Here is a 57671-nt window from a genome sequence, read left to right on the forward strand (position 1 = left end):
ACCTGCACCTCATCGGCCGTCGCCTGGACTTCGATCACGTTGGTGGCCGCGGGTATGCTCAGGTTCGCGGCCAAGCGAAAGTGGGTCTGCATGCCTTCACTGTCGATGGATTCCTTGCCGGTAAAAACGATCCAGGGCCGGCCGTCCTGACGGATGGCGGCGGCCAGGGCGCGGGCGGTGAATATACTGTCATGGTTCTGGTCGGTCTCGATCAGGATGCTGCGGTCGGCCCCCATGGCCATGGCCGAGCGCAGGGTGGCTTCGGCGGCCGGTTTGCCCAGGCACACGGCAACGACCTCGGTGTCGGAAGCGTTCTCCCTGATGCGGGCGGCTTCGGTCAGGGCGTGTTCGTCGTACGGATTGATGAGAAAAGTGATCTTCTCGTCGATCCGGTTTTTCTCCGTGACGGTGATGGTGGCCGCGGAGTCGGGGACGTGCTTTATACAGACGTAGATGGTCATGTTTTTTTGTTGGGCGCTGAAGGGCATCTTGCGGTCCATATCGGCGTTCTCAGGTGATCGTAATCCTCAACGTAGCGCTGCTACGCCTGCGGTTCCGATAACCCTGCGGCCTTGATCTGAACCGCAACCTGCCCCCCAGCCCCCAACATCTCCCTACCTTTATTTGAAAGTGTAAATTGTCAATACATCATTCCAATCAAAAACGGGTCTGAACGTGCAGACCCGTGATTGATTAGCAACAAACCAGCTGTCTTTCAATTTAAATTCTTTCGGGGCTTATGCAGCAGGCCGCGAAAGAATTTACCCGTTCACCGAGAAGCTCGAATCCTGGTTGATTTCGCGTTTGCGGGAGAAGAAGCCCACATTCAACATGCGGCCCAGGTATTTCATCTTGTACTGGAACGGCTGGTTGTCGTGGTCCAGGCCTTTCTCACAGGCGTCGATCAGTTCGGCCATCATGGCACCGACCACCGGCGCGTTTTTGTACTGGTTGCCGCTGGTGCCTACCGCCATGTAGAAGCCGCCCAGGTCGGATTTGTCATAAACCGGGATCCAGTCGTCGGAGATGTCGTACAGGTCGCAGACGCCCTTGGGCTGGTTGGGCACCTTGAGGGTGGGGATGCGGCGCGCCAGGCGATAGCACTGGGCCTTCCACTGTTCTTCGGTAAGCTGATTGTCGCGGCCGTGGCCGCCCCGGCCGGCATAAAATTCATCCGGGTCGGGGTTTTCCTTGGGGTCGCACTCCGGATCCTCGGAACCGATGAGAATCAGATTGCCGGTTTCCGGGCGGATATAACAGCCCACGTCGCCATCGCTCTGATGGTAGCCGTCATTGAGATAGTCGTAGCCCTCGGGAGAGGGGCAGTACATCACCTCATGGCGCAGGGCCTTGGTCTTGATGTTGCAACCCTCCCACACGCCTGGAGCCATCTGGTTGACTTTATACGAATGGGGACCGGCGGCGTTGACCACTACGGGAGCATCGATTTCGGTGCCGTCGGCCAGGGTGATGCCCAGAACCTTGCCCTCGGCAGCGCGGATTTTGACCACTTCGGCGTTGAACCGGAAGGTGGCGCCCTTGGTTTCGGCAGCGCGCATGATGTTGTGGACCGAGAGGGCTGGATCGTTGACGTATCCGCCTTCGGGGCAGTACAAGGCCCCTTCCAGCATTTGGGTCGGCTCTTCCCAGAAAGCCGGATCCTCGGGGCGGCGCACCGGCCAGAATTCATGCAGATCCACCACGGGGACATGCTTCAAAATGGTTTCGTTGTCCCACTCTTCGTATTCTACGCCGACGCTATCGTAGTGCTTCTTGACCTTGCGCCAGTCGTGGCCCTGGGATTTGATCAGGATCGAGCCGGTGTTCATGAACTTGGCCAGGCCCTTCTCGTCTTTAACATTGCCAAGATAGTTTTCCCAGTCCAGCCAATATTTGAAGCCTTCATAGGCAAAGGCCACGCCGTCTTCGGTGGAGTAGTGGGCCCGAACGATGGCGCAGGAGCCGGCGGTGGATCCTTCCCCGGCGTCGGGCAGCTTGTCCACGTTCAGGGTTTTGTAGCCCATTTTGGAAAGTTCATAGGCGATGGGCGCGCCGATCACGCCGGCCCCGATGATGATGGCGTCGTACTTTTGGGTCATAGTATTTTCCTCCATATTGGTTTTCGAGGCAATTTCAAAACGCCCCATTTCGGCCAATATCTTCGTTGGGCTCCCATTTTAATCCTCGGAATACTATCGTGTATGCACCCCAAGGGCACTTCCTTCGGGGCGCCTCCGGTTAAAATGATCGCTCCGCCTTGATCTTGGCCGAACTTCAGCATTTTGAAATCGCCTCTTTCTATTAAAACTATTCTTAAAGCCCTTGTATCCAGTTATTGAAGCGGTTCTCGCCGGCCGGCCGCAAACCGAATTCGGCGCCGGCTTCCAAAATGGCGTGCACCATGCTGTCGCCGTACCCACGGCTGCAGGTCAGCAGGAAGCCGCCGTTGCCGTCGGCCGTTTTTTCCAGGATGACGACCTGGCAAGGCACATGGCAAACAGGGCCCTGCAACAGGAAGGGCGCCGCTTTCCCCGGATCCATAAAATCCAGGTTGGTCAACTTCTCGGCCACCCGGAAAGACCCGGGGCCGAACAGTGCCACGAAAACCGTGGTCTCGGAAACGTCCGTGTAACCGGTAGCATCCGGCAGGGCAAAAGTTGCCTCGCCCAGGTGGTAGATCGACGCCTGGGTGCGGTTCATACGGTTGACCAGGGTGTTGTCGGCGAAGGTGCAGGCACCCGGATCGGAAGGCACGGCCAGTTCGCCTACGGTCAGGTCCCCGATGCCGCTGTCCTGAAGGTCCCAGCGGATCTTGTGGGCCAGGTCCACCAGCCAGGGACCCGGGCCTTCGTCATCGTACTCCAGGGCTACCGTCCAGTTGTCGCGCACCTCATTTTGCTTGGGGCTGACCGGAAAGCGCACTGGGGATTCTCGTTTTATCTCAGCCATTTTTAAATTCCCTCTTTATCTTTTTAGGATTTTCACAGGCCTTTCTGGGTGAACAGACTAACTTTTCATCCGTTCGCCGCTGGGATCATAAAATGGCGTGTCCACCACCCGCGCATACAGCCGCACGCCGTTGCACTCGTCCTCGAAAATCTCCAGGCGGGTGCCTTTGTCGGCAAGTTGGGATTCCACCAGGGCCATGCCCACGGCCTGGCCGGTAGTAAAGCTTTTACGCATGGTGGCCACGTAACCGCGCACCTTGCTGTCCACGATCAGGGCACCGTCGCGGGCCGGACGGTCGTCGTCCTCCATGCGGATGCCCACCAGTTTGAGACGTCCGGCCTTATTCTCGGCCTGGCGCAGGGCCACGGCGCCGACGGTTTTGGCATCGGTTTTCCTGCGGTCCCATAGAAAGCCAAGCCCCACGTCCAGCAGGTTGGTGCGCTGTTCGGACTCCTGGCCCAGGATGATATGGCATTTTTCCATGCGCAGCACGTTCTGGGCCTCCACACCGAAGTTGCGGATGCCGAATTCGGCGCCGGCATCTTTCAGCATGTCCCACACGGCCTTCATGTAGGAAGAAGGAACGTGCAGCTCGTAGGAAAGCTCGCCCACGAAACCCAGGCGCATGGCGCGCACAAAGATGGTGTCCTGAATGAAGAACTCTTTGTATTCGGAAAAAGCGAAAGCCTCGTTGGACACATCGATGTCAACCACTTTTGCCAGCACTTTGCGGGCGTTGGGACCCGAGAGGTTGATCACGCCCATGGCGTCGGTCAGGTTGACCATGTTGAAGTTCCATCCGTCGAAGCGGGTGTGGTAGCGGATCCACTCCACGGTCTGGCCGGCCCGGCCGGTGGATGTGGTGAAGTAGTAGTCGTTCTCGCCCAGCTTGACCACCACGCCGTCGTCGATGACGCAGCCGTCGTCGTTGCACATGGCCGAGTACTTGATGCGGCCTTCCTTCACCTTGCTCATGTCCGACACGTAGACCCGCTGCAGGGCCTTTAAGGCATCGGGACCGTGGATGCGGAACTTGCCCAGGGTGGAGCCGTCCAGCATGCCCACGTTGTTGCGCACGTTGAGAATTTCTTCCTTGCAGCTATAATCCTCGGAGAAGTAGCGCGCCCGCTGCCAGACGCCGATATTGCGGAAGACACCGCCGTCGGCGATCTGGTCGTAATGCATGGGGGTGCGTTTGAACATGTGATGGTTGTATCCCGCGTAGGTGGCCAGGAAGGTGGGCACCAGCGGCGGGCGCACCGTCGTGGGTTTGGGCGTGGCGATGGAAGCCGTGTACTTGGCCACGAACAGAGGCAGGTTGTGGCCCGGGATGCCGCTTTGGCCCGGCCCCAGTCCCACACCGGCGAAACGTTTGACCAGTTCGGGGACGTCGAAGCCCTTGTCGATGGCCTGTTTGACCGATTTGACGGTGGCGTCCTCGTCGAAACAGATAAAGCTTTTGCGTCCCTTGACCGGGGCGGTGACCAGCTTGCAGCCGCGCTCCGGGCCGGGAAGCGCCGCGGCGGCGTTTTCCGCCTCGGCCACGGCCGCGGCCATGTCAGCGCCGGCGGCGGCCGCCGCCTTGAGGCCGGCCAGCCGGCCGGAGGCCTCGATGGCAGCCGGATCGTTGATGCCGGTCAGTCGGCCGGCCGAGAACATTCGTTCAGGCAATTCGGTGGGCAGGAAATAGCCGGTAAGGTTGTCGTAGCCCATCTTGGCCTGGGCCAGGATAAAGGGGCCGGTCACCGGGGTGAGGCCGGCGGAGGCCACCAGCAGGTCGCAGTCGAAATCGCGTTTGACGGTGCCTTCCACGGTGGAAAGGGTGACCTTTTTTATCTGCTTGCCGCCGTGGGCTTTGGCGGCCACCCACCCCTTGAGTACCGGAATGTTGCGTTCGGCCAGGGCTACCAGCAGTTCAGGGTTCTGGCCGTCTTCGCGGATATCGGCCACGCAGGCGATCTTGAGTCCCAGATCGAATAGATCGACGGCCGCCTCCAGACCCAGGTCATGTCCGATGGAAAAGACCGCCTGCTTGCCGGGCAAAAGGCCGTACGTGCGGGCCATGCGATGGGCGCACCCGACCTGCATGACGCCGGGACGTTCGTTGTTGTCGAAGAGCAGGGGGCGCTCGATGCAGCCGGTGGCCACGACCACGCTGTCCGAGCGGATCTCGATGTAGCGCTCGGTGAAGGCGTCGCCTTTTTTGCCAACCTGGAAAGCGGTGATCAGGTTGTTGGTGTAGGCGCCCACCATGGGGGTGTGGGTGAACACCCTGATGTTGGGCGTCTTTTCGACCTTTTCCGCCATTTCCCGGGCTTTTCGATACAAGGGGGTGCCGTCGCCATCGGTGCTGACCCGGTAGTCGAAGCAGCCGCCCAGATGGGGCCGGGCCTCCAGGAGGACTACGCGCCGGCCGGACTCGGCGGCGGCCAGGGCTGCGGCCATACCGGCGGCTCCGCCGCCGATTACGGTGACCTCCGCTTTCATGAACAGCTCGTCGTACTGGCCTTTCATTTCGTAGTCGGAAGAGATGACGCCCAGACCCGCGGCCTTGCGGATCTGCTTCATGGCCAGGGGCCAAATGGCGGCGGGCTTGTGCATGGTCTTGTAGTAGAATCCCGCCGGCATCATCCAGTCGAACTTGTCGATGAAGGCCATCCAGTCGAAATTGGCCGAGCCGACCACGTTCTGGGCTTTTACGGCCATGCCGCTTTCCAGAGGGGTGTTCTCGGTGCGCACATTGGGGATGCCGTCGACATCCATCATGGTGTTGCTGCACTCGCCGTCCAGGCTGTAAAGCCCGCGCGGGCGGTGGTATTTCAAGCTGCGGGCAAAGACCCGGACGCCGCCTGCATACAGGGCCGAGGCCACCGTGTCGCCGGCGACACCCTGATAGGTTTTTCCCCGGTAAGTCAACGTGCGCTTCTCGGAAGGGTCGATGCGGAGCGTGGGCAGTTGGTTAAGCCGGTTCATTTGCTCGCCTCCGGTTGTTTCACTTCGATGTTTTTGGTTGTGTCGCGCCAGGTGGTAAACCATGATCCGCAACCGTCGCGGTGAAACCACCACTCCTTCTGGACGCCGGCCGTGCACTTGTTCATATGGACATATTCGCACCAGGCCGCCGGTGTCAGGCCTTCCTCGGCCGGGCGCGGCCCCTTGTCTTCTCCTCCGTAACGGAATTCGTAACCGTTGCGTTTGCCGCAGATGGGGCAGGTGAGTGTTAAGGCCATTATCTTCTCCTTTTCTATGGCGGTTCCGTAAGACGTCCGATATCGGCGTTACGCTTCATCCCTCGTCATTGCGGAGTATCGCCTATACGCCTCATTCCTCGGGACTCGCAAGCCTTGATCTCGAACGTCTTACGAAACCTTGGAACCGAGTGTTGTTGGAGTAATTAATACTCATTATCAGTTGTCTGGCGTGTAGCTGACCAACGCCGCCGTCTCGCCCATCAGTTCATGGTTCTCGTAGCGGCGCAGGTTGAACGGTTTGAGCATGTCCGGACAATTGCCGGTAGCCATGTACTCGGCCATATATTTGCCCGCGGCGCTGCAGGATTTGAATCCGAAATAGCCCCAGCCGCAGTCCATGTAAAATCCGTCGATGGGGTCGTTGCCGTCCATGATGGGGGCCATGTCCGGGGTCATATCGGCCAGGCCGCCCCAGATGCGCATGAACTTGACGCCGCGCAGGCAGGGCAGCCAGTCGGAAAGGGACTCGGCCTGGTGTTTGATATAGTGGGCCGTGTTATGGGTCGTGTAGTTGGGCCACTGGTCCATGTGGGCGCCGGTGGCGATTTCTCCCTTGAGGGTCTGGTTGGCGTAGCAGTGATAGGCACCGGAGGAGACCACGTGGTTGAGAATCGGTTTCAGCGGCTGGGTGACCATGGCCTGAATGGTAAGCACGCTGATGGGCAGTTTGATGCCCAGCATCCGGTTGATGATGCCGGCGCTGTATCCGCCGGCGGACACCAGCACCTGTTTGGTGGCGATCCGGCCGCGGGAGGTATCCACGCCGGTGATTTTGCCGCCTTCGGTGTGAATGGCCGTGGCCTCGGTCTGCTGGTGGATTTGAACCCCGTGCCTGGCGCATCCCTTGGCCAGCCCCCAGACCACGGCGTCGTGGCGCACGATGCCGCCGGGGGGATGAAACATGGCGCCATGGATGGGGAAGGTGATGTCCTCGGAGATGTTCAGGGCCGGCACCAGCTCCTTGGCCTCTTTGGCGTCGATGAGGTGGCTCTCCACGCCGTGGAACTGGGCCGTGGCGATGGTCATGCGGGCCGCCTTCATGGCCGCCTCGCTGTGCATCAGGTTGAGGTTGCCGCAGTTGTTGAACATCAGGTTGAAGTCCAACTCCTTGGTGAGCACCGGCCACAGGTCCAGGGCGACCTTATACAGAGGGACATTGTACTGGGTGCGCTGATTGGCCCGTACGATGGCCGTGTTGCGCCCGGCCCCGCCGAATCCGATGTAGCGCTTTTCGATGATGGCCACATCCTTGATGCCATGCTCTTTGGCCAGGTAATAGGCCGTGGCCAGACCATGAAGGCCGCCGCCGATGATCACGGCGTCGTAGCTGGACTTCAGTCTGGGTTTTTTGCCCCACAGGGGCTTGGATTTCCAGAACATACGCTCTCCCAAGGTGATTGGTTGATTAAGGCAAGTTGAAAATGACGTTGCATTCGAGCCGCAAAACGGTCGCAAAACGCGGGTCGTATCCCACACCTCGCAAATGAAATAAAATATGTCAATAATAAAATACAACAATGAAACAAAAACTTCAAAATTTCGATTCAAAAATTGGTAATATGTTGTAAATTAAGATAAAAAATATCTTGAAAAGTTATGAAACATATACTATCTCTTTATGGCATCAATGAAAGAGGAGCAGTAAATATGGCAGGCATGGTCGAAGACCCAACCCAATCCGTCATCGATACCATCATGGCCCACATGGACGCCCTGACGCCCAAAGGCCGCATCCTGGGCAATTATATCCTCCAGTATCCCCGCAAGGCTGTTTTCATGACCACCAAGGAGTTGGCCGAGACCACCCGGGTGAGCGAGGCCACCGTGGTGCGCTTTGTCGGCCAGCTTGGCTACGAGGGGTACGGAGATTTTCTCCAGGCCCTCCGCGATCATGTAGACACGGGCCTGTCTCTGCCGGAACGGGTCGAGCTGGACGGCATGACAGGCCCGGCCGGAGACCGTTTCCACCGCATCGTGCTGGAGGAGATGAACAATCTTCGACAGCTATACGAGCATATTGATTCCGAAGCGCTGAGCGCTTTCGCCGATCAAATTCAAAAGGCCCCCAGCGTCTGCGTGGTCGGCTCGCGCATTTCCTACACCTTTGCCTACTACCTGGGCTGGTCCCTCACAAAAGTGCGCAAAGGCGTCACTCTCATTAAAGGCAGCGACTCCGCAGCCATCGACTGGCTCAACAACGCCCCCGCCGAGAGCCTGGTGATCCTCTTCGCCATCTCGCGCTACCCCACCGAGCTGATCCGCCTGGGAAAGGTGGCCCGGCGGCTGGGACACACCCTTTTCGTGGTTACCGACAGCGCCCTTTGTCCCCTGATCCCCTTTGCCCATCGTCATCTGGTCGCTCCCACCAAATCGTTTCCCCTGGTGGGATACGCCACGGCAATTTCCTGCGTGGTCGACTACCTGATCCAGGAACTGGCCGGCCGCGACGGCGATGAACTGAAAAAGCACCAGGATCGGCTCGAGCAGATCTACCGCGAAAACGACATTCTGTTTGATATGCACACGGAGCGTATGGACTGACTGCATTAAATTAAACCTCGGGCTATGCCCGAGCGACCCGAAGCGGTTCGGACCGGTCCGGCGAGGCATTTGATAGGCAACTGTTTTTTAGAACGTTTAACATTGAACATCGAACGTCCAACGTCGAATGCTGAGATCGCTTCGCTCCGTCCTTCACTCAAAGGAAATCCGAATCAGTTGCTGACGACTATGAAGCAGGAATTCAAAATATTAAAAATGACAGTATGCCTTGTTCGATGTTCGATGTTCGACGTTCGATGTTTGACGTTCATGGATCTGGATTTTACCCCCTTTGGAGGGGGCTTCACCAAACCACCCGCTAAGCTATTGTCCCATGATTTTTACAAGCCCGCCAGGAATGCGATCCTTGTCGATATTCCGTAAATATGGCATGCTTAGTAAATCGTCGGCGTCTTTCATAAACGTCTAATCTTGATGGTCTCGTAAAAAGTCGCAGAAGCGTCATGCCGGACTTGATCCGGCATCCAGAACATATTGAAAAGACTGGATAGCGCTAAAGTTTCACTACGTACGCCGGCTTTCGCCGGAATGATGAAAAAATAGAATTGGTTACTTTTTACGAACCTGTCAATCTTACCCCCAGGCGGAGACGAAGCCCATGAACACCCATTTATCCGAATCCTTCGTCCACGCACTCGATATCGGCTACGAGGATTTCCTGCCGGTCTTCGACGGTTTTAGCGAAGGTCTGCTGATTACCGACCGCGATGCCACCATCGTCTATTATAATCCGGCCATGACCGTTATCGACGAACTGCAGCCGTCGGATGTGCTGGGGAAAAAAGTGACGGATGTTTATGCGTTGACCGAAGCGGAAAGCTGCATCATGCAGTGTCTGCAGACCCGGCAGCCGATCGTCGACCGGCCGCTGCTCTACAGGACCCGCTGGGGAAAGATCGCCAACACCATGCACACGGTGTTCCCGCTTTTCAAGGGCACGCGGCTCGAAGGGGCCATCTGTCTGGTGCGGGAATACGGCATGCTCGCCAAGACCATCTCCTCGGCACCGCTGTCGCGTCACCATTCGACCGTCCCTGCCGAGGCGCGATTCGATTTCGACGCCATTGTGGGCTGCAATGTTGAATTCCTGCGGGTCGTCAATACGGCCAAGATGGCGGCCGGCACCCCTTCTCCCGTGATGCTGTACGGGGAGACCGGCACCGGCAAGGAGCTGTTTGCCCAGGCGATTCACAACCGCAGCGAAAACCGCAAGGGTCGCTACACGGCAGTCAATTGCGCCGCCATCCCGGAAAATCTGCTCGAGGGCATTCTTTTCGGAACTACGCGGGGTGCCTTTACCGGGGCACGCGACAAAATCGGGCTTTTCGAGCAGGCCAATGGCGGCACGCTTTTTCTGGACGAGCTGAACGCCATGGCCAACCGGCTCCAGGCCAAAATCCTGCGGGTCGTCCAGGAGCGCAAGGTGCGGCGCCTGGGGTCTTTGCAGGAAAGGCCGGTCGACCTGAAAATCGTCAGCAGCGTAAATCAGGAGCCCCATGTGGCCATCGCTGAAAACGCCTTGCGGCCGGACCTCTTTTACCGACTGGGGGTGGTCTTCATTCCGATTCCGCCCTTGCGGGAACGAAAAGAAGATATCGTTCTGCTGGCCCGTCACTTTCTATCCAAGCACAATCGGGCGCTGAACCGCAACGTTACCGACATTTCGGATGACGTGCTGGCCCTTTTCAATCGCTATGACTGGCCCGGCAATGTGCGGGAACTGGAGCACGTCATCGAGGGGGCCATCAACCTGGTGGTGTCCAGCCGCACCATCGAGCGCCGGCATCTGCAATCCCATCATACCGTCTGGCAGCGGTTCAGCGGGCAGCCCGACGGTAGAACCGCCGACAAACGGCTTCCGGTCAGCCGGATTCTGGCGCCCTCATTGGCGGCGAGGTCGACCGCAGGTCTGGTTCAGCGCAAAGCGGACCTGGAGAGAGAGACGATTGCCGAGGCCCTGGCGTCCAGCCGGGGCAATGTTACCCGGGCGGCCAGAGAGATCGGCATTTCGCGCCAGTTGCTGACCTACAAGATGAAAAAGTATCGAATCGAGCGCCGCCACTATTACGCTTGACACCGGCATCCGGGAAACCCGCCGCCATCCACTTTCTCCGACCGCAAATATTTTTGCATTTCACAGACGAAAAATATTTTTCTATCTGTAAAAATATTTTTCTTTTTTTTTCTGCCGTCAGCATTCTTTTCTCGTTATCCATCCGCAGTTTCAATATAACTAGTTTATTTAACTTGTTTTCCATGATTTCAACGCTTGTTTGTCGATGGTGAATGGTCGTCAGACATTACGGAACGTTTATTGCTTGGTGTGTGTTTCATCAAAGGCGGTCCAGAAACCGCGAGGTTGCGGCCATGTTTAAAAAAGCCTTGAAACTATAATCATGCGACGATCCACGGGAGCCTGGCCGGCCTGCTGCCGGCCGTGCTTCCAGTATCCAAAAGGAGGCCCGGGCAATGAAAACACAGTCAAGAGTCGTGGTTATCGGCGGGGGAGTGATCGGTGTAAGCGTGGCGTATCATCTGGCAAAATACGGTTGGAGCGATGTCGTTCTGATCGAAAAGCACGAACTGACCTCCGGGTCCACGTGGATGGCCGCCGGCAACTGCTCCTTTTTTCATGGCAACTACTACTGCACCCAGGTCAACATGAAAAGCGTCGAACTCTACCAGCGCCTGGAGGCCGAAACCGGACAGGGAACGGGTTGGCACACGACCGGTTCCATCCGCACGGCCGACAATCCGGGACGCATGGAAGAACTGGGATACGTATACAGCATGAACCGCTGCCTGGGACTGGATGTAAGTTGGGTCACGCCGGAAGAAATCAAGGCCATGCATCCGTTAATTAACGTCGACGGCCTCATTGCCGGCCTTTACTGGCCGGATGACGGTGACGTGGATCCCAACGGCGTCACAATGGCAATGAGCATCGGGGCCAAGAAATACGGGGCCGAGATCAACACCCATACCCGGGTGACAGGCATCGAAAGCACACCGTCTGGAGAGTGGCGGGTTAGCACCGACAAGGGTGACATTACCTGCGAGGTCGTGGTTAACGCCGCCGGCCTGTGGGCTCCCCAGGTGGCCCGGATGGTGGGGCTGGATATCCCCTCCATTCCCGGCGAGCACACCCATATCCTTTTCGAGGCCATCGACGTGGTCAAGGACCGCGATGCCTACCTGCCCCTGGTGCGCGACCCGGACCGTTCCATTTACATCCGCCAGGAAATGGATAGCCTGATCCTGGGATTGTATGAAAGCAAGGTCAAGCAATGGTACCCGCAAGGGGTGCCCTGGGACTACGCCCAGACTGAGCTGCAGCCGGACATCGACCACGTCGCCGATTTCATCGAGAACGGCATTTACCGCTTCCCCATCATGGGCGAAACCGGCTTCAAGCACGTTACCGACGGCCCTATCACCTACACGCCCAACGGAGACCCGCTGGTGGGGCCGGCCTATCCTTTGAAAAATTTCTACCACGCCTGCGGCTACAGTTTCGGCGTCACCCAGGCCGGGGGCATCGGCCACCATCTGGCCGGCTGGATCATGAACGGCGAGCCCGAGATCGACCTGTGGTCGGTGGACAGCCGCCGCTACGGCAGTTATGCCAACTGGGCATACAACCATGAGAAGATCGAGGACACCTATCCGCGCCTGTACGCCATCATCTGTCCCAACGACTGGCGCGATGCCGCCCGCCCCAACCGCACTGCCCCGATCTACGAATACCAGAAGCAGGCCGGCGCCGTCTTCGGCGATTACTTTGGCTGGGAATGCCCCAACTATTTCACCGATGATCCGGTAAAAAACCGTGAGAATCCGGGCTGGAAGCGCAACAACACCTTCGATTTCGTCGGCGCCGAGTGCCGGCATGTCATGGAAAAGGTCGGTCTGATCGACCTGACCCGTTTCGCCAAAACCCGCATCACGGGAACCGGCGCCGAGACCTGGCTCAATACCATGACCTGCCAGAAGGTGCCGACCAAAGATGGCCGCATCGCCCTTTCGCCCATGCTGGACCATAACGGCAATTTCAAATCCGATATGACCATTACCAGGGTGAAAGACAACGAGTACTTCTGCGTGACTGCCTCGGTGGGCAAATGCCACGACCAGCACTGGTTGATGCATAATCTGCCTGCCGACGGCAGCGTCTGCATGGAAGATCTGACCTACCAGCAGGGTTGTCTGGTGCTGGCCGGGCCCAAGAGCCGTGATGTATTGGCCAGTGCCAGTTATAATGATGTCTCCAACGAAGCCTTCCCCTTCGGCACCAGCCGCGAGATTTATGTGGGTCGGGTCAAGTGCCGGGTCAACCGCATGAACTATGTGGGTGAGCTGGGCTACGAAATTTTCCACCCCATCGAATCCCAGGTTGCGGTTTACCAGACCCTTATGGCTGCCGGCGAGAAATTCGACCTCAAGATGGTCGGCATGTACGCCATGGATTCCATGCGTCTGGAAAAGGGCTATCTGGCCTGGAAGAGCGAAATGAACGTCCATCACACGCCGCTGGAGACCAACGTGGCCTGGACGGTGAAACTGGACAAGGACTTTATCGGCAAGACCGGAATCGAAAAGCAGAAGGCCGAAGGCGTGCCCCGGCAGCTGGTCTGCCTGGTGTGCGAAGCCGAGGACGCCGACCCGTGGGGGTACAACCCCATCTTCGACGGTGATGCGATAGTGGGAATGACCTCGTCGGGCGGCTACGGCCATCGAACCGGCAAGAGCATCGCCCTGGGTTATGTACCACCTGACCTGGCTGCACCCGGCACCCGGCTGGAAGTGGAGGTACTGGGCAAAAAGCTGGCCGCCGAGGTTATGGCCATGCCGTTGTATGATCCGAAGAATGAGCGGATGAAAATCTAATGCCCGTCCGGAAACGGTCTTTTTGCCCGATATCGGCGTTGCGCTCAAAAGTTTATCCTCGGAATATCAACCATATGCCTGTGGTAAAATTTTTCGCGCGCCTTGATCTCGAACAAAAATCCTCGATTCCGAACAGGCATTAAGAGGTCGCTTGTAACAATGGCGAATGATTGCAGCTTTTAAAACGCCAGAATGCTTATTCGAAATAGGAAAACACTATGCAGATTTACGTATGCGTCAAACATGTGCCCGACACGGCGGCCAACATCAAGATTGTCGGAGAAAACGGCTTCGATGACGGCGGCTGTAAGTTTATCGTCAACCCTTACGACGAGTACGCCCTTGAGCAGGCCGTACAACTGGTGGAGAAGAACGGCGGCGAGGTGATCGTCGTGGCCGTGGGCAAAGCGGCCGCTGCCGGCACCCTCCGCGCGGCCATGGCTATGGGGGCCCACCGGGGGATCCTGGTCACGGTGGACAGCCAGTTTCTGGACAGCCGCACGACGGCCCTGGCGTTGAAAGCGGCCATCGAGCAGGACGGCCCGGCCGATCTCGTTTTTACCGGCAAGGGCGCCGTAGACACCGAGGGGTTTCAGACCCCCTACCGCCTGGCGGCTGCCATGAACCTTCCGGTGGTCAACGAAGTCAACCGGATGGAATTGGGGGAGGGCACGGTTACGGTCGGCCGCGAGATCGGCGGCGGTGCCCGCGAAGTGGTTGAAGTCGGTCTTCCTTGTGTGCTGGGGGCCACCAAAGGGCTCAACGAGCCGCGCTACCCGAAATTTCCCGACATCATGAAAGCCAAGAAAAAACCGATCCAGGAAGTCTCCCTCTCCGATTTGGGGCTGAGTGCCGACGGTGCCATGATTGAACTGGTGAAACTGGAGAAGGTTCCCGAGCGCTCCGGGGCCAGAATGATGGAAGGGGATGTGCGCCAGGCGGTGGAGGCGCTGGTGCGGACATTAAAAGAAGAAGAAAAAGTCATTTAGAAAAATGCATCTCGCATTCCAGGCCGGCGTTCTCGTCATCTTCAGATCCTCGACGTAGCGCTGCTACGCCTCCGGTCTGAAGATTCCTGCGGCCTTGGCCTGAAAAGCGACCTGCATTTTCCGATCGTTAAAGGAGAAAATTTATGGCTACAGTCGGTATATTAATCGAAACCGAAGACGGCGTTGTCAAGGATGCCAATTTCGGCGTTCTCACCGCCGCCCGCGGCGCGGGAGATAATACACTCGTCGCCCTGATGCTGGACGGGTCAGCGGAGAGCGCCGCGGAGGCGCTGAGAAAATACGGCGCCAATAAGGTGGTCCAGGTGTCCGCCGCCGGCGGCGATCTATCCGCCAGCCCCGACCTCAAGGCGCGGGTACTGGCGGCAGCCATCGAGAAGTACGGCCTGGACGCCCTTTTGGGATTGGCCAGCGCACGAGGGCGCGATATTTTTGCCCGCCTGGCGGCATTTATGGATCTGCCGTTGGCATCGGACTGCATTTCTGTTGACCTTGCCGGCAAAACGGCCATAAAGTCTCATTTTTCCGGCAAGACGTTCGCAACGATTCGGATGTCCGCCGCGGTGATGCTGTGCACCATCCGCCCCAACGCCATCGAGGCGCAGGAAGCACCGGTCGATGCGGCCGTGGAAAACGACTCCGCCGCCGTCGATGATCCGGGACTGGTCAAGGTGGTCGAGGTGAAAAAAGAGGACGCCGGCAATGTGGATCTGACCGAAGCGGCCGTTATCGTCACCGGCGGCCGGCCGATTGCTTCGGCGGACAACTATAAAATCCTGGAAGAATGCGCTCGGCTGCTGGGCGGCACCATCGGGGCCTCCCGTGCCGCCGTGGATGCGGGTTTCGCCCCCCACAGCCTGCAGGTGGGGCAGACCGGCAAAACCGTCAGCCCGCGCCTGTATATCGGTTGCGGCCTTTCCGGTTCGGTGCAGCATTTCGCCGGCATGAAAACGTCAAAGGTGATCGTGGCCATCAACACGGACAAGGATGCACCCATTTTCGAAAAATGCGATTATGGCATCGTCGGGGATTTGTTCGAGGTGGTGCCGGTGTTGACGGAGGTGTTGAAAGAAAAACGCTAACGGCTGTTCTGAAGCCGCATCCTGGGGCGCTTGTCTGCGTCCTCGGGGTGTTGGCGTGATCAACGCAGCGGTACTACGCCGGCAGCGAATCCGACCGTCTGGATGAAGCAGCGCCCGGCGGCCATCGCCATGGTTGGCGCCCGCATGGGCTCAGCTGCAGAACGCCTGGCGATGTTATCTGATCAATAAATTCGAGATGCCAATGGAATTGACCCGAGAAATTTACTGGAATGTGGGCCATGGTGCGGCAACGCTGATCCCGATGTACGTGCTGGTGATCATCGCCCTTGGGGTAATGGTCAAAAGGTTTTTGGGGAGAATTCAGATCTATAAGCAGGGACTCCCGCTGGAGAGAACCGATCGTCTATATGAACGCGTTTCCCGTGCGCTGAAAATTCTCCTCTCGCAAAAACGTGTCATCCAGCAGCGATGGCCCGGGTTGGTGCACGGGTTGTTTTTCTGGGGGGGTGCCGTTCTAACTGTTGGTACTATCCTGGTCTTTGTTCAGGTTGATTTCACCGATCCCTGGTTTAACGAGAAATTCCTTACCGGAACCGTCTACCTGGTATTTTCGCTTTCCCTTGATATTGCCGGGTTCCTGTGCCTGGTCATGCTGGCGGGATTGCTGGTCCGCCGTTATACCGCCGCCCCGGACGGTTTGGCCATCACCCGACTCGATACGGCCGCGCACGGCATCCTGCTGGCCATTCTGGTAACCGGCTTTGGGGTCGAGGGGGCCCGGATGGCCGTTACCGAGCTCGGAACGCCGCTGGCTTACTGGTCTCCCGTAGGGCTGTTGGTGGCCATGGCACTGTCGCGCATCGATGAAACCGGGCTGCGCGGACTCCATCTGGCCATGTGGTGGCTTCATATGGTGTTGGTTGCCGGCTTTATCGTGCTGATACCGTTTACCAGGCTAAAGCATATCGTGACAACCGGCCTGAATCATGTCTTCGAATCCCTTGAACCAAAGGCGATGCTCGACAAACTCGATCTTGAGGACGAGAATGCCGAGACCTTTGGCGCGACCCATCTGAATGAGCTGACCTGGAAAGATATTTTCGATACCGATGCCTGTACTGCGTGCATGCGCTGCCAGGAGCGATGTCCGGCTTATAGCACGAACAAACCGCTTTCGCCCATGCGGGTAATCGATGTGCTTGGCGACATCGCCGAACAGCATCCGGAAGCAAACCTGTTTAAAACCATTGGTGAAGACGCAATCTGGTCCTGCACCACATGCGGCGCCTGTCAGGACGGTTGTCCTGCCGCCATCGAGCATGTCCGGAAAATCGTGGAGATTCGGCGGGCCATGGTGCTGACCCACGCCACCTTTCCCCAGGAATTGATAGAGACCTTCAACAACCTCGAAAACCAGGCCAACCCCTGGGGATTCGGCGCTGATGGGCGGGCCGACTGGGCCAAGGGCATGGACGTGCCCCTGATGAGCGACCATCCCGACGCCGATCTGCTCTGGTTCGTGGGCTGCGCCGGCTCCTTCGACGATCGGGGCAGGAAGATCTCCCGGGCCATGGCGCGGGTGCTGCTTCGGGCCGGCGTCGATTTTGCGATTCTGGGGCCGGAAGAGGCCTGCAACGGGGACATGGCCCGCCGGGCCGGCAACGAGTACCTGGCCCAGATGCTGATGCAGCAGAACGCCGAAGTGTTCAACCAGTACAAGCCCAAGAGAATTCTCACCGGCTGCCCCCACTGCTTCAACATCATTAAAAACGAGTATTTTCAGTTCGACGCCCGCTATCCGGTGGTCAGCAATGCCGAACTGCTTTTCGAGCTGCATCAGCAGGGGCGGTTGAAGCCCAATGGCAAGGACTTGGGTTCGCTGACTTTTCACGACTCCTGCTACCTGGGCCGCTGGAACGGCATCGTCCAGATGCCCCGCGATTTGCTGCGCTCCATGAACGCCGGTCAACTGATTGAGATGCGGCGCACCGGCGAAGAGGGGTTTTGCTGCGGTGCCGGCGGCGGTCGCATGTTCATGGAGGAGACTTTGGGCAAGCGGATCAACGTGGAGCGGGCCGAAGAGATCATCCAGACCCGCGCAGCCACGGTGGCCGCGGCCTGTCCCTTTTGCGCCACCATGCTCTCCGACGGCCTGATGGACAAGGAGGCGGAGGTGGTGGTCAAGGATATTGCGGAGCTGGTGGATGAGGCCACGGCTTGATGATGGTGATCGGTGAACTGTGATCGGTGAACTGTGAACGGAAAACCCCGAACCCCAAACGCGAAACTCAAAACCTCACCGGAGGAGTTCATGCCCGTAGAAGCCAATATCGTCGAGATCCTCAAGAAAAAGAAAATTGCCTACGAAGTGAAGGAGTTCGTCTACTTCAATCCGGGCAAGCACGATAAATCGTTTAAGATCAAGGCCTGGGACCTCAAAAAAGCATGCCAGCCGAAAATGTTGTGACACGGCATTTTTCAGGCGAGAAGGGCCATGGTCCCCGAGCACAGCCGTTTTTTTGCTGGATGTGTCCGCCGATAGCGGGTAACGTCAGGATGGAAAGGAACCAGCGATGCGCAAGCGTGCCAAAAAGATCATCAGAATGTTTGATGACGCGGTTGCTGCAGAACAGCGCTACCAGTTTCAGAACGCTAAAAAAGTCTACAAAAAAATTGCTTGTCATTACCCCGGAAGTCCGGAGGCGGACATCGCCGCCGGGCGGATTGTCGAGATGGACGCCCTTTCCAATGAGCTGCGGATTTACAAGCGCATCGACCGCAACGCCCGCAAAATCCTGACCGAAATCGGCATGGATGTCGCCAATAGCCCGGCCATCATGGAACTGCTCATGGAAGCGGATGCCATCGATACGGACTGCGAAAAGGCCCTTTTCGTGCCGATTCGGGAAGACTACCTGGAGGAGTGCATCGAACGGGTTTCCACCGATATGCCGGAAGATCCGGGAGAAAACGCCTTCGGCACCGGTGCCACCCCGCCCTTTTTGCTGCGCCCGGAAAGGGATGACCTGAGTCCCGCCACCCGCGAGGAATTTACCGAAATCGTGGAGACTGCGGCCCAATTTACCGACAGCCTGGGCATTTTGAGTGTTCCCGTGGCCACCGATAGGACGATGTCCGATTATGAAGCCGCAATACTCATGGAACGCTATTTCAGCGATCTGAAAATGACCTGCACCCGCCGCATGAGCGATGAGGAATGCAACTTTTTCTCCGATCGCGACGACTGGCTGGACGGTACCAGCCTGATTGCCGGAATGACCTTCATGCCCAACATGGTCGAACCGTTCATCCGCAGCGCCAAAGCTGGCAACAACCTGCTGCTGCTGGACCTAACCATCGCCGGTTCCACGGGGCCGGCGAGCCCGGAAGCCCTGCTGACCCAGATTCATGCCCAGGTGCTGTTCATGATGGCGCTGGCCCAGACGATCAATCCGGGGATCGGCTGCGTTCACGGCGGGATCCCCGATGTGTTGGGCCTCGAGGGCGATCTGGACTACAGCGACCCCGGACAGCCCCTGATCAATTCGGCCATGGCCCGTCTGAACCTTTGGGTGACGGGGATGCCATCGGCCCAGTCAGGGGGCAGCACCAGTATTATCAACGATATCCCGGCAGCGGTCACAGAGTCGGAACTCTCCCGCAATAAGTTGCGCACCTACGGCGTCCACATCCTTCGCCATGCCATGGGCGCACTGGGCAATCTCAATTATTTCAGCCTGGAGAAATTTGTTCTGGACTGCCAGCGTGAAAGGGATGCCCGCCGGAATTGGCTCACGACGCGGCACGATTTTCTGATCCCGCTCTATTTTCCGGAAGACAGGAACGTCGTCAACGGAATCCGGGAGATCGCCGAAAAGGGCGGGCCTAAAAACGCCGACCACACCCTCAACAACGTAGGCGCCTTTTATCGCTGGCACGAAAGGCTGGCCAAAGCCGCCCGCGAAAAGGAATACTTCCCGGATCCGGATGAAGCCGTCGAAGCAAATAACGGCGAGCTTGAGCGCGGGTCGGAGGAAGAGAGCTACACACAGCTCCAGGACACCTTCCTGAAAACGTAATCGCTTTGCTTTATGCGACGAGTTTCTTGACCAGCTTGACCGCGCCGGGCGCGTCGGCGCCGTAACCGTCAGCCCCGATCTGGTCTGCAAAGGCCTGGCTGACCGGCGCTCCCCCGATGATGGTCTTGACTGCCAAACCAGCTTCCTTCACTGCCGTTACCGTGGTTTGCATGGCCGGCATGGTGGTGGTCAGCAGCGCCGACAGAGCGATGACGTCAGCCTTGTTCTCCGACGCCGCCTTGACGAAGGCCTCGCTGTCCACGTCCACTCCCAGATCCACCACGTCGAATCCGGCCCCTTCGATCATCATGGAGACCAGATTCTTGCCGATGTCGTGCAGATCACCCTTGACTGTGCCGATTACCACCGTGCCCCTGCCTTGTCTCGAGCCTTCGGCCAACAGGGGTTTGAGGATGGCCAGCCCCGCCTTCATGGCCTGGGCCGCCATGAGCATTTCCGGTACGAACAGCTCGCCCGAACTGAACTTCTCGCCCACCTCGTCCATGGCACTGATCAAACCGTCGTTGAGAATCGCTTGGATGTCGTTGCCGGCGTCCAACTCGGCCTGGGTTTTGGTTTTGACCGTGGCATCGTCGAAGGCCAGCACTGCGTTGAAAATTTCTTGAATTGACATTGCAAGTCCTCTTTCTGGTAAGATGATCAAGATTCAAAGCAGCAAAAGACGTCAGGTGCAGGTCCATTGTCTTTTACTTATCCTCAAGCAGGGTTTCCACATCCTTCATCCGGGTGTTCACCAGTTCCTCCGGGATATAGACCTGGCCGCAGTCCGGACACCGGAGGAGATCGGTGAAAAAGCGGTGCCCGAGATATTCGAAATCGGTTTTTTTCTTCTCCAGTTTTTTTTTGCACAACTGGCAGATTTTATCCGTTTGGTCTCTTTCCATGCATCACTCCTCGACAATTTCCATGCGGTGCCCGTACCCGTTTATCAGTTCAAAGGCCAATGCCTCGGCTGCACCAACCTTGGGACGGTATTGGGCCCAGAACGTCATGTAGCCAATCTTGAGATGGCCGCTGAAAATGCCGGTCTCCGGGTCAAGAATTTTTTTGCCCGTGGTTTCGCAGTGATCCACCAGCGCTTGCATGTCCGATTCCAGAATCCGTTTACGGTTCAGATCGGCCTGGACGGCTTCGGGAACATGAAGCGTCACACCGGTTTTCCTGTTTTTTGTCTCCATTTCGGGTTCTTCGTCCCAGAATTGTTTCAAAGCCTGCCTTTTAAGAAGTACTCGGTTGTTCTGCTGTTCAGTCCAAGTTGGCGGTTGCCGGTCCGGCCCGTTGATATCCAAGAGAATGTCCAGGATATGGTAAACAGTTTTGTTGGCCGACGCAAAGATGTCGCGGCAGTTGATACAGTAGGTGACATAGGGATGGGGACGCTGGCTGACCCTGGACCTGGCAATCTTTCCGGCGTATCCGGGACTGGCGATGGCGATCTGTCCACCCCAACTGCAGCACTGGGCCAGGGCCTTTTCCAGGGGAAGCGGTTCCAGTTTGAATCCCGCTGCCTGCACCTGTTTTCGGATGGCCTGCTGAAGCTCCGGTTCGTTGCGGCTGGAACAGGGATCGAAGACGCAGACGGTGTTTTCATCAGTACCGCCAGCCGTCTCCCGCGGCGGCTTTTCCTTCGGCTGCGGGAACCGGGAATAGAGAAATTCTCCCGGAATATCCGGCAGGTATCGCTGAAACAGCTGCCTGCATGTCGGGCAGGCAAAGATCACATCCGGTTTGCCCAAAGCCGTCCAATGGTTTTGAATCTCTGCCAGGTTTTCTCCATGCTGTTTCTCCTCTCCGGCCCAATGGGCCGGGGCACCGCAGCATCCGGTCATCAGGCCGGTGTCCGGTTCGAGGGTTAGCAGCTTCTCGTAGGCGTCGATGACATAACGGGGATCCGATGCGCCCAGGCGGCAGCCCGGAAAAAACAGATAGCGGCAGGTCTCATCTTTCCGACCGGCCCGTTTGGGCGGCGGTTTGACGAACCGGGCCCGATCCGAGTTGCTGAAGGCCATGTCCCTGAGCCAGAACTCATGAAAAGCCCAGGGCATGGCCCCTTTCCGGGACATGGTGCGGTGGCTTGTCAGGAGAAATTCTCCCATGTCGATGCCCAAGGGGCAGACAGTCCTGCACAGCCCGCAGTGGTTGCAGGAAGCCATGAACCGTTTGGCAATGGTGCCGTCGCCCGCCAGAGTGCCCGGATGGATGGTCGCTTGTACGTCGTCGGCCACCTTTTTGGGGGTTTTCCCGGCGTGCCCCATGAGGTCGCAGAAGCGGATACACGCGTCACAAGCACATTTCAGGCAGCGCCGGGCCTCTTTTACGGCTTCGTCCATGGTATAGGCAATTCCGTCTGCCGGTGGAACGGATGGCAGCGGTTCGATTCCCTCCGGGTCCATCCGAAGGCGGGTCCCGGACTGCCGGACGGGGGCGTTCTTGCAGCCTACCTTGATATACCCTTCGATGGCGTGGGCAGCCGCAAGTCCGTCGGCAATGGCCTCACAGCTATTTCTGCCCGCCAGGCGGCCGCCCATGAACACCCCGGGCTGGCCTGTCGCAAAAGCCCCGCCCCGGTCCGGCTTCAGCCCGAAATCCCGTCCATTGGCGCCGGTCGCTACATAGACGGCGTCAAATCCGGATACGATTTCATCAAGCTGGATTATTTCGCGGTGGACCCGATCGTAGGTTTCATGCGTGAACTGCCGGTCGATGTCCGCCAAATAAACCTCTTCCGGCAGCAGATCGTTTAAATGGCCGCCCACCTGATCCTGCCTGTCAAACAGGGTCACCGCATATTTTTTCTGGCACAGCCGAAGGGCGCAGGCCAGTCCGCTGGGACCGGCCCCGACAATGGCAACGGTTTTGTTTTTTTCCGGCAGGTTGAAATCATAGGGCACTTGCCGGGTGGCATGGCCCAATACCGCCCGCTCCAGAAGCCGCATGGACACGGCATCGTCAACTCGCGCCCGGATGCAGACGGTTGTGCAGGGCTGCTCGCACAACCGCGACACAATGGCCGGAAACCCGACGGCATTGTGATAGATCCGAAAGGCCCTGTTCAATGCCCCCCGCTGCATGTTGTCCACAAACGCGGGGACATTCAGGTGAAAGGGGCAGGCCGCCGTGCAGAAAGCGGGTTCGTTTTCAAGGCATTTGCCGATGATGTCTTTTCTGAGCGTCAAAAGAAGTCTGCCCCGTCGTCATCTCCACGTCAAAAAAAGCGTGCCCCGTCCTCATCGCCCAGGGAGTTGAACATGTCGTGGCCCCGGAACTTCACCGGATTGGCCTTGATGGTTTCCAGCTCTTCGTAGAGATCGGAACCCAGAAAATATTTTCTCGGAGGCGCAATCGTGTTGCCTGCGGCCAGGGAATCCAGGCCGGCTTTGACTTTTTCGTGCCGGGCCGGCAGATCGAAGATTCGCACCCCGCAGGCATTGTAGATCGCATTAATCACGGCCACATGGCCGGAGGACTGGAAGGCCTCCGAGGCGCCGGAAGAGCCGAACGGACCGCTTTTTCTCGGGGTTTCACAGGGAATCAGGAGGATGTCGTCGGGGATGTCCTTGATATAAGGGACACCGCTGCTGGCGATGTTGGTGTGTTTTTTTACATCGCTGTAGTCCTCGCTCAGGGCAAATCCGATGGAGTGGGATATGCCGCCATAGGCCTGGCCGCTCACCGCGGCGATGTTGCCGATCTTCCCGACGTCATAAACACAGACAAACCGCAGCACCGTTGTCTTGCCCGTGGCCGCGTCCACTTCCACCTCGGCCATGTTCAGCACATAGGTAAAGGCAGGGGTGGGATCGCCGATGCCGGTGTTGGGGTCAAGACGGGTAATGGTGGGATCCGCCATACAGGTATAGGTGGCCTCAAAGCGGGTTTCGATGTTTTCGGCCTTCATTTCCATATAGGTCCGGTAGGTGCCATCAGGCTTTTGCATGGCTTCCATGAGCTTTTCCGCGGCCATTCGGGTCGCCAGGCCGTTCATGTAATGGGATCGGCTGGCCGCGGACATCCCGGAATCCGGGCAGATTTTGGTGTCGTTCTGGCAAAGCCGGATTCGATCCGGAGTGACGCCCATGGGTTTCAAGGCCTCCAGGGTGACCATGAGGGAACCGACATCGCCGCCCTGGCCCAGGTCCTGCCAGGTGTCATACTTGACGATCCGGTCTTTGTCGTCCAGTTCCAGGGTCACGGTGCACTGGTCGGTGCCGCCTTCGGTAACGTTGAATCCCCCCCAGGCAAGGCCGACCCCCCTCCTTTTTTCCGGGGTGTCAGCCGCTTTTGCGTCGGTCACGGCCCGGTCGTAATGGGGCCGCATTTTTTCCATCATCGCTTCCATGGGATATTCCTTGAACCCATGGCTGTTGATGTTGGTGTCCCCGGGCCGAGCGATGTTGATCCAGCGAAACTCGAAGGGGTCGATGCCCATTTTCTCGGCCAGCATGTCCATGAGGGCTTCGGACAGGGTATAGGCCTGGGGAGACCCGTAGCTTCGATAGGCGGTGCCGAAGGTATGGTTGGTGTTGGCTACCCGGCACAGACCGGCCACGTGGGGAACGTTGTAAGGAAAGAAGGCGAACCGGACCGGCTTTTCCATGACATGGTCCCCGCCCCAGGAATAGGCGCCATGGTCCAGACCGAAATCGAACTCCGCCGCCGTGATCTTTCCCTTCTCATCGCAGGCCACCCGGCCGTTGGAATACGACGGACAGCGTTTGCCGCTGAAATGCTGGTGCTCCTCGTAGCTTAAGGAGAGCGCCACAGGGCTTTTCACAGCAACGGCGGCGGCCCCGGCCAGGCATAGATCGCCGGCGTTGGTGGACCAGCCGAAACTGGCGCCGTTGAAATTATCGACGATGCGCAACTTGTCCCGTGCAACCCCCAGAGAAGAGCCGATGCGGCTGATGGACGTATACAGCCCCTGGGACTTGCACTGGAAGGTCAGGTAATCGTCTTCATCGAAATAGGCCTGGACCGTACACCCTTCGATGGACAGATGGGGCTCGCGGGAGGAATGAAAGCTGCCTTCCACGCTGCAGGCCGAGTTATCCAGGATTTCCGGTATTTTTTCTGCATCTTCCAGGGCAGCGCCTTTCAGGACGGGCTGGCAGCAATACAGGTTGGGGGTGTCGTCATGCACCCGGATCGCATCGGGCATGACCGCGTCGAGAAAATTCAGGTATTCCGGCAACGGCTCGATGTCCACGGTGACCTTGGCGGCCGCGGCCCGGGCCTGGGCCGGGGTATGGGCGATGGCCAGGGCCACCACATCCCCATAGCGAAATATTTTTTCGTCGCTGAGAATTTTTCGGGATGGCAGGGTGACGGTGGACCGTTCGTGCAGATTGGCCTCGGCCATCTGGTTGGTGCCCCCTTTGGCCTTGATGTCCTCATGGGTGATCACCTTGACCACGCCCGGCATCTGCAACGCTTCTTTCGTATCGATCTTCAGGATTTTGGCATGGTGGGCTACGCGGGGCTGGACCACGGCCACATGCAGGGTCTCCGGCGGCATTTTCAGGGCCATATCCTCGCCGTAATCGGCCAGGCCGGTGACCTTGGCCAGGGCCGCCGGCCGGACCAGCGGCTTGCCGTAGCATTCATTGTTTTTCGGCGGCGTATAGGTGATGTCCTCCATGGAGGCTTCGCCGCGGACCACCCTGGCCGCATCCATGACCGCATCCACCAGTTGCTTGTATCCGGTGCAGCGGCAAACGTTTTTGTGTTTCTGAAACCAGTCCCGGACCTCCTGGCGGGTGGGATTGTCGTTTTCAAGGAGCAGGGCATAGGCCGAAACGATGAAGCCCGGTGCACAGAACCCGCACTGGACCGCCCCCCGGTTCATCCAGGCCACCTGGAGGGGATGCAGGTTTTCCGGCGTTCCGATGCCTTCGAGGGTAATGACGCGGGAGTACTCTTTTACCCTGGTGATTTTTCGGTTACAGGAACGGATCACTTTGCCGTTGAGGATAACGGAGCACGACCCGCAGACGCCGGTATCGCACCCGATCTTGACACTGGTCAGGCCGATACGGCGCAGCACCTGCGCAAGAGAATCTTTTTCAGGATCGCAGATCAGCATGCGGTCCGCCCCATTGATATTCAACCACATTTTCCTCGGTTTAATCATGTTCTTTCCTTCTGCGGTAAAAAAGATCTATGGTTACGGCGAAAGGGATTCGGTGACCACCCGATAGACGCCGGGTCTGATTTTCTCGATCCGTCCTCTTTTGATAAAGCGGCTCAATGTGTTGCTGATCACGTTGCGCCCCTGAATGGTCTGGGCCGCGGCGATTTCCCGTTTTTCGGCGAGGTCGCTTTGCAGATCGACGATGTTGAATTCGTCGTAATCGTCCAGGAGCTTTTCGATCTCTTTGGTCCATTGGATCCGATGTTTTTTGACGGCTTTCGACCGGCGGTTCCTCTTTTGCGGCAGCACTGTGGCCCTGCCGCCTGCGGATTCGATCGCGGTTAAGGCGATATCGATCAGGCGCAGCTGCTCCTGATGGAATCGCCGCTGCTGTTTCAGCAGCTCAAGGATTTCCGGCGTATTGACATCCATTTTCTCACCTTGTTCCTTTCGGCCTTCTATGAAGCGTCCGAATCGTGCTGCATGGGCGCGAAACCGCTCCTGAAGGTGTTTTCAACGATGGTTCGGCAGTACATGAACTGTGGTAGATAGTCCTGTCCCATGGCCTTGGATCCGACGCCGGACAGTTTGAAACCGCCGAAGGGATGGCGTTTCATCATTGCGCCGGTCGTACCCCGGTTGATGTAGAGGCTGCCCACCATGAACTCCCGGCAGGCGCGTTCGATGTTGGCCGGGCTTCGCGAGAACAGGCCGCCGGTCAAAGCGAACGGGACGCCGTTGGCCACTTCGAGCGCTTCTTCGAAGTCTTTGACCTTGAAGATGCATACCACGGGGCCGAAGATCTCCTCCTGTGCCAGGCGACTTTGCGGGGAAATATCGGTAAATACCCCAGGCGCGACAAAATGCCCGCTTCCCTGGTTTGGGGCTCCCCGGGTGAGCAGGGTACCGTCGGCCTGGCCGATCTGGATATAGTCCTCGATTTTTTTCCTGGCGGCGGGATCGATCACGGCCCCTAAATCCGTTCGCGGATCATCTGCCGGGCCGAAGATCAGGGTCTCGACGGCATCCTTGAATCTGGAGACGAATTTGTCGTAATTTTCCTCCAGGACGATCAGACGGGAGGCGGCGCTGCATTTCTGGCCCATGTAGCCGAAGGCCGACTGGACCACCGGCCCCACGGCCGCGTCCACATCGGCGTCGCTGTCGATGATGATGGCGTTTTTCCCGCCCATCTCGGCGATGACCTGTTTGACCTGCCGCGCCCCTTGCGGCGTGCGTCCGCAGGTTTCGATGATCCGCAGCCCCACTTCTTTGCTGCCGGTAAAAACGGTAAAGCCGACGTCTTTGTGTGCGACCAGGGCGTCTCCGATATCACTGCCCGGCCCGGGAACGAAATTGAGCACCCCGTTTGGCAGGTTCACGCTGTGGAACAGATCGTAGACGGCCTGTCCGATGGCCGGGGTTTGCGACGCCGGTTTGTAGACCACGGTATTGCCGGTAACGATTGCCGCGCAGACCATGCCGACGGAAATGGGCAGGGAAAAGTTCCACGGCGCGATGACGGCACCGACGCCGCGGGGGATGTATTCCAGGCGGCTGGACTCGCCCGGCAGTTCGGAGGCAATGCGTGGTTTACTCAGGCGAATCATTTCACGGCCGTAAAATTCCAGAAAATCGACGGCTTCGCAAATGTCGGCCTGGGCTTCGCTCCAGTTCTTGCCGCTTTCGTATACGAGCAGGGCGGCCACATCGTGGCGGTTGGTGCGCAGCTGCTGCGCGGCATAGAACAAATACTCAGCTCTTTCTTGGGTCGGTGTAGCGGACCAGGCGGCAAACGCCTTTTTAGCCGCGGCAATGGCATTCTCAACGGTGCCGACGTCTGCGCATGCGACAGCGGCCACCGCCCGGTCGGGGGCGTTGGGGTCGGCGGAGATCATCTCCTTCCCGCCGTCCACCGGGATGCCGTCGACGACGGGACGCACCTGCCGGGGGAAGGATTTTTTCGCATCGTCGAGGGCCACGGCGAACATCGCGTGGGTGTGAACGTCCCACGCCACCGGCGGTTCGTTGGAAAAGGGACCCTTGTCCCCGTACTCCGAAGAAATGTCCTCCTTTTCTTCGGGCTCCGGGTTCTCCCTGGCGAGAACAGCCGGGTCTTTGAGCATCTCTTCTCTGGCCGCGCCGCTGACGAAGCTTTGCCGCAAGAACGATTCGCTGGATGTGTTTTCCAGCAGACGGCGCACCAGGTAGGCCATGCCGGGAACGATTTCTCCCACCGGCGAATAGAGACGCAGGCGCAGGTTGTGCTTTTTCCACGCCTCACGGAGGTTTTCCGCCATGCCGTTGAGCATTTGAAATTCGAGCCGGTCTTCGGGGACCTTGAGCTTTTTGGCGCATTCGATCACGTAGGCGACGGTGCGGATGTTGTGGGAGGCGCACTTGAGCTGAACGTTACGGTGGCGTTCCAGAATGCGGCGGGCGCAGCGCTCGTAGCTGGCATCGGTGGCGTGCTTGTTGGTAAACACCGGAATTGGATAGTTGTACAAGTTGGCCAGGACAACCTCTTCGTCCCAGAAGGCCCCCTTGACCAGCCGCATGCCGAAATCCTGTTTCATTTTTTTCGCCCAGCCCAACAGGTCGTCCAGCAACTGCTCCGCATCCTTCATGTAGGCCTGGTAGGCGATCCCTTTGTGGGGCCAATCACGGAATTCGGGCTCTTCGTTGATGCTTTTGAACAGCTCCAGGGTGAATTTTCGTGCCGGCAGATGCTCCATGTCCAGAAGCACATAGGCCTTCAATTCCAGCGCCTTGCGGTAGATCGGCCGCAGGCGCTCCTTGGCCCGGTCGATGGCGTAGTCCATGGCACAGCTTTTGGGCAGATACTGGGAGTAGAGGCAGGAGGCCATCAGGGAGATATTGACCTGCGGGGTGAACCCCCAGTCCAGCCCGCCTTTTTCTCCGGTTCCCAGAGCGGGCCACGCCTTGACGATATCGCTGTATTGTTCCATCAGTTCGATCTGCTTTTCCAGAAATTCTTCCTCCTCCCGGGTGGAGGTGACCGCCTCCTTAAGGATTTTGACGGTCCAGGCGACGCTGTCTTTATTGCGGCCCTTGAGCATGACCTTGGCGGCTTCATCGATGGTTTCGCCGGTGATGAATTGCTTGCCCATGGCACCGATATTTTTCCCGATGCTTTTGGCGGCCATTTTGGCGGCCATGGAGTCCGGCTTCACCTTGGAAAGCCCCCAGCGCATGGTTTTCGGAAAGTCCTGGTCCGGCCGGCAGAAGTACTCCTGGATATGGCGGGCCACCGATTCGGGCTTGGACAGATAGGGGAAAACGTCCACGAACCGGAACATCTCCTGTTTAAAGGCCTCGTTTTTCATGGAAAGATCCATGACCTTGCCGGTCCAGAAGTCCTTCCTGAACAGGGACGGTTTTGATTTCTCGGCGACGTCGTAAAGCTTCATGCCGGTTGCGCGGATTTTGTCTTCCAGGTTCGAACCCATGTGCAACACTCCTTTTTTTGCCCGAATGGTGAATGAAAATCGGAACGGGGTATCGATTCAGGTTATGTCCACTGCCGGCTCATCTCATCCAGGGCCGCAATCGTCTGGTCGTCGAGGGGCGCGGGCTGCTGGGCCATCAGTGCCAGCGTGCGTTCGCGCACCCGTGCGGTCAGGTCCTTGGCGCCGCCTTCCAGCCAATTGGAATAGCCGCTGCGATCGAAGAGTTGAGAATACCAAACTTCCCGGAAGTGCTTCATGGTGTGCGGCGATGTCAGATACTGTCCGCCCGGGCCGATAGCGTCGATGACATCCAGGGCCAATGCCTCGGGCCCGACATCGATTCCGTTTTTGTATTGGCCAACCATGTGCAGCACTTCGTTGACCAGCACCATGTGCTCGGGCGCCGACATGGTGGCGTATTCCAGCAGGCCGGCATCGTGAATCAGTCCCGAGCATCCCAGGGCCGACGAAAAGCAGGAGAAAACCGCCTCCACAGCTGCCTGGGCATCGGGCAGTTTCGAATCGGAGCAACCGGCCGTGCCGTAGAAGGGGATGCTGTAATGTCGGGCAATCTGGGACTGGGCGGCGATCATCAGGTTCATCTCCGGGGCGCCGAAAGAAAAAATGCTGCTGCGCATGTCCATGATGGTGGAAAGATGACCGAAAACCACGGGGGACCCCAGCCTTACCAGCTGACTGAGCACCAGGCAGGCGAGCGTCTCCGCATTTCCCTGGACAATGGTTCCGGCAAATGACATCGGCCCGGTGCTGCCGGCCTGCACGCCGGCGTAGCAAATTTGAGGGATGGCGTTTTCGGCGCAGAGTATCAATTGTTCGACGACATGGTCGGGGATGACCAGAGGCGAGATGGTAGTGACAAAACTGGCGGCGGGCGGAGCGGTTTCAAAACAGCCTTCGTTGCCGGTGGCAACCTTGACCATTTCGAAGATTTCCACAAGGCTGCTTACATCGTTGCTGGAGAAAACAATCGGTTTTTCCGAATACTTCAGGGCTTGCATGGCCGCGTACCGGTCGGACAGATGGGCGGGGACGTCGGAAATGGCCCCGAAGGTCATGCCCCAGCTTAAATTGGGAAGGGCGTCGAAAATCGACACCATGTAGCGGCAGTCGTCCAGGGTGAGCTGCCGGCGCTGGCTGGTCGTCGGATCGAAATAGTAGATGTTGTCCAGCGTGGCGCCGAACCAGCAGGCGTCGTCCTCCAATACGACGGCTTCTTCTCCCTTGCGGTTGCCCAGCACGATGCGGCCGGGTGCCCGCTGGATGGCATCTTCCAGCATGGTCCGGGGGATGAACACCCGATCGGTTTCCACCCGCGCACCGCCACCGGCGAAAATCTCCAGCGCTTCGGGGTGGGTGACTTTCACCCCGGTGCGTTCGAGCACCCTCGCCGTGGCCCTGTGAAGTTCCTGGATCTGCTCATCGTTGAGCACCTGAAGCGTCGGCTTGAAAGAAAGAGGGGGATTCATGGCGTGGCGATACCTTCCTTTGCAGTCGGTCTGAAGAGAGAACAGCCAGAACCGCAGCAGGCTGTCCAGGCTTTGATGGAGTCGCAAAAAGTCGAGATTCTCGAGATTTGGCTTCATAACGGCCTGATATCGTTGGTTCGTGCCCATCCAGAAATGGCCAAGCCAATCTTACCCTTGGCCGATATCTTTGTTGCGCGAAAAATTTTATCCTCGAAATATTAGCTATATTTCTGCGGTAAAGTTTTTCGTGCGCCTCGATCTCGACCAAATTTGCCTATTTCTGGATGGGCACTCGTTCGCAAATTGTAAACACAGCCCTTTGGAGACTTGTTGCACGTCCGGCGGGCTTTGGATGGGTGGCCAGGGCCGAGGAGGCGCAAATGCCGGTATTCAGGGCCGCGGGAATTGCTGCTTCAGATTGACGGTGACGATATTTAAATGCGCCCGCATTTCTTCTGTGGCGCGTTCGGCATCGTTTTTTTCGATCCAATCGACCACGCGGACTGCACTTTGACTGCATTGCTTCATCTCTGACGGCAGAGAGATGCCAAGGGCCTTGTCCATAAAATTGGTATGGGTATGGGTTTTGCCGACCAGCAGTTTCACGATTTCAAGGATGGCCTGGTTCTGGGCCGCCTCCGCCACGGCGATATGAAATTTGAAATCGTTTTCGTAGTAGGTTTCGCTGGAGGCGTTAACCGCTATCATGCGGGATGTAATCTCCCGCAGCCGTTTGATGTTTTCGGCGTCTGCCTTTTCCGCCGCCAGACCGGCGGCACCGATCTCGACGACTTCCCGCGCCTTCATCAGTTCGGCCAGTGAAACCGCTTCCAGTGCATCTTCTAAACGGGGGGCGCCATTGAGAATGGCGGATAGGTTTTCGGCAACGAAAGATCCTTTGCCGCGCAGGACCTCCACACAGCCCATGACATCGAGGATTTTCAGGGCCTCCCGAACCGTACCGAGCCCGACTTCAAACATTCGGGCCAGTTCGCGTTGCGAGGGAAGGCATTCGCCGGGTTTCAGCTTGCCGGCCTTGATCTGTTCGATGATTTGCTGCGCCAATACTTCCGGTGCCGAATGGACTTTGATGGCATCGAAGTTCATTTTTTTTGCGGCCTCTCTATCGTTAATAGAAGGGAAATCATCGTGCATTCAACTGTTCTTAACACATGAACTGCCTAACTCACTAACACCCAAACGATATTCTGTCAAACAGAATCGTCGGCGATGTCTTTATTCTGCGTAGAGATTTTTTTCGGGTGACGGTTTTATTTTTTGCCGGTGGGTTCGGGATCGGCCGCCAATTGCTTTTCGATTTTATCCTGCCACCATTGCTGCCATCTCGGGCTGTGGAACAGGGACGTGTCGTTGTCGAACGCGGTATGCATCTCCAGCGATGCCTCCATGGCCGATCGAATCCACCGGTTGACCGTTGTGGCGATCTCCGTCCTGGCCGCTTCTGCCGTAGGCTGGACGGTCATGAAGGACTGGGCCTCCTCCCGAATGTCGACCGTCAGGCGGCGGGCGGCCAGTTCGACCAGGGCGAAGTGGATCTGTTCGTGTTGCAGCACGTAGGCCTGACTGCCGGCTGGCAGGGCCGGGTTCCACCAACTGCAGCCCGGGATCATGATGCCCTCGAAGCGGATCTTTTCGATGCCGCCGATGAAAACGACCGAATCGTTATAGCGGGTGCGCACGACGGAGAATCTCGAGTCTTTTGTCGGTCGGATGCGGGCGCAGGTGTGGGCGTTGATGGCGGTCGCGTGGGCGTCCTGATCGGCCGGCAGGGCCGGCGCCCTGAAATCCGATCGGGTTAGCTGGCGGTAGGTAAAGGCTTCGTCGATCATGGCCGGATCGGCCATCGTCACCCCGCTGCGGGGCAAGGCGTAATCCGGCAAACCGGCACATCCGCCAAAGACCGCCAGCAAGAGGATGCAGCCGACGATGCTGCCGCATCGGAAGGTTTTTGGGGTTTCTCTCACGATGGTTTCATAGTATCATAACCGAACACCATCATGTCAAAATCGATCCGGAAGTACCGATTCTTCGACGAAGGGGTATAGGCGAAAAGATGACGATCTGCAACTTCACTCCCCTGGCCAGAGAGGTGCTGGAAAAGCGATATCTGGCCCGAAACTATCGCGGAGAGATTATCGAGACGCCGGACGAGCTGTTTTCGCGGGTCGCCGGGGTAGTGGCCGGGGCGGACCGTCTATTCGATGCCGGGGCCAGTGTTCGCAAGACGGCGGCCCGCTTCGAGGAAGCCCTGACGTCGCTCTCTTTTCTGCCCAACTCTCCCTGTCTGATGAATGCCGGACGACCCTTGGGCCAGTTGGCCGCCTGTTTTGTCCTGCCGGTGGAGGACAACCTGGAGTCCATTTTCCAGAGCCTCAAGGACAGCGCCCTGATTCACCGCACCGGCGGCGGAACCGGATTTTCCTTCGGCCGGTTGCGCCCCTCCGGGGACACCATTTTCCCGGCTTCCGGCGTGACCGGCGGACCGGTGTCCTTCATCCAACTTTTCGATGCCGCCACTCATCTCATTGACCGCAATCGGGTCCGGCCCGGTGCCAACATGGGGGTGCTGCCGGTGAGCCACCCGGATATCCGGGACTTTGTCACCGTGAAGCGCGACCGCCGGCTGCTGGGCAATTTCAATCTTTCGGTGGCGGTCGACGACGGATTCATCGCCTGCGTCAAGGCCGGCCGCGACTATCCGCTGATTCACCCGAGAACCGGCGCGGTGGTCGACCGTCTGTCGGCCGCCGAACTGCTCGCCGAGATGGCCCGCAGTGCCTGGGAGACCGGCGATCCCGGCATCCTTTTCCTGGACCGCATCAACCGGGCCAATCCCACGCCGGTGATCGGAAGGCTGGAAGCGACCAATCCGTGCGGGGAACAGCCGCTGCTGCCCTATGAATCGTGCACCCTGGGGTCGATCAACCTGAGTCGGATCGTGAATGACGAGGCCGTCGATTGCGAAAAGCTTGAGTCTCTGGTCCATCTGGCCGTTCATTTTCTGGACAATGTGGTGGAGGTCAACCGCCATCCCGTTACCCAGACCGAGGAGTGGAGCCGCATGAACCGCAAGATCGGCCTGGGCGTGATGGGATTTGCCGACATGCTGATTCTTCTCGGCATTCCCTATCAGAGTGAGCGGGCCGTGGTCTTGGCTGAAGAGATCATGGCCTGCATCCAGCGGTCCGCCGTGGCCGCATCGGGAGAACTGGCCGCCAGACGCGGCAATTTCCCAGCGTTTCACCAGAGCGTGTTTCCGGCCCGGGGCGTCAAAAGACGCCGCAACGCCACCCTGACCACCGTGGCGCCCACCGGCACCATCAGCCTTCTGGCCGGCGCGAGCAGCAGCGTCGAACCCGTGTTTGCCTTCGAAGTCCAGCGCCGCATCGGGAATGAGATTTTCATGGACGAGCATCCCATCTACGCACGCTACCGGCAAGAGGGCCGACCCATCGATCCCGGGATCTTCCAGACTGCCTGGGAGGTCCCGCCTCACTGGCATCTGAAGATTCAGGCGGCTTTCCAGAAGTATACGGACAACGCCGTTTCCAAGACGGTGAACCTTCCCGAACACATCACAGAAGAACAAGTCAGAGAACTTTTTCTGCAGGCGGCGGACATGAACCTGAAGGGCATCACCGTCTACCGGGACAAATCACTTCCGGACCAGATTCTTTCGGCCTGCTCGTTGAAAAATGAGGAGTGCTCATAGACCCGGAGCAGGGATGACCGGAGAAAGAGGATTTTCATGAACAGACAAGATTTCCTGGCTGCGATCGATTCGTATGACGGTTACTGGGACATGGTTGTGGTCGGTGGCGGCGCCACCGGACTGGGATGCGCCCTGGACGCCTCCACTCGGGGATACAAAACCCTGCTGGTGGAGCAGCACGATTTTGCCAAGGGCACCTCCAGCCGGAGCACGAAGCTGGTTCACGGAGGTGTGCGCTACCTGCAGCAGGGCAACGTCTCGCTGGTCCTGGAGGCGCTGCACGAACGCGGCCTGCTGATGCAAAACGCTCCCCACCTGGTGCACAACCAGTCTTTTATCGTCCCCAACTACGAATGGTGGGACGGCCCTTTTTACGGGGTGGGCCTGAAGGTGTATGACCTGCTGGCCGGTCGGCTGGGACTGGGCAGTTCCAAGGCACTGTCCAAGGAAGAGACATTGGAGCGCATTCCGACCCTGGAACCGGACCGGCTGCGCGGCGGCATCATCTACCATGACGGGCAGTTCGACGACGCTAGGTTGGCTATCAATCTGGCCCAGTCGGTTGTGGATGCCGGTGGGACGCCGGTCAATTACACCCGGGTCACCGGCCTGACCTATTCGGGCAAGATGATCGACGGCGTGAAGTTGACGGATACCCTCGACCGCCGGGAGCGGGAAGTCCGTGCGCGGGTCGTGATCAATGCCACGGGTATCTTCACCGACGATCTTTTGCACATGGACGAGCCGGACGCCGCCCCGCTCATCACCCACAGCCAGGGCATCCACCTGGTGCTGGACCAGCGATTCCTGAAAGGCAAGACGGCGATCATGGTTCCCCAGACCGAAGACGGCCGGGTGCTATTCGCCGTTCCATGGCATGATCGGGTGCTGGTGGGCACCACCGACACACCGGTGGACGCTGCCTGCCTGGAACCCCGGCCGCAGGAGGAGGAGATCGATTTCATCCTCGAGCACGCGGCCCGATACATGGTAGACGATCCGACCCGCAAGGACATTTTGTGCATGTTCGCCGGCCTGCGGCCGCTGGTGGGGGCGGGGGAGGGTAGAAAGACGGCCTCCATTTCGCGGGACCATCACCTGGAAGTATCCCAATCGGGTCTGGTGACCATTACCGGCGGCAAATGGACCACATATCGCAAGATGGCCGAGGATACCGTGAACAAGGCGGCCCTGGTTGCCGGCCTGCCCGAGAGCGATTGCCGTACGCAGAAGCTGCGCATCCATGGATGGCTGAAGCACATGGACCCCCATGATCCGCTGAGAGATTACGGTTCGGACGCGGTCCATCTCCGGCGCATCGTGGATGCCGATCCCCGCCTGGGCGAACGGCTGCACGAATCGCTGCCTTATACCCGGGCGGAGGTGGTCTGGGCCGTTCGCAACGAGATGGCCATGACCCTTGAAGATGTGCTTTCCCGCCGCACCCGTGCGCTGATTCTGGACGCTGCCGCCAGCCTGGCGATCGCCGAGGCGGTGGCCGAAACGATGGCTCGGGAAATGGGGAAAGATCGGGAATGGCAGCAGCGGCAGGTGGATGCCTTCGAAGACATGGCCCGGATTTACCTGCCGGAGCGATGATAAAAAAGGTAAGCGTTCACATGGCACTGCATCTGCTTTGTTCCCGGGCACTGAAGGTTGACCAAAACGTCTGCGTGCCCGGCGCCTACACCTGCGGCACATTGGGCATTTCAACCCCGTAAACGGGTACAAAAAAAGAGGTCGGCCGATCCCGGCGGACCACTCCTTTTGGGTATCGACCGGATACCGCTCAATCTGTTCAGGCGACCTTGAGAAAGGCCACCTTTTTGACACCGCTGTTGAATTTCAGCGAATCGCTGATCATCTCCAGATTGTCTCGCAGGGCGGCTTCGCGATGCTCGCCCATGGGGCGGTCGTTTCCGATGGCGTTTGCCATGGAGGCCAGCAGCTTGACTCGCTGGTAGAACACGTGGTCGAAGTTCATCCCGTCCTTGGCAGGCTGCTCGTTGCGGATGGGAATCAGCTCTTCCAGGTCGATGCTTTCGGCGGCGATGTAATCAGCGTTCTTGACGATTGCCGATTTGCGGACCGCCCCCAGGGGGTATTTTCTCAGGTAGGTGCGCGCCATGACGATCAGCAGTTTGAGCCTTGAAATAAAGATGTGGTCCAGATCCATTTCGGAGGCTTTATCGGGCATTGCCCCGAGCCGCAGCATCGCTTTCCTTTCCGGTTTTCTGTAGGGGGATTGAAGTTTTTCAGTAACACCAAGCAAAAATCGAACCACGCGCCGCAGCCGCCTGAAGAGATGCCGCCATGTGTTTAACCGGCTTTAATAACGATAAATTCTGAAAAATGCAATTTTGGACCGCTCAAAAAATACTGTTACAAAAAGTTCCTATTGTTTCATTCAGGTTATAGTTTCAAGGTGTGTTTTTCCGAATCGACCGAACCGATTTCCCCTGCCAAAGATGGCCTGCAGCCGCTCCGAAGAAATATCCCGTTTATGGTTGGCGGCCGGTGCAGATTCCATGTCAGCTCACCGTGACCGGGGCTCTTCGGGGTGGGAAAAAGAATAGACCGTCGGGATGAGCACCAGTGTAATCAATGTCGATGCCGTCAGGCCACCGACCACGGCCCGCGCCAGGGGCGCCTGGGCGTCGGCCCCTTCACCGATGCCCAGCGCCAGGGGCATCAGCCCCAGTATGGTCGTCGACGTGGTCATCAGGATCGGCCGCAGCCGGCGGCGACCCGCTTCGACGAGAGCCTCCCGGGGAGGCTGCCCTTCCCGGATCAGGCGTCCGGCCTGGTCCACCAGCAGAATGGCGTTGTTGACCACGATGCCGCCAAGCATGATGCAGCCGATATAGGACTGTACGTTCAAGGTGGTATGGGTGAAAAACAGCGTCACCAGCACGCCGACCGCGGCCAGGGGAACGGAGAACATCACCACCAGCGGATCACGGAAGGATTCGTACTGGCAGGCCAGCACCATGTAAACCAGTACCAGCGCCAGCCCCAGTGAGACGACCAGCTCCCTGAAGGCCTTCTGCTGTTCTTCGAACGTGCCGGCAACGGTGAGTGCATAGCCGATGGGGCGTGGAATCCGATCCAGGCGCGCCTGTACGTCGGCGGCTACCGAGCCCAGGTCCCGGTCGGCGACATTGGCCTGGATGGTCACCAGTCGCTGCTGATCCTTGCGGTCGATCAGCAGCGGCCCGCGGCCCGTTTCCGCCGTCACGACGTTGCGCAGGGCCACCTTTTCGCCGGAGGCGGTGGTCAGCGTCAGGCTGAGGATTTCTTCCAGCGAGCGCTTTTCGGCGTCCTTGAGCTGCACCAGGATCCGGTAGGCGTTGCCTCCGGTGCGGTATTCTCCGGCTTTGGTGCCGGCCACTGCCGTCTGCAGCAGTTGGGTCACATCGCGAACGGACAGGCCCAGATCGGCGACTTTGTTGCGGTTCACGCGGATCATCTGCTGAGGGATACCGGCTTCTAGGCTGGTTTCAAGGTCGGTGATGCCCGCAACATCCGCAATCAGGTCGGCTGCGCGCGCGGCCAGCGCATCCAGTGTGGCCAGCTCGTATCCCCGAACTTCGACGGTCAGACCCTCCTCACCGCCCAGAACCCGATCCAGCAGAAACTGCCCCTGGGGGGCGCGGACGCGGATCTGCATGCCAGGAACCCGGCCTTCCAATCGTTGACGCAGATCCTCTGCGATTTCAGAACTGGAACGCCGGCGCTGGACAACCGGCAGCAGGGAGAGGCTGATTTCCCCTTCCGAAGCGGCATCGGCCCGCCATCCCGAGGCGCCCACGGAGACCACCGATGCCACGGTCTCGGGCACCGCCGGCTGGACGATGGCCTCCATGATACGGGCCTGGCGGTCGACCAGGTCCAGCCGAGTGCCAATCTCCATCTTACCGGTGATCCGAACCTCGCTTTCGTCGCTGGGCGGCAGGAACTCGGTGCCGATCAGCGGCAGCAGCAGCAGGCTGGCGGCCAGCAGGGCCAGCGAGATCGTCACCGTAGCCAGGCGATGGTTCAGGGCAAGGGCCAGCAGATCCAGGTAGGCCTGGGTCATCCTTGAAAAAAGAGAACCGGCGGCGGTCCCCCACCCGTTGGTCCGCAAGGCCGTCCGACGGCGTCGCGGCCTGTCCGTCAGGAGTCTGGAGGCCAGCATGGGCACCAGGCTCAGGGCCAGGGTCAGGGCGCAGACCAGAGAGAAGATGATCACATAGGCCAGCTCCTTGAAAAGAATCCCCGATACGCCGCGAACGAATACCAGGGGCACGAAGATGACCAGGGTCGTGATGGTGCTGGCGATAATCGCCGTGCCCACCTCCCGCGTGCCCTCCACGGCCGCCTGTGCCGGTGCTTCGTTTAACTCGCTGCGGCGGCGGAAGATGTTTTCGAGCACCACGATGGCGCTGTCGACCATCATGCCCACCCCCAGGGCCAGTCCGCCCAGGGTCATCAGGTTGAGCGTAAATCCGCCGAAATAGATCAGGGCGAAGGTGGTCACGATGGATATGGGGATCGATAGGGAAATCACCAGGGTGCTGCGGATGTTGCGCAGGAAAAAGAGCAGCACCAGGATGGCCAGACCGCCGCCGTAGAGTACGGACCGGGCCACGTTGGCAATGGATCGTTCGATATAATTGCCCTGATTGATGACCGGCACGACCTCGATCTGGGGGAAGGCTCGGTTGGTGGCGTCGATTTCGGCCAGGACACGTTTGGCCACGTCCACCGTATTGGCGTCGGCTTGCTTGCGGATGGCCACGCGCAGGCCGCGTCCTCCGTTGACCCGGACGATGCGGCTCAATTTTTCGTACGTGTCTTTCACCGTGGCGATCTGGCCCAGCGTGACGGTGCCGTCCTCGCGTTTGACGATAACGGTGTTGCGGATCTGGTCCAGGTCGCTGAATTCGGCCGGTGCGCGCAGCGTGACCTCGTATCTTCCCTGTTCGATCTTGCCCGTGGGCAGGTCGAGGTTGGCGTCCTGAATGGCTTCGATGACCGTGTCCAGGGCGAGTCCGACGCCCTTGATGCGGTCGGGGTCCAGTTCGATGCGCACCTCGCGGTTGAAACCGCCCCAGACGTCGACCTGGGCGACGCCCGGAATGCGGGCGAAGCGATAGCGGATCTGGACTTCGATCAGCTCGGTGAGTTCAACGGGATCCAGTTTGCTGGAGATGCCCAGCAGGACGACCGGAAAGCTGGCGATGTCGAATTTACGGATACGGGGCCGGACGATGTCGTCGGGCAGTTCGTTGATTTCGTCTTCCAGCTTGCCTTGTACGTCGATCGCCGCGGTGTCGATGTCCGTACCCCAGACGAAGCTGACCCGGACGGTACTGCGGCCTTCCGAGGATGTCGACGAGATTTCCTCCACGCCGGGCACCGTCGCGACGATCTCCTCGATGATCTGGGTCACCAGCCGTTCGATCACCTCGGGGCTGGCTCCCTCGTAGTCGGTCCGGATAGTGAGGGTGGGCAGTTCGATGTTGGGGAGCATGTCGATCTGCAGCCGGCTCAGGGAAACACCGCCCAGGATCACCAGGATCAGGGTCACCATGGTGGTGAATATCGGCCGCCGGACGCTGAAACTCGGCAGATTCATCAGTTGTCGGCCTCGCCGTCGTCTTTGTCCCGGGTTTCGGCCGGGATCGTGATCGGCGAGCCGTCATCCACCAGTTGCTGCCCCAGGGTGACCACCCTTCCGGTCAACCCCTCGCCCGTAATCTGCACCCGGCTGCCCTCGTGGATGCCGACTCCGACTTCACGCCAAGCTACCGAATGCCCGTCTTCATTGACGATGAAAACGCCGTAGCAGTCGTTGCGCCTGGTCAAGGCCTGTTCGGGAACGATGGTGGCATCCGCCAGTCGGGTCAGTACGACGCTGGCACGGATGAACATGCCGGGTTTGAGGCGGTATTGCGGGTTGTCGACGCGCATTTCGATGCGCGCCTGTCGGGTGGTTTTGCGAAAAACCGGCGCGATGCGATCGATGCGGCCGGTAAAGGTTTCTTCGGGATAGGCGTCCGTTGTCAGGGTCACCTTCTGTCCGGGCTCGAGACGGGCGTAGTCCCGCTCGGTGACGTACACCACACCGACGATGGGATCCATATCCACGATCAGGAGCAGGGGGGCGTTGGCGGCCACGGTCTGACCCTCGTCCACATAGCGTTCGGCGACCGTGCGGCCGTTGTCGCCGCCGGTCCAGTTGGCGGTCACCTGGGTGTATCCCAGGCGGATGTTGGCGGCCTGCAGGGCCGCATTGGCCTTGGCAACCTGGGCTTCGGCGACTGTCAGCTGGGCCTTTTTGACCATCCGCTCCTGGCTGGCGGCGTCGAACTCGGAGTCCGATGCGATGCCGCGCTTGAGCAACGAAGCGGTGCGTTCGAATTCGCGGTCGGCCGTTTCCAGGGAGCTGCGCGCCTCGGACAGGTTGGCCCTGGCTACTTCCAGGTCGGCCCGGGCCTGGGCCACGGCCTGGACATACTCGCCGTTGTCCAGTTCGGCAACCACCTGGTCCCGCCTGACCGTGTCGGCGATATTGACCAGCACCCGCTCCACGCGGCCGGCGACCTTGGGCGCGACGACGAACTCGGCCAGCGCTTCCAATTCTCCACTGAACATTCTCCGTTGTGCGATCGGTTCCTGCCGGATGGGTGCCACTTCCACCGGAACCGGCTGCAGCCCGCGGGCGCCGCCACCCGAACCGGTCCGTCCCTGCAGCCGGTCGAAGGTCAACCATCCCAATCCCGCCGCTGCGAGCAGGACAACTGCCATCAACACAGGTTTAGCGCCGCCCGATTTCACGCAAAACCGTCCTTTTCATGGTCATTTTTCCGGGAGCACGCCTCGATCAAAGGAGGGACCCGGTCAAAGACAAGAGATATGATCGGAATGGATATAGCAGATGGCAAAGGATTGCTCAACGGAATCCAGCTCAGGCCTTCCGTTTGTCCGATCGGCCCAGTCGGCGGTTGTCATCCCCGAACAAACCCAATATATAGCCGGAAGGCATTTTTATCGCTCCAATCGATCCGGAAACACAGGAAATGGATATGATGTTCTCAAAAAACTATCGCCGTCTGGTTTTCGTCTGGGGAGTCGCATTGCTGTCGGCTTCCTGCGCAGGGGTCGATCTCCCTGCCGACCGCAGTACGGACATGGAAATGGTAGGGACTGCCGGCAGCACCGTGCTGCTTACCCAGGGGAGAACCAAAGAAAACGAGGCGGAGGCCGTGCCGTCGCTTCCGCCCGGGCCGATTACCATCTCCGTCAACGAAGCCGTTTTGTTGTGCCTGGAGAACAACCGTTCGCTGGTGGTGGAGCGGTTGACCCCCGCCATCCGGCAGACGGCCGAAGAGCAGGAGAAGGCGGTGTTCGATCCGGTCCTCGATGCCGAGGTCTCCGCCGGCCGGGTGAAGGGCGAACGCCTGGCCCGATCCGGATCGGAGACGGAGGCCTATACCAGCGATACCGCCGACGGGGCCATATCGCTGGAACGTTACTTCCCCAGCGGTACATCGGTGGCCCTGGAAGCGGACATGGCGTATACCGATTCCTCGCTCTACGATGACAGCTTCTTCGAGGCCCGTCTGGGAATGACGGTCAACCAGGCGCTGTTGCGGGGTCTGGGATCCGAGGCCAATCTGGTGCGGCTGCGCCAGGCCCGCCTGGATACGCGCATGTCGGAATACGAGCTGCGCGGGTTTACCGAATCTCTGGTGGCCGAAGTGGAGCGCACCTACTGGGATTGTGCCCTATCCCGGAGGCAGATCGAAATCGTCGAGGAGTCGCTCAAGGTCGCCCGCCAGCAACGCGACGAAACCGAGGAATTGATCGCCGTCGGCCGGTTGGCCCGATCCGAGCTGGCCGCCGTCCAGGCCGAGGTGGCTGCGCAGTCGCAGGCCCTCATCGAAGCCCGCGCCAACGAGCAGTCCTTTCAGCTGAAGCTGCTGAGGCTGCTCAACCCGCCAGGACCCGATCTCTGGAGCAGGGAGGTGAAATTGATCCATCAGCCGACCCTGCCCAGGATCGAGATGGAGGCCGTCGAGCGGCACGTGGCCGTTTCGGCGCGCATGCGGCCGCTGCTGAATCAGGCCCGTCTTGATTTGCTGCGGGGCGATCTGGAACTGGTCAAGACCCGCGACGGTCTGCTGCCCCTGCTGGACCTTTTCGCCACCCTGGGCAAGAGTGGTTATGCCAATGCTTTCGGCGACGCCGTCGGCAACCTGGACGGGAACAATTTCGACGCCCTGGCCGGGGTCCGACTGGCCTATCCGATCTTCAACCGCGATGCACGCGCCCGGCACCGGCAGGCTCAGCTCAGCCGCAAGCAGGCCGAGAAGGCTCTCGACAACCTGTCTCAACTGGTGGAAATGGACGTCCGTTCAGCTTACATCGAAGTTGGACGCACCAAGCAGCAGATTGACGCGTCTTCGGTCACCCGCGCCTTCGACGAGGAGAAGCTGCGTACCGAAACCGAAAAGCTGCGCGTGGGAAAATCGACCAGCTTCCTGGTAGCCCAGGCCCAGCGCGACCTTCTGGCCAGCCGGATTGCCGAGGTGAGGGCCATCGTCAATTACCTCAAAGCCCTGATCGGCCTTTACCGGCAGGACGGATCCCTGCTCGAGCGTCGCAGGGTCGCCGCTCCCGGGCGGGAACCGGTCTCCCTCTCCAGGAAGTAACCCGGGAAACGGAAAACGTAACGCTTGCCGCTGTACGCTTATCGTTTCTGCAACCATTCAGTACCGGCAGAATACTCGGATGCAATGAGGAGAAGTTCGCCATGATCGAGAACGTCTTCTTTGTGATGGCATAACCAGCAGGCATGGTATGGTAATTTGAATGGTTCCCGCATGGTTGTCTATTGGATTAATCTCAATTAATCCCGACTCTGCTGATTTACACGACACCGGAAAGTTACAAAATGCTATTGCAAGCGACCAGGTGTTATCCGACAACAATATATAGATCAAGACGTATTTAAATGAATTTCAATGTGTTGGAAAGCTATACCAACATTATTATCCTTTGAAAATTTACAGGTACCATCAAAGCTGACCATCTATTTCCAACCCCACCAATTAAAATGCCAGCCCCACGAATACGAACTCATGGGACTGGCGAATTCTCATCTCAAATCCTTCTTGATACCTATTGGCAGGAAACTTTTAGCCGCCAAGCTTGCTGTTAATGTGGTCGAAAACAATGGTATGTTCATGTTGTGGACTGAACAATAAGAACTCGGCATCCTTGTTGACCTTTATTGTATGGCCCGGTGGCCAATAAAACATATCCCCGGCATGTGTATCCTCCTTCGCTCCATCCGTATAGGTGACCGTTAGATCCCCTTTTATGAGGTAACCCCAGTGTGGTGCCTGGCATAGGTCGTTTTCAAGGCCCTTGAGAAGTGGAGCGATATCTGTGCCTGCATCCATTTTGAAGTGTTCAGCACCAATTTTTCCGTATGCCGTTGCATCGCCGAAATTCGTCTGTTGGCGGGCCACAGCACCCGGTGCATTTACCTTTATCGGAACATCGATGGTTTTAATATGCATATCATTCTCCGTTTACTTGTTTAGAAAAACATAACAACCTTTTTTTATTGGAAATTTATTATTAAATGCATCAACTCATTCGCAATCAGGCAGGGAAAAATGAACCATTGAGGTTGTTAATAGTACCACAATGTATTACTTTAAAAATTATTTTCAAGTTTTGCAGCTTATTCGCTTTCATACTTTCTTTCAGACCGCTTTCCCGATCCTGCTGATTCCACACGTTCACTGCAGAGAACTGCTTCAATTTTTTTTGTCGAGACAAAGTGTTGGCTCCTTACTCACGGATCTGGTGGCATGTTTCCAGCCTTTTATAGTCAGACAAATCAAAAGAATCGGCGCAGTAGAAATAGATGAACAAACAAGGCAACGCTTAAAAGGCCAACCATGGGAAAAATAATCCACTGTAAAGACATTGGATTTGAATGTGGCGGGGTTGTCGTGACTGAAGTGAGGAAGAGGTACTGCAAATGGCAGCAGAGCATGCCAGACCGTTCATGGGGTTGCTGAACGGACCTGTGAAACGGTTGAAAAAATGAGGTCGGTCATGGCGAATAAAGGCATACAGCGAAAGTTAAAAGTTATCTTTAGCGCTGACGTTAACGGCTATAGCAAATTGATGGGGTATGACGAAGAATACACCGTCGACAAAATTACCGCCTATCGTGATACGATTGCCCTGTTGATTAAAAATAATTATGGGCGGGTCGTAGACGCACCTGGAGATAATTTACTTGCTGAATTCGACAGTTCGCTTGATGCGATCCATAGTGCCATTGAAATCCAAAGAACATTAAAAACAGAAAATGGAAAGCTTCCCGATAACCGTCGCATGGACTTTCGTATCGGAATCAACATGGGAGATGTCCTTCACAAGGATGATCGCATTTATGGGCATAGTGTTAACATTGCGGCACGGATCGAAAATCTTGCCGATCCAGGTGGCATCTGTATTTCCAAAGGGGTGCACGATCAGGTCGAGGGCAAGCTTGACCTTGGTTTCGCCGATCTCGGGCCACATTCGGTCAAGAACATCGAAAAGCCGGTAAGGATTTACAAGGTACTTCTCAACCAGGGGGACACCGGAAAGGTTGTCAAATCAGCTAAATCGAAAGCATCAATAGGTCGATGGATCGTGGTGACCGCCATAGCGTTAGCAGTTGCGGTTGCAGGTGCAGGCGTCTGGTACCAACAATTAGAACCGAAATTAGAACCCGCCTCAATGGATCGCATGGCTTATCCGCTTCCAGACAAGCCATCCATTGCTGTGCTCCCGTTTGAAAACCATTCAGACGATGCCAAATTAAACTTTTTCGCCAGCGGGTTAACCGAAGACTTAACAGCTTCGCTCTCGAAAGCTCCCGACTTATTTGTGATCTCTAGGAGTTCAGCCGCCATCTATAAAGGGAAGTCATTTGACTTTAAACAGGTGGCTGAAGAACAGGGCATCCAGTACGTAATGGAAGGCAGTGTTCGAAAAGAAAAAGATAAACTTCGGATCACGGTCCAGCTGATCGATGCCATTAACGGTCACAATCTCTGGGCGGATCGTTTTGACCGGAGGGCAAAGGAAATTTTTGCCTTACAGGATGAAATCGTCAAACACGTGATGGTTGAATTGCAGGTGGAACTGACCCAAGGCGCTTCAGCACGGGTGGCCAGCCGAGGAACCGATAACCTAGACGCGTGGCTGTTGAAGATCGAAGCCCATGGAGAATTCGCTACATTCACCCGAGAAGGAATGATACGTGCCCGCGAACTTTACGAAGATTCACACAATGCAGATCCTAATTGGGCCCGACCTTTAGCCGGGCTGGCCTCTGTCGATTGGTATGAGGCCAAGCAAGGGTGGAGCGTATCCAAGGAAGCGTCGATCCAGTCCGGCATCGAATTGGCACAGCAGGCCATAGAAATGGACCCTGATGAACCTCAAGGGTACCAAACGCTCGGCAACCTGTACGCCCTGACCGGTCAGGGTGAACGCGCCATAGCGTTGAGACGCAAAGCAGTTGAGCTGGCCCCCAACGATCTCGCCGCAGTCGCCGGACTGGCTACCAGACTCAAGGATTTCGGGGCGGAGCAGGAGGCGGTTAAACTTTTCGAGCAGGCCATGCGGTTGAGCCCAAAGCATCCCTGGTGGGTTCCTTATGCCTATGGCGTGGCCCTGCACCTTGTCGGTCGAAAGGAAGAAGCCATTCAATCATTGAAAAAGGCCATCGCTCTCAACCCCACCCATGTTCTTCCCCAAGCATTTTTGACCGCTTTTTATGCTGATCTCGGTCGGATCGAGGAAGCCAGAAAAACCGCCAATGAGGTCATTCGATTGGAGCCGAATTTTACAGCGAATCGGCTCATACGGAGCCATACCCTCCATGATCCTGTGAAAGACGCTAAATTTAGAAACCTGATGCATCGCGCAGGCTTGCCAGAATGATACAGGCGATAGAATTTATACCGGCGATATCTGATAAGTGTTTTATCAATCATCCCGCCCCACAACGCTTCCTTTTGAATTAGCGCTACAGTCAGATGAGATTTGACCAGTGCCGTGGAATCTTTACGGCTGGACGATGGATAAAACACTTATCAGATATATGAGGCGCATTCTAATATCTCGAGATTTGAATTCCCCCAACTATTCTTAAAATCGGCTATTTCCCAACGTTGCCCCATCCATATAAATCCATTTCATCCTGGCGCCGGTGGTCGTTGGCATAAGGAGCCATTTCGCGATTAACGACCTTATCGGAACATTCAAGTAACCGACAATGTCAACCGGCGACCGCTGCGGCAATCGTTTGTCCAATGTCGGCGGTGCCGGCCGTGCCCCCCATGTCTGCGGTGAGACAGTTGCCGTCGGCCAGTACGGCTTCGATGGCCTGCAAGATCGTATCGTGGGTGTCGGGATAGCCCAGGTGCTGCATCATCATGGCTCCGGCCCAGATTGTGCCGATGGGGTTGGCGATGCCCTGGCCGGCGATGTCGGGGGCGGACCCGTGCACCGGTTCGAACATGGACGGAAACTTTCCTTCGGGGTTGATGTTGGCCGAAGGCGCGATTGCGATGGTGCCGGTGCAGGCAGGACCCAAGTCCGAGAGGATGTCGCCGAACAGGTTGGAGCCGACCACGACATCGAAATGCTCCGGCATGCGTACGAAATTGGCCGTGAGAATGTCGATGTGGTATTGATCGACCGTGACGTCAGGATAGTCTGCGGCCATTGTCTGAACCCGGCTGTCCCAGTAAGGCATGCTGTGAAAAATGCCGTTTGACTTGGTGGCCGAAGTCAGGTGACGGGCAGGGCGGCTGTTGGCCAGTTCGAAGGCGTATTTGATGATCCGGTCGGTTCCGTGGCGGGTGAACATGCTGGTCTGGGAAACGACCTCGTGGGCCGTGCCTTCGTACTGGATGCCGCCGATCATCGAGTACTCGCCTTCCACATTCTCGCGCACCACAAAGAAATCGATATCCCCCGGCCGCTTGCCGGCCAGCGGGCAGGGTACTCCGTCGAACAGGCGCACCGGACGCAGATTGACGTACTGGTCGAAGGACCGCCGGATCGGTATCAGGAGACCCCAGAGTGAGATGTGGTCCGGAACGCCGGGGTATCCGACTGCACCGAGATAGACGGCGTCGAAGCCCTTCAATCGATCAATGCCGTCTTCCGGCATCATGTGCCCCGTCCGGTGATAGGTTTCGCAGGACCATCCGAACTCGGTCCATTGGAATTCGACCCCTTGCCGGCTGCCGGCCGCCTCCAGAACCCGGATGCCTTCGGGTATCACTTCCCGGCCGATGCCGTCGCCCGGGATGACCGCTATTTTCAATTTTTTCATCTGTCCTCCGCGCAATTCACTACTGATGGGTTGAACACGAACTCGACTGTGTGGACAGGGGTGCCGAACGAACCGGCCCGCTCGAATGCCGACCTATGGCGTCGTACCCCCGATTTGTGCTATATTACTTTCAATGTCGGCCGGGGACGATGGCGATTTTTCCTCGGCCAGTCAACCCTTAACCCGGAGCGATTCAACCCGTATGCATCCCCAAGGATTTCGCAGACCCATCGGATTCGGCAGTACGCTGACGTCGACCGGCAAAATCATGCTGATCGTCTATGCGGCGGTGTACATTCTCGAACTCATCGGCGAGCAGTGGCTGGGGCTTCAGCTATATGGTCTGCTGGCGCTCAGCCCGCCGAAAAGCGGTTTATTCCACTATTGGCAGTTGATCACCCATCCGGTGATTCATCCCCCCGGATCCCCCATCGGGTTTCTCATCGACTGCCTGGTGTTCTACTTTTTCGCCGGCACCGTCGAAGCGGCATTGGGAACCCGAAGATTTCTGCGGCTGTATATCCTTGCCGCCGTGGGTGCTGCTGTCGCCGGTCTGATCTTCGGGGCCCTGACACCGCCGGGCATTCCCTTTGCGGGCATGATGCCCAGCCTGCTGGCACTGATCGTGGTGTTCGGGCTGCTCAATCCGGAGGCCACCGTCCTTTTCATGTTCGTTTTGCCCATCAAGGCCAAATATATCAGTTACGGCACTGTCATTGTCACGGCCCTGACCTTTCTGGCCCGGACCAATGTTCACGGTGCCTATCACCTGGGTGGCATCGCACTGGCCTGGCTTTATTTCCGTTCGCCGACCCAATGGCTGGACGCCGACTGGTGGCGGTGGAAATATTTTGAATACACCCAGAAAAAGCGCCGGTCCCGATTCACCGTCATCGACGGGGGCAACGAAGATAAGGACAACAAGCCGACCATCCATTGAGTCTCAGCCCAGGTCGGCCTCCATATACTGCTCGTTAACCTCGGTTCCCCACTGAATGCCCCGCTTCTGCCGGACAAGGCGAAAGCCGGCTTCCTCGTAAAGACGCCTGGCGGCATCCAGCCCTTCGAAGGTCCAAAGATGGGCTTTGCGGTAGTTTTTGTTTCTGCAGAACGCCATCGCCTTTTCGACCAGCATTCGGCCGACGCCCTTTCCCCGCAGGGCATCGGACAGGATGAACCACCGTAAATGCGCGCCGTCGGTTCCGGCGTGAATACCATCCATGATAATGGAGCCTTCGATCCGGCCGTCTTGGGTGGCGACCCAGATGCCGTCTTTTTCCGCGTCGTATCGCTGCAGGAATTCCGAAAGCTCCGTGGCCACCTTGGCTTCGAAAAACAGTCCGAATCCCCAGTGCTTATGGTAATAGTCGCCGTGAAGTTCTGAAATTCGACCAATGGCGCCGGGGATATAACCTTTTTTTATTTCCAGGGGGGCGGTCATTGTCGTCTGCTCCTGTCCGTCCGGATGGGGCGGCTTTTCGCTTGGAAGGGTGAGCCTCCAGCCGTTATTGCAACAAAGATTCGGCCAGTTTCGCACCGAGGGCCGCGGCCTGGGATAGAACCTCGGGCTTTTTTTTCACTTTGCCCTTGTCGAAGATGCCCAGGACCGGCAACGCTCCGACGATTTCATAGCCCAATGCTTCGAGGGGCAGGCGCATGGCGTCGAGGGTAAAGCCCATGTCCGCTGCCTTTTCCTGCTCGCAGACGGCGGCCAGAACCGCCTTGCGTCCCTGGCCGGACAAACGGCTCGACCACTGTCTGGGGCGACTGTCCTCAAAATGATAAAAGCAGTATAACCGGTCGATAAAGGCTTTCATCCAGGCGGTGACATTGTAGTTGTGGGTAGGAGACACGAGGATTAGGCCCCGCGATTCGATCAGTTCCGGGTAAATCAGCGTCATGCCGTCTTTCAAGCCGGTGCAGATCTTGTCCTTTCTGCATCGTTCGCATCCAATGCAGCCCCCATAGCGATAATCCCGCAGTTGAAGGCTGCCGGCAAACATTCCGCTCTTTGAGACGCCGCGAACGATATGCTGCATCAGTACATCCGAATTGCCGCCTTTTCTGGGGCTTCCTCCGACGCCCAGGACTTTGGCTTCCAAGTTCTCATTGTGGGCACAGGATCGAATATAATCGTCAAAAGTGCTCATGGTCGTTGCCCCCATAGGATTGAATATCGAAAAAATCGGCCGCGTTTTTCCAGCATATTTTTTCCAGAGCATCACGGGAAATTTCTGTGGCTTTCAATACCCTGAGTTCCCGGTCCCATGCATAGGGAATGCTGGGGAAATCGGAACCGTACATGATCCGGTCGGATCGGTAGCGGCCGAGATCGGTTTTTTCTTTCAACTGGAAATAGTCGGTGAGGACCATGGTCGTATCCAGCCAGAGATTGTCATATTTTTCAATCAATTTTCTGTAATCGTCCGTCTCGTCGAATCCCAGATGGGGGACACAGACGTTCAGATCCGGAAAGTCCTTTAAGACATTTTCCAGTTTATCTGCACGGCAAAGCGCATACGGATCGCAATGGTAGGCGTCGCTTTTCGGTTCCCTGCCGATGTGCATCACAAGCGGCTTTCGGTTGATCCGGCAGCATTCATACAGGCGGTTCATCGGCGCGCTGTTCATGTCGAAGCACTGGACATGGGCGTGCAGTTTCACCCCTTTCAGGCCGGAGTCGAAGGCCTCCTGCAAAATGTCTTCGGCATTCTTCTCACCGGGAAACACGGTGGCCAGCCCTGTCACCCGGTCGCCGCACTGCCGGCATTTTTCAAGCATGTATCGATTCAGATGCCGCGCTATACCCGGTTTGTGGGCATATTGCAGGGCAACGATGTGGGCGATGCCGTGAGAAATCAAAAAATCGAACACTTGCGAGGTCTTCAGCTGATAGCGGATATGCCAGGCATGTTCGTCGAACCATTTCCAGATGGCGGAAAAAAGGTTGTGGGGAAAAACGTGAACGTGGGCATCGACTACTGGGGATAGACCGTCAGGAACCGTTGATCCCTCCTCGTCACTGTAAGACGGCATCTTCGTTTTCAACATGAGCGTGAACCTGTATCTTAGTAGTGAACGGCAAGCCAGATGGTTTCGCAGGAAGCATCCGTCCATTCGACCCGATGCCGGACATGGGATTCGATGTTGAAATAGTCGCCCGCCCTCAGGGTAACGATGTCATCTTCACCTTCGATCTTCAGGCCGGCGCTTCCTTTTACCACCAGCACAAACTCATTGCCTTCCTGATCGTACCAGAAGCCTTCGGGCGAAGCTTGACCGTTGGATACGATCCGCTCAATCTTTACCCAATTTGCTGCACAGATGGTTTCGAAGATTTCATCCGGCAATTCTGCCGGAATATTTTCAAACAGGGACCCCATACGTTTACTTCAACCCTCCGGTGGCCTCGATGGCTTCCTGCTGGAACTTTTCGATGATGCCTTCTGCCTTCATCTCTTTCAGAACTCCGGACAAGTGCAAGGCAAGTTCCGCGTGTTCCGGCTGCAGGTAGGCGTGGACCGGAGACTCCAACAATACACCGGCAATTCGGATCGGTGCGTCTTTGAAATAGGCATCGTTTTCCAGGTAGTATAATACGATGCCTTCTGCCTCAAGAAATATATCGGTTCGCCCGGCCATGAGTTTTTTCAGTCCCTGCACCCAATGCGTGACGCTCGACAATTTTTCCGGATCCACCAACGGCGCCAATTTTTTCGGCAGGAGTTTGCTCCCAAGCAGGTATTCCACGCGATAGGGTGTTTTTCTTAAACTCTCCCATCCATCGATTCGAATGGCGGGATCTACGGCAAACGCCGAGAGTTTCATCGAAAACGGAAACTCCTGGACCTGGATCAGATGCGGATAGGACTCGTAAAATGCAAGGCTCCTTCCGATGTCGCCGTCAACCTGCTTTCGGCTCACCATCAGATTCGCCCGTTCAAGGGGATATACTTTGATGACGAGGTTCACGTTCAGACGGCGAAAGGCTTCGGTGTAGATCAGTTCCCCCCACTTGCCATAGTAGTCGGTCGGGCCTTGAATCGTTGCCATGACGATCGGTCGATAGGTCGATTGGCCGGCAAACAGAATGGGCGCGCCTGCGCTCATGACCATCAGGAATGCCAGAACAACCATTTTCACCATCCCCGGACGCAGCGTTTTGACTCTCATTGCTTCCTTTCCGTTTTCCGAACCAGGCAATGCCACGCCCACGATGGCACACTTGTCCTTCACCAGCGACATCGATAAGCCTCCCCTATAGCAGCAGGCGATGACACGGAGTATATCCTTTTTCTTCAGTTTTCTCAAACGGCCTCGCAGGCTTGCCAGGACAACCGTATTTGAAAGGTCGCCGGTCCAGCAACGGGCAGCCCTATGCGATAATATTGTTTTTTGTTTCTCTATGGGGTGTGAGGGAATTTCGAAAAAAGACAGGAAATCAGGCTGAATGGGGGACACCGATAAACTATTTTTTCATTCGAATCCATATGATGTCAATCCGCTAATTCGTATCCATCCAGAAATGGCCAATTTGCCCGATATCTTTGTTGCACGAAAAATTTTATCCTCGGAATATCAACCATATGCCTGCGGTAAAATTTCTCGTGCGCCTCGATCTCGACCAAATTTTCCTATTTCTGGATGAACACTAATTCGTTGCGAATTCCTTATTCATCATTTCGTGGGGATACGATCCGAATCCGGAAATATTTCGACGGCAACCGTCGGATTTTACCAGTACTCGGGCTTATTGAATGCTTTAACGCAGCGTGAGATTCCCGATAAAGGTTCAATCTCACAGCCATCCAGCGATTGGCAGAGCCAGCCCTCCGGTTGGCTCAATTCAAATGGCGCTTTGGCCGTATCTTCCGAAATGAGCCTGAAACCCACTTTTGAATAGAAATTCGGATCACCATAGGTAAAAACCAGCTTCACGCCTTTTTCCTTCAACCGGTCAATGCCAAAATGAATCAGTCGTTGACCAACGCCTCTCCCCTGATGATTTGTCTGAACGGCCACAGGCGACAGAAGAAAAGCTTCAACAGGCGCATCGAACGACAGCCTGGTGAAGAAAATGCTTCCGATTATTTTTTCATTCTCGGTGGCTACAAACCCAAATATATCGTAAGGTCCGGTTTCATTCATCAAGTCGAGCACCAACTGCCCGATCAGCGCCCCTTCTGAATGGCCCTCCGAATCGGAAAACGTCTTTGTAAATAGCTGCTGGATTTCCGATTTGTCAGAATTCTTATATGCAGATACTTTCATTTTCCGTGAACGACGAGTTAACCAGCGGTGCCGTAATAGTCACAGCCTTCCAGAAATCCGCTGAAAATGTTTAACGCAACCTTTTTCAAATCGACCAGGTACGAATTATCTGGGCCAATCGACTAATTCGAAATTTTTCGTTTTTCCATGATCCTTTCAGGACGTGCAGGCTCTTTGAACCCATACTTTCTGTAAAGGCCATGGGCATCCATTGTGTCGAGACGCCAAAAACGAATATCTGTAAAAGAAGCATCGTTTACAATATGATCCACCAGTTTTTTTCCGATTCCGCGATTTCTGTAAGGCTCCAAAATGAAAAGATCCATCAGATAGGCAAATACTGTATAATCCGTTACAACCCTTGCGAACCCGAAGAAATGGTCGTTTTCATCATACACGCCAAAGCACAACGAGTGATCGATGCTTTTTTGCACAACCTCAATTGTTCTTCCTTTTCCCCAATAGGATCTGTTGCACAGATAGTCGTGAATGGTATCAACATCCAATTTGTTTTTATCCGTGGATATTGTAAAACCATTTTTCATGGATGATTCCTTTTGGTTGGTGCCTATGAACTCGGTCGCCGGCGACGCCGGTCAGCTGGAATGATTTGTTGGGTGTCGCTTCTTCGTAGAATAGTGGTTTTACGATGATGTTGTTGATGTGCCCCCACGATGTTTTACGCTCGTGAGTATTAAACGCCTTTACGTTATTCGCATGCGAAATTGCTACACCCTTTATTGCGTATACCAAGGTATTTCTGGCATGACTGATTTTGGTCTTTCCCCTCGATATAACAAGACTTCCACTGCCTAAACCGCCATCATGGCTGATATCTATGTCACTGCCACACACAATGATGTTATTACCGCTGTGTGAGATGTTCAGGGCACCGATGGAAATAATAATGGAATTTGTTGCAAATGAAATATCTGTATTGGTTCTCGCAACGACAAGCTGATTGTTGATACGAGTCAGTTTGAGAGGTTCACTTTCACGGATAACGTCTTTCGGAGCAATTTTCTCAAAAGACTTTTTCGTTTCTTCGGGAATTCCCAGACTATCGAGTATGTCAGACACGCCTTCTTTAGCCTTCGAAATGGTTCTGTCCTGGTTATAAGTGCTCGGTTTTTCAGGGAGCTTCAGCAGGTTGTCCCCGGTGTATGTCGCGCATGCGGTAACTAAAGCGAGAGTAAAAATTGCCAGTATGGCCCGATAGGTATGATTCATTTTTATTTTCCAATTTGGCACACAACGACGCTAATCACCATGTGGCTTTTTGCGTCGGATAAATTAGCCCGTTCGGTCTTTCTTACATTAAAAATATCAGCATCGAGGCCCATAGCCTTGGCACGTTCCTTCCATTGTTTTCGCGCCAGAGCGCGCATGTCTTCAACATCGTCTGTTTCATCCATAATTTCCATGCCCATAAGCGTCTCGATTAAATCCTCCAGTGTTACCAATCCATCCGTCCCTCCATGCTCATCGACGACTATAGCAATGTGATGGCGATCCTTAAGAAAACGCTCCAACAATGCGATCAACGAAATTGACTCAGGAACAAAAAGGATTTCACGCTTCAATTCTTTGAGCCTTTTATCGTTTTGCTTCTGGGCGGCGTTAATCAGCACATCCTCTTTAAGAACAAAACCAGTTATGTCGTCAATATGCATCGCGTAGAGCGGTAGGCGAGAAAAAGGGGTTTGGGTAATGTGTTTCAACGAGCCAATAATTTTCATGTCCTCGGGTAATGCGGAGATTACAGCACGTGGCGTCATAATATCAACCACTTTTAGCGACTCAAATCGGAATATGTTTCGGATAATACTCGATTCCTTATCTCGAATATGCCCTGTCTCCAAACCTACCTGGGCCATGGCGATGAATTCGTCTTTACTGAAAATGTGAGTGTCCCTTCCACGTGAAATAAGCTTCGTTAATTTCTCGGAAATCCATACGATTGGATAAAGGACCACAATAAGCGTATTTACAAAATACGAAGTTGGACCTGCGAGTTTTGACCAGTAGACGGCGCCTAAGGTTTTAGGTACGATTTCAGAAAGAAAAAGTATCAAAAGCGTCATGACGGCCGAAAACAGTCCAAACCATGCGCTTCCAAATACGGCTGTCGCTTTGGAGCCAGCACCGATGGCACCAACCGTGTGTGCAATCGTATTTAGCGTCAAAATGGCCGCAAGTGATTGGTCCACATTATCTTGTCTCAGTTGTTTCAAAAGTGCCGCATAACCTGGTCGCCTTTCTTTCTGCCCTTCGATATATGAAGGCGTAATGCTTAAAAGCACCGATTCCGCCACTGAACAGAGAAATGAAATCACCAGCGCCATCAGCACGTAAATTATTAACAGCAGACCATCAACACGCATATCTTCAATGCCTCTTTCGTGAGGACCTTCTATATCAGCGGTTTAAGCCAAAATAGCCAATACTAATCCTGCTTGTTAGAGGAGTCGGCTCTTGTCAGCCATTCAATTGCATCATCACGATTCGGCCAGAGTCGTACCTGCCATCCACGATTCAAACATGAAGTTTCATCACTCTTGTCCAAAAACGGTTTCGAATGGAAGTAATTCAATGAGATCTTGAAAAAAAACCTCCTTGTGAGGCATGGTTTAATCGCGACAAAAAACCGTTAGCCAGCAACAAGGAGGTAAACCAATGGTACGACATGCAAGTCTTTTCAGTCAACTGGTTGCTTTGTTTCATCGTGGACATTTTTTCAACACGGTCTTCCGCCATCAAGCCGAACGGTACGCCAAAGGTTTTAGCAGCTGGGATCATTTTGTAGCCATGCTTTTCTGTCAACTCGCTCAAGCAAAGAGTCTGCGTGAAATTTGTGGTGGATTGTCCTGTTGCCTTGGGAAACTTCGTCATGTGGGGGTTAAAAAGGCACCCAACAAGTCCACGCTTTCCTACGCCAATGCCCATCGTCCCTGGCAAATGTATCGTGATCTTTTTTACCAGACGCTTGATGTCTGCAAGATGGGCGGTCCGGGCAGACATCGGTTCCGATTTAAAAACAAGCTGCTGTCTCTGGACAGCTCGACCATTTCGCTGTGTTTGTCGCTTTTCCCGTGGGCAAAATTCCGCCGAACCAAAGGCGCTGTCAAGCTTCACTTGCTATTGGATCATGACGGGTATCTGCCGACCTATGCTTATATCTCCAACGGCAAAAAGCATGATGTCACCATCGCCCGTAAAATTGCGCTGTCACCCCATTCCATTGTCGCCATGGATCGAGGATACAATGATTATCGACTATATGCGTACTGGACAGAAAGTCAGATCTACTTTGTCACCCGATTGAAGAGCAACGCCGATTACACGGTGCTTGAAGAACGTCAGCCACCTTTCAATCGAAACATTCTGGCCGACGAACTGGTTCAGTTTAACGGCCATTACGCTCGCAAGAATTGCCCCCACACCTTACGGAAGGTTACGGTCTGGGATAATGAGCAGGAGCGGCAGATCGTATTGCTGACCAATCATCTTGAATTTGGAGCCACCACAATATCCGCCATTTACAAAGACCGATGGGAAATAGAGTCATTTTTCAAGGCACTCAAACAAAACCTGAAGGTGAAAACCTTCGTCGGAACCAGTGAGAACGCGCTGTATATCCAGATTTGGACAGCATTAATTGCCATGCTGTTGATCAAGTACCTCAAATTCAAATCCAGATTTAATTGGTCTTTGTCGAACCTTGTCGCTTTTCTCAGGTGGAATCTTTTTACTTACAGGGACTTATGGGAGTGGATCGACAAACCGTTCGATGTCCTTCCTGGAACGGCTCAGTCTGTCCAATATCCTCTTCCATTTAAGGGAATTGGACAGCACCAATTAAAAATGGGAACCTGATTCTGAACTTTGCGCTTTTGATCGCCTAAACAACTGAAATTTAAAAGAGCAACCACGGATTTCTATTTATTTTGGACAGCAGTGAAGTTTCATAGAACCTTACATCTCCTTGCTTTTTAGGCAGTCTTGGAGAAACAACTGCCACTCGGATTCTGCGGTTCATTTCTTCCTCAACGTAAAGGCGTTCTGGTAAATCGAGCAGATCAATGATCGAAACGTCCAATTCTACTTCCATTGCATCGACAAGAGCATCCGCATCGCCGTACTCTTTACCCAAGGCGATGGCTTTAGAGGTCGCTTCCCGGGATTCTTGCGCTGTTAGCCGACCTGAGAATACAAGTTCGACGATTTTTAACGTGCGATTAAATTTTAGAGTGTAAGCCATGATTGCCTTCTATAGCAGTGGTGATAAGCGGAAAATTTTCCATGTAGTGGCGTATTACATGCGGAAATTGGAAAATAATACAAAAAGATTCCCACTTTTTTTTAGGATATGC

General features: G+C 56.5%; 43 protein-coding genes and 1 pseudogene (1 of these 44 cut by a window edge). 14 read left to right on the top strand and 30 right to left on the bottom strand.

The window, feature by feature from the left end; genetic code table 11:
* The 6 genes from GN111_RS30265 to GN111_RS30290 form a co-directional block, all read right to left on the bottom strand.
* On the bottom strand, positions 1-500 hold the 5' portion of the coding sequence (locus GN111_RS30265) for an electron transfer flavoprotein subunit beta/FixA family protein (protein ID WP_231715601.1). Its footprint begins 307 nt before the window's first position; the window shows 500 of its 807 coding nt (coding positions 1-500); its start codon is at positions 498-500; its stop codon lies off the left edge, out of view.
* A 261-nt stretch (positions 501-761) separates the two neighbouring features.
* Positions 762-2099 (bottom strand): NAD(P)/FAD-dependent oxidoreductase, encoded by a 1338-nt coding sequence (locus tag GN111_RS30270; protein WP_155307326.1) that lies wholly within the window; start codon positions 2097-2099, stop codon positions 762-764.
* Positions 2100-2313: 214 nt separating this feature from the next.
* Positions 2314-2949 (bottom strand): aminomethyltransferase family protein, encoded by a 636-nt coding sequence (locus tag GN111_RS30275; RefSeq protein WP_155307327.1) that lies wholly within the window; start codon positions 2947-2949, stop codon positions 2314-2316.
* 57 nt (positions 2950-3006) lie between these two features.
* Positions 3007-5922, bottom strand: a complete 2916-nt coding sequence (locus tag GN111_RS30280) for a 2Fe-2S iron-sulfur cluster-binding protein (RefSeq protein WP_155307328.1) — start codon at positions 5920-5922, stop codon at positions 3007-3009.
* On the bottom strand, positions 5919-6179 hold the full coding sequence (locus GN111_RS30285) for a sarcosine oxidase subunit delta (protein ID WP_155307329.1): 261 nt from the start codon (positions 6177-6179) through the stop codon (positions 5919-5921). Before GN111_RS30285 ends, GN111_RS30280 begins: the two co-directional genes overlap by 4 nt.
* Positions 6180-6356: 177 nt before the next feature.
* The gene (locus GN111_RS30290; protein WP_155307330.1) at positions 6357-7580 is read right to left on the bottom strand and encodes an FAD-dependent oxidoreductase; all 1224 of its coding nucleotides are present in this window, start codon (positions 7578-7580) and stop codon (positions 6357-6359) included.
* 267 nt (positions 7581-7847) lie between these two features.
* Here GN111_RS30290 and GN111_RS30295 point away from each other — a divergent pair, with 267 nt between their 5' ends.
* The 8 genes from GN111_RS30295 to GN111_RS30330 all read left to right on the top strand — a co-directional run bounded on the left by GN111_RS30295 (position 7848) and on the right by GN111_RS30330 (position 19778).
* Positions 7848-8741: a MurR/RpiR family transcriptional regulator gene (locus tag GN111_RS30295; protein ID WP_231715602.1), complete on the top strand. Its 894-nt coding sequence runs from the start codon at positions 7848-7850 to the stop codon at positions 8739-8741.
* A 619-nt stretch (positions 8742-9360) separates the two neighbouring features.
* Complete coding sequence (locus GN111_RS30300; protein ID WP_155307331.1) at positions 9361-10836, top strand: sigma-54 interaction domain-containing protein; 1476 nt, start codon at positions 9361-9363, stop codon at positions 10834-10836.
* Between the two features lie 395 nt (positions 10837-11231).
* Positions 11232-13649 (top strand): GcvT family protein, encoded by a 2418-nt coding sequence (locus tag GN111_RS30305; protein ID WP_155307332.1) that lies wholly within the window; start codon positions 11232-11234, stop codon positions 13647-13649.
* Between the two features lie 218 nt (positions 13650-13867).
* Positions 13868-14638 carry an electron transfer flavoprotein subunit beta/FixA family protein gene (locus GN111_RS30310; RefSeq protein WP_155307333.1) on the top strand — a complete coding sequence of 257 codons (771 nt, stop codon included), beginning with the start codon at positions 13868-13870 and terminating at the stop codon, positions 14636-14638.
* A gap of 143 nt (positions 14639-14781) precedes the next feature.
* A complete protein-coding gene (locus tag GN111_RS30315; RefSeq protein WP_155307334.1) occupies positions 14782-15738 on the top strand; it encodes an electron transfer flavoprotein subunit alpha/FixB family protein in 957 nt (318 codons plus the stop codon).
* 202 nt (positions 15739-15940) lie between these two features.
* Positions 15941-17920 (top strand): heterodisulfide reductase-related iron-sulfur binding cluster, encoded by a 1980-nt coding sequence (locus GN111_RS30320; protein WP_155307335.1) that lies wholly within the window; start codon positions 15941-15943, stop codon positions 17918-17920.
* 90 nt (positions 17921-18010) lie between these two features.
* Positions 18011-18166, top strand: coding sequence for a hypothetical protein (locus GN111_RS30325; RefSeq protein ID WP_155307336.1), 156 nt, complete (start codon positions 18011-18013; stop codon positions 18164-18166).
* A 106-nt stretch (positions 18167-18272) separates the two neighbouring features.
* Positions 18273-19778, top strand: a complete 1506-nt coding sequence (locus GN111_RS30330) for a trimethylamine methyltransferase family protein (RefSeq protein WP_155307337.1) — start codon at positions 18273-18275, stop codon at positions 19776-19778.
* 10 nt (positions 19779-19788) lie between these two features.
* On the opposite strand, the gene GN111_RS30335 is transcribed toward GN111_RS30330, so the two are convergent.
* The 9 genes from GN111_RS30335 to GN111_RS30375 form a co-directional block, all read right to left on the bottom strand.
* Positions 19789-20412 carry a cobalamin B12-binding domain-containing protein gene (locus tag GN111_RS30335; RefSeq protein ID WP_155307338.1) on the bottom strand — a complete coding sequence of 208 codons (624 nt, stop codon included), beginning with the start codon at positions 20410-20412 and terminating at the stop codon, positions 19789-19791.
* A 73-nt stretch (positions 20413-20485) separates the two neighbouring features.
* Entirely contained in the window at positions 20486-20683 is a 198-nt protein-coding gene (locus tag GN111_RS30340) for a DVU_1557 family redox protein (protein WP_155307339.1), read from the bottom strand.
* A 3-nt stretch (positions 20684-20686) separates the two neighbouring features.
* Positions 20687-22975, bottom strand: coding sequence for a pyridine nucleotide-disulfide oxidoreductase/dicluster-binding protein (locus GN111_RS30345; protein WP_155307340.1), 2289 nt, complete (start codon positions 22973-22975; stop codon positions 20687-20689).
* Between the two features lie 29 nt (positions 22976-23004).
* Positions 23005-25929 (bottom strand): molybdopterin-dependent oxidoreductase, encoded by a 2925-nt coding sequence (locus tag GN111_RS30350; protein WP_155307341.1) that lies wholly within the window; start codon positions 25927-25929, stop codon positions 23005-23007.
* A 33-nt stretch (positions 25930-25962) separates the two neighbouring features.
* Positions 25963-26361, bottom strand: coding sequence for a type IV toxin-antitoxin system AbiEi family antitoxin domain-containing protein (locus tag GN111_RS30355; protein WP_155307342.1), 399 nt, complete (start codon positions 26359-26361; stop codon positions 25963-25965).
* A 26-nt stretch (positions 26362-26387) separates the two neighbouring features.
* Positions 26388-29399 carry a proline dehydrogenase family protein gene (locus GN111_RS30360; RefSeq protein ID WP_155307343.1) on the bottom strand — a complete coding sequence of 1004 codons (3012 nt, stop codon included), beginning with the start codon at positions 29397-29399 and terminating at the stop codon, positions 26388-26390.
* Positions 29400-29461: 62 nt separating this feature from the next.
* Positions 29462-31003, bottom strand: a complete 1542-nt coding sequence (locus GN111_RS30365; protein WP_170302531.1) for a trimethylamine methyltransferase family protein — start codon at positions 31001-31003, stop codon at positions 29462-29464.
* Between the two features lie 273 nt (positions 31004-31276).
* Positions 31277-31993, bottom strand: coding sequence for a FadR/GntR family transcriptional regulator (locus tag GN111_RS30370; protein ID WP_170302532.1), 717 nt, complete (start codon positions 31991-31993; stop codon positions 31277-31279).
* A 164-nt stretch (positions 31994-32157) separates the two neighbouring features.
* On the bottom strand, positions 32158-32871 hold the full coding sequence (locus tag GN111_RS30375) for a hypothetical protein (RefSeq protein ID WP_155307346.1): 714 nt from the start codon (positions 32869-32871) through the stop codon (positions 32158-32160).
* Positions 32872-32960: 89 nt separating this feature from the next.
* On the opposite strand from GN111_RS30375, the gene GN111_RS30380 reads away from it, so the two are divergent.
* Both GN111_RS30380 and GN111_RS30385 read left to right on the top strand, forming a co-directional pair.
* Positions 32961-34619 (top strand): adenosylcobalamin-dependent ribonucleoside-diphosphate reductase, encoded by a 1659-nt coding sequence (locus GN111_RS30380; RefSeq protein ID WP_155307347.1) that lies wholly within the window; start codon positions 32961-32963, stop codon positions 34617-34619.
* 36 nt (positions 34620-34655) lie between these two features.
* On the top strand, positions 34656-36218 hold the full coding sequence (locus GN111_RS30385; protein ID WP_155307348.1) for a glycerol-3-phosphate dehydrogenase/oxidase: 1563 nt from the start codon (positions 34656-34658) through the stop codon (positions 36216-36218).
* 199 nt (positions 36219-36417) lie between these two features.
* On the opposite strand, the gene GN111_RS30390 is transcribed toward GN111_RS30385, so the two are convergent.
* The 3 genes from GN111_RS30390 to GN111_RS30400 all read right to left on the bottom strand — a co-directional run bounded on the left by GN111_RS30390 (position 36418) and on the right by GN111_RS30400 (position 41441).
* The gene (locus tag GN111_RS30390; protein WP_155307349.1) at positions 36418-36816 is read right to left on the bottom strand and encodes a hypothetical protein; all 399 of its coding nucleotides are present in this window, start codon (positions 36814-36816) and stop codon (positions 36418-36420) included.
* 339 nt (positions 36817-37155) lie between these two features.
* Positions 37156-40239, bottom strand: a complete 3084-nt coding sequence (locus GN111_RS30395; protein WP_155307350.1) for an efflux RND transporter permease subunit — start codon at positions 40237-40239, stop codon at positions 37156-37158.
* Positions 40239-41441, bottom strand: coding sequence for an efflux RND transporter periplasmic adaptor subunit (locus GN111_RS30400; RefSeq protein WP_231715603.1), 1203 nt, complete (start codon positions 41439-41441; stop codon positions 40239-40241). The genes GN111_RS30395 and GN111_RS30400 overlap by 1 nt, the downstream gene beginning before the upstream one ends.
* 248 nt (positions 41442-41689) lie before the next feature.
* Between GN111_RS30400 and GN111_RS30405 the strand changes: the two genes are divergently transcribed.
* The gene (locus GN111_RS30405) at positions 41690-43318 is read left to right on the top strand and encodes a TolC family protein (RefSeq protein WP_197740459.1); all 1629 of its coding nucleotides are present in this window, start codon (positions 41690-41692) and stop codon (positions 43316-43318) included.
* Positions 43319-43804: 486 nt separating this feature from the next.
* On the opposite strand, the gene GN111_RS30410 is transcribed toward GN111_RS30405, so the two are convergent.
* Positions 43805-44191, bottom strand: coding sequence for a cupin domain-containing protein (locus GN111_RS30410; RefSeq protein WP_155307351.1), 387 nt, complete (start codon positions 44189-44191; stop codon positions 43805-43807).
* Positions 44192-44738: 547 nt separating this feature from the next.
* On the opposite strand from GN111_RS30410, the gene GN111_RS30415 reads away from it, so the two are divergent.
* On the top strand, positions 44739-46625 hold the full coding sequence (locus GN111_RS30415) for an adenylate/guanylate cyclase domain-containing protein (RefSeq protein ID WP_170302533.1): 1887 nt from the start codon (positions 44739-44741) through the stop codon (positions 46623-46625).
* 337 nt (positions 46626-46962) lie between these two features.
* Here the strand turns inward: GN111_RS30415 and GN111_RS30420 are convergent, their stop codons facing one another.
* Positions 46963-48027 (bottom strand): tartrate dehydrogenase, encoded by a 1065-nt coding sequence (locus GN111_RS30420; RefSeq protein WP_155307353.1) that lies wholly within the window; start codon positions 48025-48027, stop codon positions 46963-46965.
* A gap of 202 nt (positions 48028-48229) precedes the next feature.
* On the opposite strand from GN111_RS30420, the gene GN111_RS30425 reads away from it, so the two are divergent.
* Positions 48230-48967, top strand: a complete 738-nt coding sequence (locus tag GN111_RS30425) for a rhomboid family intramembrane serine protease (RefSeq protein WP_170302534.1) — start codon at positions 48230-48232, stop codon at positions 48965-48967.
* Positions 48968-48970: 3 nt separating this feature from the next.
* Here GN111_RS30425 and GN111_RS30430 read toward each other — a convergent pair whose 3' ends face one another.
* From GN111_RS30430 to GN111_RS30470, 9 genes and pseudogenes are all read right to left on the bottom strand, one after another.
* Positions 48971-49468, bottom strand: a complete 498-nt coding sequence (locus tag GN111_RS30430; protein WP_155307355.1) for a GNAT family N-acetyltransferase — start codon at positions 49466-49468, stop codon at positions 48971-48973.
* A gap of 211 nt (positions 49469-49679) precedes the next feature.
* Positions 49680-50249, bottom strand: a pseudogene (locus GN111_RS34645) (flavodoxin family protein); the annotation flags it as partial.
* On the bottom strand, positions 50164-51078 hold the full coding sequence (locus tag GN111_RS30440) for an amidohydrolase family protein (protein WP_155307357.1): 915 nt from the start codon (positions 51076-51078) through the stop codon (positions 50164-50166). The pseudogene GN111_RS34645 and the gene GN111_RS30440, both read right to left, overlap by 86 nt.
* Positions 51079-51095: 17 nt before the next feature.
* Positions 51096-51410, bottom strand: coding sequence for a cupin domain-containing protein (locus GN111_RS30445; RefSeq protein WP_155307358.1), 315 nt, complete (start codon positions 51408-51410; stop codon positions 51096-51098).
* 4 nt (positions 51411-51414) lie between these two features.
* Positions 51415-52272 carry a hypothetical protein gene (locus tag GN111_RS30450; RefSeq protein WP_155307359.1) on the bottom strand — a complete coding sequence of 286 codons (858 nt, stop codon included), beginning with the start codon at positions 52270-52272 and terminating at the stop codon, positions 51415-51417.
* 489 nt (positions 52273-52761) lie between these two features.
* A complete protein-coding gene (locus tag GN111_RS30455) occupies positions 52762-53298 on the bottom strand; it encodes a GNAT family N-acetyltransferase (protein WP_155307360.1) in 537 nt (178 codons plus the stop codon).
* Positions 53299-53420: 122 nt separating this feature from the next.
* Positions 53421-53843, bottom strand: a complete 423-nt coding sequence (locus GN111_RS30460; RefSeq protein ID WP_155307361.1) for a GNAT family N-acetyltransferase — start codon at positions 53841-53843, stop codon at positions 53421-53423.
* Positions 53812-54528 (bottom strand): hypothetical protein, encoded by a 717-nt coding sequence (locus GN111_RS30465; protein ID WP_176603305.1) that lies wholly within the window; start codon positions 54526-54528, stop codon positions 53812-53814. The genes GN111_RS30460 and GN111_RS30465 overlap by 32 nt, the downstream gene beginning before the upstream one ends.
* Positions 54529-54530: 2 nt before the next feature.
* Positions 54531-55682 (bottom strand): hemolysin family protein, encoded by a 1152-nt coding sequence (locus GN111_RS30470; RefSeq protein WP_155307362.1) that lies wholly within the window; start codon positions 55680-55682, stop codon positions 54531-54533.
* A gap of 292 nt (positions 55683-55974) precedes the next feature.
* Here GN111_RS30470 and GN111_RS30475 point away from each other — a divergent pair, with 292 nt between their 5' ends.
* Positions 55975-57174: an IS4 family transposase gene (locus GN111_RS30475; RefSeq protein WP_155307363.1), complete on the top strand. Its 1200-nt coding sequence runs from the start codon at positions 55975-55977 to the stop codon at positions 57172-57174.
* A gap of 40 nt (positions 57175-57214) precedes the next feature.
* On the opposite strand, the gene GN111_RS30480 is transcribed toward GN111_RS30475, so the two are convergent.
* A complete protein-coding gene (locus GN111_RS30480) occupies positions 57215-57559 on the bottom strand; it encodes a hypothetical protein (protein WP_155307364.1) in 345 nt (114 codons plus the stop codon).
* Between the last annotated feature and the right edge of the window lie 112 nt (positions 57560-57671).

The organism is Desulfosarcina widdelii, assembly GCF_009688965.1.
GTDB lineage: Bacteria > Desulfobacterota > Desulfobacteria > Desulfobacterales > Desulfosarcinaceae > Desulfosarcina > Desulfosarcina widdelii.

What these genes read in the sequence shown, in the direction of transcription:
- GN111_RS30315 (WP_155307334.1), top strand. Translation starts at nt 14,782, where the DNA reads ATGGCTACAGTCGGTATATTAATCGAAACCGAAGACGGCGTTGTCAAG.
- GN111_RS30270 (WP_155307326.1), bottom strand. Translation starts at nt 2,099, where the DNA reads ATGACCCAAAAGTACGACGCCATCATCATCGGGGCCGGCGTGATCGGC.
- GN111_RS30475 (WP_155307363.1), top strand. Translation starts at nt 55,975, where the DNA reads ATGGTACGACATGCAAGTCTTTTCAGTCAACTGGTTGCTTTGTTTCAT.
- GN111_RS30470 (WP_155307362.1), bottom strand. Translation starts at nt 55,682, where the DNA reads ATGCGTGTTGATGGTCTGCTGTTAATAATTTACGTGCTGATGGCGCTG.
- GN111_RS30350 (WP_155307341.1), bottom strand. Translation starts at nt 25,929, where the DNA reads ATGATTAAACCGAGGAAAATGTGGTTGAATATCAATGGGGCGGACCGC.
- GN111_RS30280 (WP_155307328.1), bottom strand. Translation starts at nt 5,922, where the DNA reads ATGAACCGGCTTAACCAACTGCCCACGCTCCGCATCGACCCTTCCGAG.
- GN111_RS30370 (WP_170302532.1), bottom strand. Translation starts at nt 31,993, where the DNA reads ATGAACTTCGATGCCATCAAAGTCCATTCGGCACCGGAAGTATTGGCG.
- GN111_RS30395 (WP_155307350.1), bottom strand. Translation starts at nt 40,239, where the DNA reads ATGAATCTGCCGAGTTTCAGCGTCCGGCGGCCGATATTCACCACCATG.
- GN111_RS30355 (WP_155307342.1), bottom strand. Translation starts at nt 26,361, where the DNA reads ATGGATGTCAATACGCCGGAAATCCTTGAGCTGCTGAAACAGCAGCGG.
- GN111_RS30310 (WP_155307333.1), top strand. Translation starts at nt 13,868, where the DNA reads ATGCAGATTTACGTATGCGTCAAACATGTGCCCGACACGGCGGCCAAC.
- GN111_RS30275 (WP_155307327.1), bottom strand. Translation starts at nt 2,949, where the DNA reads ATGGCTGAGATAAAACGAGAATCCCCAGTGCGCTTTCCGGTCAGCCCC.
- GN111_RS30480 (WP_155307364.1), bottom strand. Translation starts at nt 57,559, where the DNA reads ATGGCTTACACTCTAAAATTTAATCGCACGTTAAAAATCGTCGAACTT.
- GN111_RS30390 (WP_155307349.1), bottom strand. Translation starts at nt 36,816, where the DNA reads ATGCCCGATAAAGCCTCCGAAATGGATCTGGACCACATCTTTATTTCA.
- GN111_RS30460 (WP_155307361.1), bottom strand. Translation starts at nt 53,843, where the DNA reads ATGAAAAATGGTTTTACAATATCCACGGATAAAAACAAATTGGATGTT.
- GN111_RS30440 (WP_155307357.1), bottom strand. Translation starts at nt 51,078, where the DNA reads ATGTTGAAAACGAAGATGCCGTCTTACAGTGACGAGGAGGGATCAACG.
- GN111_RS30415 (WP_170302533.1), top strand. Translation starts at nt 44,739, where the DNA reads ATGGCGAATAAAGGCATACAGCGAAAGTTAAAAGTTATCTTTAGCGCT.
- GN111_RS30295 (WP_231715602.1), top strand. Translation starts at nt 7,848, where the DNA reads ATGGCAGGCATGGTCGAAGACCCAACCCAATCCGTCATCGATACCATC.
- GN111_RS30325 (WP_155307336.1), top strand. Translation starts at nt 18,011, where the DNA reads ATGCCCGTAGAAGCCAATATCGTCGAGATCCTCAAGAAAAAGAAAATT.
- GN111_RS30430 (WP_155307355.1), bottom strand. Translation starts at nt 49,468, where the DNA reads ATGACCGCCCCCCTGGAAATAAAAAAAGGTTATATCCCCGGCGCCATT.
- GN111_RS30455 (WP_155307360.1), bottom strand. Translation starts at nt 53,298, where the DNA reads ATGAAAGTATCTGCATATAAGAATTCTGACAAATCGGAAATCCAGCAG.
- GN111_RS30420 (WP_155307353.1), bottom strand. Translation starts at nt 48,027, where the DNA reads ATGAAAAAATTGAAAATAGCGGTCATCCCGGGCGACGGCATCGGCCGG.
- GN111_RS30465 (WP_176603305.1), bottom strand. Translation starts at nt 54,528, where the DNA reads ATGAATCATACCTATCGGGCCATACTGGCAATTTTTACTCTCGCTTTA.
- GN111_RS30450 (WP_155307359.1), bottom strand. Translation starts at nt 52,272, where the DNA reads ATGTCGCTGGTGAAGGACAAGTGTGCCATCGTGGGCGTGGCATTGCCT.
- GN111_RS30365 (WP_170302531.1), bottom strand. Translation starts at nt 31,003, where the DNA reads ATGAAGCCAAATCTCGAGAATCTCGACTTTTTGCGACTCCATCAAAGC.
- GN111_RS30290 (WP_155307330.1), bottom strand. Translation starts at nt 7,580, where the DNA reads ATGTTCTGGAAATCCAAGCCCCTGTGGGGCAAAAAACCCAGACTGAAG.
- GN111_RS30425 (WP_170302534.1), top strand. Translation starts at nt 48,230, where the DNA reads ATGCATCCCCAAGGATTTCGCAGACCCATCGGATTCGGCAGTACGCTG.
- GN111_RS30305 (WP_155307332.1), top strand. Translation starts at nt 11,232, where the DNA reads ATGAAAACACAGTCAAGAGTCGTGGTTATCGGCGGGGGAGTGATCGGT.
- GN111_RS30405 (WP_197740459.1), top strand. Translation starts at nt 41,690, where the DNA reads ATGATGTTCTCAAAAAACTATCGCCGTCTGGTTTTCGTCTGGGGAGTC.
- GN111_RS30335 (WP_155307338.1), bottom strand. Translation starts at nt 20,412, where the DNA reads ATGTCAATTCAAGAAATTTTCAACGCAGTGCTGGCCTTCGACGATGCC.
- GN111_RS30300 (WP_155307331.1), top strand. Translation starts at nt 9,361, where the DNA reads ATGAACACCCATTTATCCGAATCCTTCGTCCACGCACTCGATATCGGC.
- GN111_RS30340 (WP_155307339.1), bottom strand. Translation starts at nt 20,683, where the DNA reads ATGGAAAGAGACCAAACGGATAAAATCTGCCAGTTGTGCAAAAAAAAA.
- GN111_RS30445 (WP_155307358.1), bottom strand. Translation starts at nt 51,410, where the DNA reads ATGGGGTCCCTGTTTGAAAATATTCCGGCAGAATTGCCGGATGAAATC.
- GN111_RS30410 (WP_155307351.1), bottom strand. Translation starts at nt 44,191, where the DNA reads ATGCATATTAAAACCATCGATGTTCCGATAAAGGTAAATGCACCGGGT.
- GN111_RS30330 (WP_155307337.1), top strand. Translation starts at nt 18,273, where the DNA reads ATGCGCAAGCGTGCCAAAAAGATCATCAGAATGTTTGATGACGCGGTT.
- GN111_RS30380 (WP_155307347.1), top strand. Translation starts at nt 32,961, where the DNA reads ATGACGATCTGCAACTTCACTCCCCTGGCCAGAGAGGTGCTGGAAAAG.
- GN111_RS30385 (WP_155307348.1), top strand. Translation starts at nt 34,656, where the DNA reads ATGAACAGACAAGATTTCCTGGCTGCGATCGATTCGTATGACGGTTAC.
- GN111_RS30320 (WP_155307335.1), top strand. Translation starts at nt 15,941, where the DNA reads ATGGAATTGACCCGAGAAATTTACTGGAATGTGGGCCATGGTGCGGCA.
- GN111_RS30285 (WP_155307329.1), bottom strand. Translation starts at nt 6,179, where the DNA reads ATGGCCTTAACACTCACCTGCCCCATCTGCGGCAAACGCAACGGTTAC.
- GN111_RS30360 (WP_155307343.1), bottom strand. Translation starts at nt 29,399, where the DNA reads ATGGGTTCGAACCTGGAAGACAAAATCCGCGCAACCGGCATGAAGCTT.